The 56,576-nt window shown below is 65.9% G+C and carries 50 protein-coding genes (1 of these 50 running past the window's edge); 24 read left to right on the top strand and 26 right to left on the bottom strand.

Annotated elements, in window-relative coordinates; all coding sequences use genetic code 11:
* The 4 genes from AB2N08_RS20835 to AB2N08_RS20820 form a co-directional block, all read right to left on the bottom strand.
* On the bottom strand, nt 1-1,071 hold the 5' portion of the coding sequence (locus AB2N08_RS20835; RefSeq protein ID WP_367612818.1) for an ABC transporter permease. Its footprint begins 27 nt before the window's first position; 1,071 of the gene's 1,098 nt are visible here — the first part of the coding sequence; it begins with the start codon at nt 1,069-1,071; the stop codon falls past the left edge of the window.
* Nucleotides 1,068-2,597 carry an ABC transporter ATP-binding protein gene (locus tag AB2N08_RS20830; protein ID WP_367612817.1) on the bottom strand — a complete coding sequence of 510 codons (1,530 nt, stop codon included), beginning with the start codon at nt 2,595-2,597 and terminating at the stop codon, nt 1,068-1,070. The genes AB2N08_RS20835 and AB2N08_RS20830 overlap by 4 nt, the downstream gene beginning before the upstream one ends.
* Before the next feature lie 94 nt (nt 2,598-2,691).
* Complete coding sequence (locus AB2N08_RS20825) at nt 2,692-3,708, bottom strand: BMP family lipoprotein (RefSeq protein WP_367612816.1); 1,017 nt, start codon at nt 3,706-3,708, stop codon at nt 2,692-2,694.
* A 245-nt stretch (nt 3,709-3,953) separates the two neighbouring features.
* A complete protein-coding gene (locus AB2N08_RS20820; protein WP_367612815.1) occupies nt 3,954-4,904 on the bottom strand; it encodes an alpha/beta hydrolase in 951 nt (316 codons plus the stop codon).
* 201 nt (nt 4,905-5,105) lie between these two features.
* Between AB2N08_RS20820 and AB2N08_RS20815 the strand changes: the two genes are divergently transcribed.
* The 4 genes from AB2N08_RS20815 to pcp all read left to right on the top strand — a co-directional run bounded on the left by AB2N08_RS20815 (nt 5,106) and on the right by pcp (nt 7,811).
* Nucleotides 5,106-5,408, top strand: coding sequence for a YciI-like protein (locus AB2N08_RS20815; protein ID WP_367612814.1), 303 nt, complete (start codon nt 5,106-5,108; stop codon nt 5,406-5,408).
* A 66-nt stretch (nt 5,409-5,474) separates the two neighbouring features.
* The gene (locus AB2N08_RS20810; protein ID WP_367612813.1) at nt 5,475-6,191 is read left to right on the top strand and encodes a DUF969 domain-containing protein; all 717 of its coding nucleotides are present in this window, start codon (nt 5,475-5,477) and stop codon (nt 6,189-6,191) included.
* Entirely contained in the window at nt 6,188-7,144 is a 957-nt protein-coding gene (locus AB2N08_RS20805; RefSeq protein WP_367612812.1) for a DUF979 domain-containing protein, read from the top strand. The genes AB2N08_RS20810 and AB2N08_RS20805 overlap by 4 nt, the downstream gene beginning before the upstream one ends.
* A gap of 13 nt (nt 7,145-7,157) precedes the next feature.
* A complete protein-coding gene (pcp, locus tag AB2N08_RS20800; RefSeq protein ID WP_367612811.1) occupies nt 7,158-7,811 on the top strand; it encodes a pyroglutamyl-peptidase I in 654 nt (217 codons plus the stop codon).
* A gap of 160 nt (nt 7,812-7,971) precedes the next feature.
* Here pcp and AB2N08_RS20795 read toward each other — a convergent pair whose 3' ends face one another.
* Nucleotides 7,972-8,385: a DUF2141 domain-containing protein gene (locus AB2N08_RS20795; protein ID WP_367612810.1), complete on the bottom strand. Its 414-nt coding sequence runs from the start codon at nt 8,383-8,385 to the stop codon at nt 7,972-7,974.
* A 143-nt stretch (nt 8,386-8,528) separates the two neighbouring features.
* Here AB2N08_RS20795 and AB2N08_RS20790 point away from each other — a divergent pair, with 143 nt between their 5' ends.
* Complete coding sequence (locus AB2N08_RS20790; protein ID WP_367612809.1) at nt 8,529-9,053, top strand: sterol desaturase family protein; 525 nt, start codon at nt 8,529-8,531, stop codon at nt 9,051-9,053.
* Here the strand turns inward: AB2N08_RS20790 and crtB are convergent.
* The 8 genes from crtB to AB2N08_RS20750 form a co-directional block, all read right to left on the bottom strand.
* Nucleotides 8,959-9,954, bottom strand: coding sequence for a 15-cis-phytoene synthase CrtB (crtB, locus tag AB2N08_RS20785; RefSeq protein ID WP_367612808.1), 996 nt, complete (start codon nt 9,952-9,954; stop codon nt 8,959-8,961). The two genes, AB2N08_RS20790 and crtB, sit on opposite strands and share 95 nt — an antisense overlap.
* On the bottom strand, nt 9,951-11,477 hold the full coding sequence (locus tag AB2N08_RS20780; protein ID WP_367612807.1) for a phytoene desaturase: 1,527 nt from the start codon (nt 11,475-11,477) through the stop codon (nt 9,951-9,953). The genes crtB and AB2N08_RS20780 overlap by 4 nt, the downstream gene beginning before the upstream one ends.
* A complete protein-coding gene (gene crtY / locus AB2N08_RS20775; protein WP_367612806.1) occupies nt 11,474-12,658 on the bottom strand; it encodes a lycopene beta-cyclase CrtY in 1,185 nt (394 codons plus the stop codon). The genes AB2N08_RS20780 and crtY overlap by 4 nt, the downstream gene beginning before the upstream one ends.
* Entirely contained in the window at nt 12,651-13,952 is a 1,302-nt protein-coding gene (locus AB2N08_RS20770) for a glycosyltransferase (protein ID WP_367612805.1), read from the bottom strand. Before AB2N08_RS20770 ends, crtY begins: the two co-directional genes overlap by 8 nt.
* Nucleotides 13,953-13,991: 39 nt before the next feature.
* The gene (locus tag AB2N08_RS20765; RefSeq protein WP_367612804.1) at nt 13,992-15,005 is read right to left on the bottom strand and encodes a polyprenyl synthetase family protein; all 1,014 of its coding nucleotides are present in this window, start codon (nt 15,003-15,005) and stop codon (nt 13,992-13,994) included.
* A gap of 253 nt (nt 15,006-15,258) precedes the next feature.
* A complete protein-coding gene (locus AB2N08_RS20760) occupies nt 15,259-16,167 on the bottom strand; it encodes a LysR family transcriptional regulator (protein ID WP_367612803.1) in 909 nt (302 codons plus the stop codon).
* 16 nt (nt 16,168-16,183) lie between these two features.
* Nucleotides 16,184-17,101, bottom strand: a complete 918-nt coding sequence (locus AB2N08_RS20755) for a pseudouridine-5'-phosphate glycosidase (protein ID WP_367612802.1) — start codon at nt 17,099-17,101, stop codon at nt 16,184-16,186.
* Nucleotides 17,102-17,114: 13 nt separating this feature from the next.
* Nucleotides 17,115-18,209, bottom strand: coding sequence for a carbohydrate kinase (locus tag AB2N08_RS20750; protein ID WP_367612801.1), 1,095 nt, complete (start codon nt 18,207-18,209; stop codon nt 17,115-17,117).
* A 248-nt stretch (nt 18,210-18,457) separates the two neighbouring features.
* Between AB2N08_RS20750 and xapA the strand changes: the two genes are divergently transcribed.
* The 7 genes from xapA (at nt 18,458) to AB2N08_RS20715 (ending at nt 26,219) form a co-directional block, all read left to right on the top strand.
* Nucleotides 18,458-19,300, top strand: coding sequence for a xanthosine phosphorylase (gene xapA, locus AB2N08_RS20745; protein WP_367612800.1), 843 nt, complete (start codon nt 18,458-18,460; stop codon nt 19,298-19,300).
* A 27-nt stretch (nt 19,301-19,327) separates the two neighbouring features.
* Nucleotides 19,328-20,521, top strand: a complete 1,194-nt coding sequence (locus tag AB2N08_RS20740; protein WP_367612799.1) for a phosphopentomutase — start codon at nt 19,328-19,330, stop codon at nt 20,519-20,521.
* On the top strand, nt 20,518-21,474 hold the full coding sequence (gene deoC / locus AB2N08_RS20735) for a deoxyribose-phosphate aldolase (protein WP_367612798.1): 957 nt from the start codon (nt 20,518-20,520) through the stop codon (nt 21,472-21,474). Before AB2N08_RS20740 ends, deoC begins: the two co-directional genes overlap by 4 nt.
* 13 nt (nt 21,475-21,487) lie before the next feature.
* Nucleotides 21,488-23,866 (top strand): aldehyde dehydrogenase family protein, encoded by a 2,379-nt coding sequence (locus AB2N08_RS20730; RefSeq protein WP_370662442.1) that lies wholly within the window; start codon nt 21,488-21,490, stop codon nt 23,864-23,866.
* 153 nt (nt 23,867-24,019) lie between these two features.
* The gene (deoA, locus tag AB2N08_RS20725) at nt 24,020-25,342 is read left to right on the top strand and encodes a thymidine phosphorylase (RefSeq protein WP_367612797.1); all 1,323 of its coding nucleotides are present in this window, start codon (nt 24,020-24,022) and stop codon (nt 25,340-25,342) included.
* A gap of 11 nt (nt 25,343-25,353) precedes the next feature.
* Complete coding sequence (locus AB2N08_RS20720) at nt 25,354-25,758, top strand: cytidine deaminase (protein ID WP_367612796.1); 405 nt, start codon at nt 25,354-25,356, stop codon at nt 25,756-25,758.
* A 137-nt stretch (nt 25,759-25,895) separates the two neighbouring features.
* Nucleotides 25,896-26,219, top strand: coding sequence for a hypothetical protein (locus AB2N08_RS20715; RefSeq protein WP_367612795.1), 324 nt, complete (start codon nt 25,896-25,898; stop codon nt 26,217-26,219).
* A gap of 50 nt (nt 26,220-26,269) precedes the next feature.
* On the opposite strand, the gene AB2N08_RS20710 is transcribed toward AB2N08_RS20715, so the two are convergent.
* Together AB2N08_RS20710 and AB2N08_RS20705 are read right to left on the bottom strand one after the other, a co-directional pair.
* Nucleotides 26,270-26,806, bottom strand: coding sequence for a DUF2058 domain-containing protein (locus tag AB2N08_RS20710; RefSeq protein ID WP_367612794.1), 537 nt, complete (start codon nt 26,804-26,806; stop codon nt 26,270-26,272).
* Nucleotides 26,807-26,897: 91 nt separating this feature from the next.
* A complete protein-coding gene (locus AB2N08_RS20705) occupies nt 26,898-27,308 on the bottom strand; it encodes a VOC family protein (protein ID WP_367612793.1) in 411 nt (136 codons plus the stop codon).
* A gap of 116 nt (nt 27,309-27,424) precedes the next feature.
* Between AB2N08_RS20705 and AB2N08_RS20700 the strand changes: the two genes are divergently transcribed.
* Nucleotides 27,425-28,069 carry a DUF2076 domain-containing protein gene (locus tag AB2N08_RS20700; protein WP_367612792.1) on the top strand — a complete coding sequence of 215 codons (645 nt, stop codon included), beginning with the start codon at nt 27,425-27,427 and terminating at the stop codon, nt 28,067-28,069.
* Nucleotides 28,070-28,097: 28 nt separating this feature from the next.
* Here AB2N08_RS20700 and AB2N08_RS20695 read toward each other — a convergent pair whose 3' ends face one another.
* Nucleotides 28,098-29,324 carry an MFS transporter gene (locus tag AB2N08_RS20695; RefSeq protein ID WP_367612791.1) on the bottom strand — a complete coding sequence of 409 codons (1,227 nt, stop codon included), beginning with the start codon at nt 29,322-29,324 and terminating at the stop codon, nt 28,098-28,100.
* A gap of 121 nt (nt 29,325-29,445) precedes the next feature.
* Here AB2N08_RS20695 and AB2N08_RS20690 point away from each other — a divergent pair, with 121 nt between their 5' ends.
* Nucleotides 29,446-30,144, top strand: coding sequence for a TetR/AcrR family transcriptional regulator (locus tag AB2N08_RS20690; protein WP_367612790.1), 699 nt, complete (start codon nt 29,446-29,448; stop codon nt 30,142-30,144).
* Here AB2N08_RS20690 and AB2N08_RS20685 read toward each other — a convergent pair.
* The 5 genes from AB2N08_RS20685 to AB2N08_RS20665 form a co-directional block, all read right to left on the bottom strand.
* Nucleotides 30,074-30,847: a LytR/AlgR family response regulator transcription factor gene (locus tag AB2N08_RS20685; protein ID WP_367612789.1), complete on the bottom strand. Its 774-nt coding sequence runs from the start codon at nt 30,845-30,847 to the stop codon at nt 30,074-30,076. The two genes, AB2N08_RS20690 and AB2N08_RS20685, sit on opposite strands and share 71 nt — an antisense overlap.
* Nucleotides 30,848-30,854: 7 nt before the next feature.
* A complete protein-coding gene (locus tag AB2N08_RS20680; protein WP_367612788.1) occupies nt 30,855-31,751 on the bottom strand; it encodes a sensor histidine kinase in 897 nt (298 codons plus the stop codon).
* Between the two features lie 3 nt (nt 31,752-31,754).
* The gene (locus tag AB2N08_RS20675) at nt 31,755-32,036 is read right to left on the bottom strand and encodes a hypothetical protein (RefSeq protein WP_367612787.1); all 282 of its coding nucleotides are present in this window, start codon (nt 32,034-32,036) and stop codon (nt 31,755-31,757) included.
* Nucleotides 32,037-32,201: 165 nt separating this feature from the next.
* Entirely contained in the window at nt 32,202-32,816 is a 615-nt protein-coding gene (locus AB2N08_RS20670) for a TonB family protein (RefSeq protein WP_367612786.1), read from the bottom strand.
* 20 nt (nt 32,817-32,836) lie between these two features.
* The gene (locus AB2N08_RS20665) at nt 32,837-33,400 is read right to left on the bottom strand and encodes a GNAT family N-acetyltransferase (protein ID WP_367612785.1); all 564 of its coding nucleotides are present in this window, start codon (nt 33,398-33,400) and stop codon (nt 32,837-32,839) included.
* Between the two features lie 103 nt (nt 33,401-33,503).
* Here AB2N08_RS20665 and AB2N08_RS20660 point away from each other — a divergent pair, with 103 nt between their 5' ends.
* Entirely contained in the window at nt 33,504-34,820 is a 1,317-nt protein-coding gene (locus AB2N08_RS20660; protein WP_367612784.1) for an aspartate aminotransferase family protein, read from the top strand.
* Nucleotides 34,821-34,898: 78 nt separating this feature from the next.
* Here the strand turns inward: AB2N08_RS20660 and AB2N08_RS20655 are convergent, their stop codons facing one another.
* The 3 genes from AB2N08_RS20655 to AB2N08_RS20645 all read right to left on the bottom strand — a co-directional run bounded on the left by AB2N08_RS20655 (nt 34,899) and on the right by AB2N08_RS20645 (nt 38,500).
* Nucleotides 34,899-35,588, bottom strand: a complete 690-nt coding sequence (locus AB2N08_RS20655) for a hypothetical protein (RefSeq protein ID WP_367612783.1) — start codon at nt 35,586-35,588, stop codon at nt 34,899-34,901.
* A gap of 118 nt (nt 35,589-35,706) precedes the next feature.
* The gene (locus AB2N08_RS20650) at nt 35,707-37,464 is read right to left on the bottom strand and encodes an allantoate amidohydrolase (protein WP_367612782.1); all 1,758 of its coding nucleotides are present in this window, start codon (nt 37,462-37,464) and stop codon (nt 35,707-35,709) included.
* Between the two features lie 97 nt (nt 37,465-37,561).
* On the bottom strand, nt 37,562-38,500 hold the full coding sequence (locus tag AB2N08_RS20645; protein WP_367612781.1) for a LysR substrate-binding domain-containing protein: 939 nt from the start codon (nt 38,498-38,500) through the stop codon (nt 37,562-37,564).
* 150 nt (nt 38,501-38,650) lie between these two features.
* On the opposite strand from AB2N08_RS20645, the gene AB2N08_RS20640 reads away from it, so the two are divergent.
* A complete protein-coding gene (locus tag AB2N08_RS20640) occupies nt 38,651-39,895 on the top strand; it encodes a urate hydroxylase PuuD (RefSeq protein WP_367612780.1) in 1,245 nt (414 codons plus the stop codon).
* The gene (locus AB2N08_RS20635) at nt 39,892-41,133 is read left to right on the top strand and encodes a M20/M25/M40 family metallo-hydrolase (protein ID WP_367612779.1); all 1,242 of its coding nucleotides are present in this window, start codon (nt 39,892-39,894) and stop codon (nt 41,131-41,133) included. Before AB2N08_RS20640 ends, AB2N08_RS20635 begins: the two co-directional genes overlap by 4 nt.
* A gap of 171 nt (nt 41,134-41,304) precedes the next feature.
* Here AB2N08_RS20635 and AB2N08_RS20630 read toward each other — a convergent pair whose 3' ends face one another.
* Both AB2N08_RS20630 and AB2N08_RS20625 read right to left on the bottom strand, forming a co-directional pair.
* Nucleotides 41,305-42,990 (bottom strand): vWA domain-containing protein, encoded by a 1,686-nt coding sequence (locus AB2N08_RS20630; protein WP_367612778.1) that lies wholly within the window; start codon nt 42,988-42,990, stop codon nt 41,305-41,307.
* Between the two features lie 151 nt (nt 42,991-43,141).
* Nucleotides 43,142-45,541: a S9 family peptidase gene (locus tag AB2N08_RS20625; protein WP_367612777.1), complete on the bottom strand. Its 2,400-nt coding sequence runs from the start codon at nt 45,539-45,541 to the stop codon at nt 43,142-43,144.
* 634 nt (nt 45,542-46,175) lie between these two features.
* On the opposite strand from AB2N08_RS20625, the gene AB2N08_RS20620 reads away from it, so the two are divergent.
* From AB2N08_RS20620 to AB2N08_RS20590, 7 genes are all read left to right on the top strand, one after another.
* The gene (locus AB2N08_RS20620; RefSeq protein WP_367612776.1) at nt 46,176-46,820 is read left to right on the top strand and encodes an ANTAR domain-containing response regulator; all 645 of its coding nucleotides are present in this window, start codon (nt 46,176-46,178) and stop codon (nt 46,818-46,820) included.
* 33 nt (nt 46,821-46,853) lie between these two features.
* Nucleotides 46,854-48,005 (top strand): CmpA/NrtA family ABC transporter substrate-binding protein, encoded by a 1,152-nt coding sequence (locus AB2N08_RS20615; RefSeq protein WP_367612775.1) that lies wholly within the window; start codon nt 46,854-46,856, stop codon nt 48,003-48,005.
* A gap of 256 nt (nt 48,006-48,261) precedes the next feature.
* Entirely contained in the window at nt 48,262-49,557 is a 1,296-nt protein-coding gene (locus AB2N08_RS20610; RefSeq protein ID WP_367612774.1) for an MFS transporter, read from the top strand.
* Between the two features lie 10 nt (nt 49,558-49,567).
* A complete protein-coding gene (nirB, locus tag AB2N08_RS20605; protein WP_367612773.1) occupies nt 49,568-52,105 on the top strand; it encodes a nitrite reductase large subunit NirB in 2,538 nt (845 codons plus the stop codon).
* 11 nt (nt 52,106-52,116) lie between these two features.
* Nucleotides 52,117-52,464: a nitrite reductase small subunit NirD gene (gene nirD / locus AB2N08_RS20600; protein WP_367612772.1), complete on the top strand. Its 348-nt coding sequence runs from the start codon at nt 52,117-52,119 to the stop codon at nt 52,462-52,464.
* On the top strand, nt 52,461-53,690 hold the full coding sequence (locus tag AB2N08_RS20595; protein WP_367612771.1) for an NAD(P)/FAD-dependent oxidoreductase: 1,230 nt from the start codon (nt 52,461-52,463) through the stop codon (nt 53,688-53,690). Before nirD ends, AB2N08_RS20595 begins: the two co-directional genes overlap by 4 nt.
* 11 nt (nt 53,691-53,701) lie before the next feature.
* Nucleotides 53,702-56,389, top strand: coding sequence for a molybdopterin-dependent oxidoreductase (locus tag AB2N08_RS20590; RefSeq protein ID WP_367612770.1), 2,688 nt, complete (start codon nt 53,702-53,704; stop codon nt 56,387-56,389).
* Nucleotides 56,390-56,576 lie beyond the last annotated feature (187 nt).

Below are 56,576 nucleotides of genomic sequence, written 5' to 3'. Positions count from 1 at the left end.
ATTGATCAGCTTCAGAACCGCCGGCGCATACATGTTTTCCATGGCGCCGCAGAACAGGATGATCAGGCCCTGGATGAAAATGAAGGTCTCTTGCGGGATGTTCGGCTTTTCCAGCGACAGGTCGAACCCGCCCTGGATCAGCGCGCCGAACAGGATCGACGAGAGCAGGATGCCGATCGGGTGCTGGCGGCCCATCAGTGCAATGGCGATGCCGATGAAGCCCGCGCCGGCCGGGAAGTTCAGGCTCAGGTAGTGGGTCGAACCGAGGATCGAGTTCACCGCCGCCAGGCCGGCCAGGGCGCCCGAGATCAGCATCGCCACGATGATCGTGCGGCTGATGCGCACGCCCGCATAGTGCGCGGCGTGGGCGTTCAGGCCCGTGGCCTGCAGGCGGTAACCCCAGCTCGAACGCGATACCGCCACCCAGTAGACCACGAGCGCGATCAGCGCCAGGATGAAGGCCAGGTTCAACGGCGTGTTCTCGCCGAAGAACGGCAGCCAGGTCGAGAGCAGCGGGATCGCGGCGGCATCCGAGAACACGCGGCTGGCCGGGTTCTGGTCGCCCTCGGGGATCATGTACTTGACGATGATGAAGTTCATCAGGCCGGCGGCAATAAAGTTGAACATGATGGTCGTGACCACCACGTGACTGCCGCGTTTGGCCTGCAGGTAGCCGGGCAAGAAGGCCCAGGCCGCGCCAAAGACGGCGCTGGCCACGATCGCCAGCGGGATCAGCAGCCACGGCGAGAGCGTGGCGTCGAAGGCCAGCATCGCCAGGGTCAGACCCAGGCCGCCCAGGTACATCTGGCCTTCGGCGCCGATGTTGAAAAGGCCTGCCTTCATCGCGATCGACACCGCCAGGCCCGTAAAGACAAACGTCGATGCATAGAACAGCGTATAGCTCAGGCCTTCCGGATTGACGACGGCGCTGTTGACCAAAATTTGCAGCGACTCGGTCGGGCTCTCGCCCAGCAAATGGATCACGAGCGCCGCGACCAGCAGGGCAGATAGCAGATTCAGGACCGGCAGGACGAAGCCCGAGGCCCAGCGTGGGAGTTCAGTGGTTTTCATGATTTGTGCATCCCGCCCATCAACAGGCCAATGCGGGTGGTGTCGAATTCGTCGATCGGCAGTTCGCCGGTGATGCGCCCGCCCGACATCACGATGATGCGGTCAGCGAGCGCTCGCACTTCTTCCAGCTCGGTCGACACCAGCAGGATCGCCACGCCCTCGTCGCGCAAGCGCAGCAGCTGCGTGTGGATGCTCTCGATGGTGCCAATGTCCACGCCGCGCGTGGGCTGGCCGACCAGCAGCAATTTGGGCGACGCGGACACTTCGCGCGCGATCACGACCTTCTGCTGGTTGCCGCCCGAGAGCAGGCCGATGCGCACGTTCGGGTCTTTCGGACGCACATCAAAGGCTTCAAGCAAGTGGGCGCAGCGCTTGGCGATGGCGTCGAAGTCGAACAGGCCCAGGCCCTTGGTGACGCGGTCCTGGTAGCCGAACACGGTGTTCTGCATGACCGAGAAATCCTTGATCACGCCGTCACGCAGGCGGTCTTCCGGCACGTGGCCGATGCCCATGTCGCGCAGCACGGCCGGCAGGCCGTCGGCGTTCGAGCGGCCCGCGAAGGGCAGGGGCTGGCCGCCCAGCGCCACGGCGCCGGACGTCGGCAGGCGCATGCCCGACAGGATTTCCATCAACTCGCTCTGGCCGTTGCCCGACACGCCGGCAATGGCGACGATCTCGCCGGCGCGCACGTTCAGGGCGATGTCGCCCAGAAGCTGCACGCCGTTGGCATCCTTTAGTTGCAGGTTCTCGACCTGCAGCACCGGGGCGCCCGGCGCGTACGGCTTGCGCGGCAGGTTGCCTTCGATCGGGCGGCCCACCATCATATTGGCCAGCTGCTCCTTGCTGGTGTCGACGGTGGCGACGGCGCCGGCCAGGCGGCCCGCGCGCATCACGGTCACCTGGTCAGTGATATCCATGATCTCGCCCAGCTTGTGGGTGATCAGGATGATGGTCTTGCCCTGTTCCTTGAACAGCCGCAGGATGTCGAACAGCGACGCGATCTCTTGCGTGGTGAGCACGGCGGTCGGCTCGTCCAGGATCAGGATCTCGGCGCTGCGGTAGATCTGCTTGAGGATTTCGACGCGCTGCTGCGCGCCCACCGACAAGTCACTGATGACGGCCAGCGGATCGACGTCGAGATGGTAGCGCGCGCAAATTTCGCGCAGCTTTACTTCAATCTCGCGGCGTTTTTTCGACAGCTTGAAGGCGCCTTCGGCCCCGAGCATCACGTTGTCGAGCACCGTCATGTTCTCGACCAGCATGAAGTGCTGGTGCACCATGCCGATGCCGAGCGCGATGGCTTCCTGGCTCGAGCGGATCTGCTGCTCCTTGCCATTGATGACGAGCTGCCCGCTGTCGGCATGGTAGTAGCCGTACAGGATGCTCATCAGGGTGGATTTGCCGGCGCCATTCTCGCCGATCACACCATGGATCGAGCCCTTGGCGATCGAGAAGCTGACGTCGGCGTTCGCCTGCACCGGCCCGAAGGCCTTGCTTACGTTGCGAAATTCTACGGCTGGCTGCATTGCGATCCGTCGTAAAGATAGAGTGTTCTTATCATTCAAAAGCGCGCCGGGCCAGTATCAACTGGCGCGGCGCGCTTTCAATGGGAGTGAAAAATCAGACCGGGCAGGAGCTGCCGGCGCGGTAATCGATGACCTTGATCTTGCCGTTGATGATGTCCTGGCGCACGGCGTTCACGCGCTGTTCGATCGCTGGCGTGACCACCGCACGGTTGTCCTTGTCGAGCACCCAGTCGACGCCGCCTTCTTTCAGGCCCTTGTAGGTCACGCCTGATTTCCAGGTGCCCTTCTTGACGGCCATGAACGAGTCGTACACGGCCACGTCGACGCGCTTGACCATCGAGGTCAGCATCGTGCCCGGATGCAGGTAGTTCTGGTTCGAGTCGACGCCGACCGCAAGCTTGCCCTTGGTCTTGGCCATCTGCAGCGCGCCCATGCCGCTGCCGCCGGCCACGGCGAAGACCACGTCCACGCCGCGATCGAACTGCGCGCGCGCCAGTTCGCCGCCCTTGGCCGGATCGTTCCAGGCCGCGGCCGTGGTGCCGACCATGTTCTGGACGATCTCGACTTTCGGCGCCTGCGCCTTGGCGCCCTGGCCGTAGCCGCAGGCGAACGCGCGGATCAGCGGAATGTCCATGCCGCCGACGAAGCCGAGCTTCTTGGTCTTGGAGGCCATGGCCGCAGCGACGCCGACCAGGTACGAACCCTCTTGTTCCTTGAACATCACCGATTCGATGTTGGCGCCTTGCGCCACGCTGTCGATCAGGACGAAGCGCACGTTCGGGAACTCGCGGGCGACTTTTTGCACGGCCTGGGTTTGCGAGAAACCGATGGCGGCGATCAGGTCGACCTTCTTGCGCGCCAGGCCGCGCATGACCTGCTCGGCCTGGGTATCGCTATTGGCCTGGACTTCGAACACCTTCACGCCGGTCTCTTTCGAGAAGCGCTGCAGGCCTTCGAAGGCCGACTGGTTGAACGATTTGTCGAACTTGCCGCCCGCATCGTAGACCATGCCGAATTTCGGCGCGGCGATCGGTGCGGTCGACGGCGCTGCCAGCGCGCTGCCAGCGAGGCACATGGCCGCCACGGTGATGCTGAGTTGCTTGAATTTCATGGTTGAGCTCCTGGAATAGCGATATTGTACCCGCCGCATGCCTTGCGATGGGATCGGCCGTGCGATTGTCGCAGCCCGACGCTGTGCAAGTGGTTACGGTTTGTATCCGGGAGAGTCGTTCGGGCCAGGCTCACGCCCTTCGGGCACAAGCTGTCAAATATGCATCAAGCTGCAAGTTGATGACAAATACGATTTTACTTCCCAATTTATTCGCTGGAAATATAAGTGCTGACAACTTTCGGCAATTATTTTGCGGCGAGGGCCAATTCGGGCGCCGCCACGATCGCCGCCACGGTCGCTTCCACCGGTGGTTCTGCACTGGCCACCGCGCTGGCCACGGCGGCGGCGGCGGCCGGCGTGACGGGCGCGCTGAACTGGCGCGTGAGAAAACCCGCGATCATGGCCTGGGTCGATGCCAGGTAGGGGATGTTCATGTGGTCGGACTCGGGCACCACGTCGTCGGCCACCAGCGCGCCGAGCTTGGCCACGAGCAGGTCGGTGTGAAAGTGCGGCACCACGTCGTCGCTGGCGGCGCGCAGTACGTACGTCGGCGCCTTGAGCGCTGGCGCGTGCTTGATCGACTCGAAGCGGTCGCGCAGCATGTACTCGATCGGCATGACGCGGAAACGCCGCTTGGCGATGGCCAGGATCGAGTCGTACGGCGTGATCAGGACCACCGAGTGGGCGGGGCGTGCCTTGGCCACCTGCACCGCGACGCCCGAACCCAGGCTGCGGCCGACCACGGCGATGCGCTGCGGGTCGACCTGGCCGCGCGTGGCGAGCCAGTCGTACAGCAGGCAGCCGTCTTCGATCATGTGGATTTCGGCCGGGATGCCGTGCGAGTCGCCGTAGCCGCGGTAGTTCATCGCCAGCACGGTCATGTTGGGGAACAGCTTGCCGGCGTCGCGCACGACCCACGACACTTCTTCGGAGCGCCCGCCAAAGTACAGCACGGCCGGGCGCGGGCCGGGAATGTTCGGCGTCATCAGCCAGCCGGCCAGGCGCGTGCCATCCCTGGCGCGCAGGACGACTGGACGGGTGCGGTGGCCGCTCGAACGGGGGCTCTTGACTTCGCGCTCGAGCGTCGGATTGAACACCAGGCGGCGCTGGTTGGCCGCGACGGCAGCCGTCAGGCCCAGCCACACCATGCTGGCCAGGCCAGTGAGGCCTGCCGCCATTTTTTTCGAGGTATCCATGCCGACAAGTCTACGCCTGCTGCTTCATTTTGTTCTTAGAAGCATTCTTCTATGCCGACCGCAGGCCCTTGAATCGGCCAAGAAAGTTGTTTTAATCCAACATGGCGTACGCGCCATTCCGGACAGAATGCGCTCCCGGCTTCCGCGGCTTTCCGGTACGATCCGTGTATCCGGCCCACGCGCCACTCTCATGGAGTCTTCGTGCATTTCCTTCTGACGTATGAGCTTGCCCCCGATTATCTCGAACGCCGCGCCGAGTTTCGCGACGCACACCTGGCGCTGGCCTGGGAAGCGCAGGAACGCGGTGAGCTGATCCTTGCCGGCGCGATCGCCGAGCCGGCCGACACGGCCATCCTGGTATTCGATTGCGACACGGCCGAGCCGGCGCAGCTGTTCGCGGCGCGCGATCCGTATGTGCTCAATGGCCTCGTGCGCGCCTTCCACGTGCGCCAGTGGAATACGGTGGTCGGCGACCTGGCGACCAATCCCATCCGGCCGGGCTGACATTCGTGCCGGCGGGGCATGAACATCGGGTAAGATTGCCCGCGTTCATCAACGCCGGGGAATGCAATGCAAACTGCTGTCAATCTGTGGCCACTGCTCGGCGTGGCCGTCATCGTCGTGGGCTTTTTGCTGCGCGCCAATCCGGTGCTGGTCGCCGTCGCCGCCTGCGGCGTGACCGGCGTGGCCGCCGCCATGTCCGTCATGACGCTACTCGAGTCGCTGGGCGCCGCCTTTCTCAAGACCCGCAACCTGCCATTGATCCTGCTGCTGCCGCTGGCGGCCATCGGCCTGCTCGAGCGCTTCGGCCTGCGCGACCGCGCCCAGGCGGCCATCGGCAAGGTGCGCTCGGCCACTGCCGGGCGCCTCTTGATCGTCTACCTGTTCGCGCGCGAGAGCACGGCGGCGATGGGCCTGACCAGCCTGGGCGGCCATCCGACGATGGTGCGCCCGCTGGTGGCGCCGATGGCCGAAGCGGCCGCCGAAACCCAGCACGGCCCGCTGCCCGAGCGCGTGCGCCACCGCATCCGCGCGATGTCGGCCGCGACCGACAATATCGGCCTGTTCTTCGGTGAAGACATCTTTGTCGCGTTCGGCGCGATCGTCCTGATGCACACCATCCTGCAAGCCGAAGGCATCGAGGTCAATCCGCTGCACATTGCGCTGTGGGGCATCCCCACCGCGATCACGGCGTTCGTCATCCACGCGTGGAACCTGCGGCGTCTGGACGCCGAGATCGCGCGCGCCGTCGCGTTTGAACGTCAGCCCGATCGGGACGCCGCATGACGCTCAGCATCGATCACTTCTACATCCTCGTCGGCCTGCTGCTGGCGGGGGTGGCCATCATGAACCTGGTGGACCGCAGCAATCCGCGCCGCGTCACCACCGCCTTGTTCTGGGGGCTGTACGCGCTCTTGTACCTGGCCGGCGAAGCGATGCCGCCGGCGGCGGTGGGCGCGCTGATGATCGGCATGGCGCTGCTGGCCGGCTTCGGCGGCGTGAAGGCCGGCCAGCCCAACGCATTGGCGCCGGAAGCGCGCCAGGCCAGCGCCGCGCGCCTGGGTAATCGCCTGTTCATTCCGGCGCTGCTGCTGCCTCTGGTGACTGTCATCGGCGCGACGTTGCTGAAAGACGTAGAGCTGGGCGGCCTGCTGCTCCTCGACCCGGCGCACATCACCATCGTCAGCATGGGTTGCGGCGCGGTCGTGGCACTGATCGCCGCGTGCTGGCTTACGCGCGCTTCGCCGCTGCAGGGCGTGCGCGAGGCGCGCCGCCTGGTCGACGCCATGAGCTGGGCGGTCGTGCTGCCGCACATCCTGGCGGTGCTGGGATTGCTGTTCTCGGAGGCCGGCGTGGGCAAGGCGGTCGCGCACCTGACGACGACCTATATCGGGCTGGACTCGGCCTTTGTCGCGGTGGCCGTGTACTGCCTCGGCATGGCGCTGTTTACGATCGTGATGGGCAACGGCTTTGCGGCGTTTCCGGTCATGGCGGGCGGCGTGGGCATTCCCGTGCTGGTGGGCGTGTATGGCGCCAACCCGGCCGTGATGGCGGCCATCGGCATGTTCAGCGCGTATTGCGGTACATTGATGACACCGATGGCGGCCAACTTCAATATCGTGCCGGCGGCCTTGCTGGAACTGCCCGACAAGAACGCCGTGATCCGGGCCCAGATCCCGAGTGCGCTGCCGATCCTGGTGGCGAATATCTTCCTGCTCTACTTTTTGATGAATTTGTGATCGGGGTTGCACAATGATACAGACTGTCCTGCTCACCGGCTTCGAGCCGTTCAATGGCGCCACCATCAACCCGGCCTGGGAGGCCGTGCGGTCGCTGGAAGGCTGGCAGGGCGAACACTTCCAGGTCGAGGTGCGCCAGTTGCCGTGCATTTTCGGCGACGCCAATGAAGACCTGGCGGCGCTGATCGACGAGCTGCACCCCGATGTGGTGATTGCGGTCGGCCAGGCCGGCGGGCGGCCCGACATCTCGGTCGAGCGCGTCGCGATCAATGTCGACGATGCGTCGATCCTCGACAACGGCGGGCAGCAGCCGGTCGATGCGACCATCGCGCAAGACGGGCCGGCCGCGTATTTTTCGACGCTGCCGATCAAGGCGATCGTGCACGCGCTGCGCGATCGCCAGTTGCTTGCGTCTGTCTCGCAAACGGCCGGCACGTTCGTCTGCAACCATGTGTTCTATGGCTTGATGCACCACGCGGCAGCGCAGCCGCAGGCGATCAAGGCAGGCTTCATCCACGTGCCGTTCCTGCCCGAGCAGGCAGCCTTGCGGGAGGATGCACCACCGTCGATGGCGCTGGAGGACATCATTGCGGGGATCAAGCTGGCGGTGGAGGTGACGCTGGCCGTCGATGCCGACCTGCGCGAAGCAGGCGGCGCGACGCACTAATTCTTCACCACCACCCGTCAAACCGTCGTTCCAGCGAAGGCTGGAACCTAAGTCTCACGCGCTGCCACTGACGCATATGCTTGTGGTGACGCATGCAAACTTGGGTTCCCGCCTGCGCGGGAACGACGGTTCGGCGGGTGGTGGTGCTAACCGCGTTGCATTACCGCAGCTTGATCGTCGTCACCGCCTTCTCGTCACGCAGCTCGAACGCCGCATCCTCGAAGCTCGGCGGACCGAAACGCCCGCGCGCGTCGCGGCTGAACGCGTACGGCTCTTTCGGGATGCCCAGCACATTGCGGTCGAGCTTGCCGTTGTCGTTCTCGTCCTGATACGACAGCACGGCCCACGAACCGGCCGGCACGCCGTCGACGTTGACGACCGTCTCGCCGGCCCTGGCCGGGGCCGAACCCGAATACGCGCAGTCTTTCAGGAAGGTGTTCTTGTCGCACACGGCGACGAGCACCTTGCCCTTGGCCGTGACGCCCTGGACGCGCACTTCGATCGAGGCGGCCGAGGCGCTGGCGGTGGCGCAGAACGCTGCGGCGAGAACTACACTACGGTAAGTCGATTGCATTGAAACTCCAAAGGTTGAATTGATCGTGTAGCGTGTTTGACCGCCTGCCGGCCGCGCCGCGCTACCGTGCGCACCGGCCGTCATGATAGGCTGTCGGCATCTGCTCCCATGCCCGCCATTACCAACAAGGCGCTTACTTCATCATGCTGCTCAACGCGCTCATCGTCCTGGCCACCATCGCCTTCATGGAAGTGTTTTCCATCGTCGCGCACAAGTACATCATGCACGGCTTCGGCTGGGGCTGGCACCGCTCGCACCACGAGCCGCGCACCGGCTGGTTCGAAAAAAACGACCTGTACGCCGTGGTTTTCGCGGGCATCGCCATCGGCCTGATCTGGTTCGGCACGCGCGGCTACGGACGCCTCGAATGGATCGGCGCCGGCATGACCGGCTACGGCCTGTTGTACTTCATCGCCCACGACGGCCTGGTGCACCAGCGCTGGCCGTTCCGCTACGTGCCGCGCAGCGGCTACTTCAAGCGCCTGTACCAGGCCCACCGCATGCATCACGCGGTCGAGGGCAAGGAGGGCGCCGTGTCGTTCGGCTTCCTGTACGCGCCGCCCGTCACGAAACTCAAGCAGCAGTTGCAGGCGCAGCAGAACCAGCTGCGGGGTCCGCGCGGCCAGGGCGCTGCCACAGACCACGCCGCGCCGGCAGTGCGCGACTAGGCGCGAGGCGCGAGGCCAGCGCCTGCACGCCGCCCAGCGCGAGCAGGCGCAATTTGGTCGCCTTCGATGTTCCCACCCGCTCATCCCACGCGCGCGCACCGCGCCGTTTGACTTCCACACCGATCTGCCGATACACATTGCGCGCCGTGGCGATGGCCCACGCCGAGCGTAGCGGCAGCGCCGCCAGGCCGATCGACGCCGACGCGTAATACGGCTCTGCATGGTCCACCAGGCGCGCGGCCACCGTCGCCAGCGCCGCCCGGTGGCGCGGCAGCGCGACCAGGTCGGGCGGGATGCCGGCGTCGAGCAGCCAGTCGTCGGGCACGTAGCAGCGGCCAATGGCCGCATCGTCGATGATGTCGCGCGCGATATTCGTCAGCTGGAATGCCAGGCCCAGGTCGCAGGCGCGATCGAGCACCGCTTCGTCGCGAGCGCCCATGATCGACGCCATCATCAGGCCGACCACGCCGGCGACGTGGTAGCAGTAGCGCAGCGTGTCGTCGATCGTGCGATAGCGCGCCTCGTTGACGTCCATCGCGAAGCCGGCCAGGTGATCGTAGGCATAGCGCGGCGCGATCGAATGGCCCAGGGCCACTTCCTGGAATGCGGCAAAGGCCGGATCGCGCATCGGCTCGCCCTCGTAGGCGCGGCGGGTGCTGTCGTACAGGCGATCGAGCTCGAACGGCGCATCGTGCGACGCCTGGGCGATGGGGACGCTGGCAAAGCCCAGCTCCTGGCCGTCGACCACGTCGTCGCAATGGCGGCACCATGCGTACAGCATCAGCACGCTGCGCCGGGTGGCGGGCGGGAACAGTTTGGCCGCCGCCGCAAAGCTCTTGGACCCGACCTCGATGGTCTGGGTCGCGTGTTCCATCAGGTTCTGGTCGCCCTGCGCCGTCATCGCAGGCCTCCGGCATGGGCCCCGGCATTGACACCTTCGAGCATCAGGCCGGCCGTGGCCTTGGCTGAACCGATCACGCCCGGCACGCCCGCACCGGGATGGGTGCCGGCGCCGACCAGGTACAGGTTCGGCAGCTCGGCGTCGCGGTTGTGCGGGCGGAACCAGGCGCTTTGCGTCAGGATCGGCTCGAGCGAGAAGGCTGAACCGACGTGCGCATTGAGCTCGTCGCGGAAATCATGCGGCGTGAAGATGCGGCTCGTGACCAGCTGGCTGCGCAGCCCCGGCATATAGCGCTGCTCGAGGTAGTCGAAGATGCGGTCGCGGTAGCGCGGCCCTTCGACGTCCCAGTCGATCGGCGCATTGCCCAGGTGCGGCACGGGCGCCAGCACGTAATGGCTGCCGCAGCCCGGCGGCGCGAGCGACGGGTCGGTCACGCACGGCGCGTGCAGGTACAGCGAGAAATCGTCGGCCAGCTTGTCGCCCTTGAAGATCTCGTTGATCAGGCCCTTGTAGCGCGCGCCGAAGCAGACCGTGTGGTGCTGCAACTGCGCGTGGTGTTTATTCAGGCCGAAGTACAGCACGAACAGCGAATTGCTGAAGCGCTTCTTGCGCAGCGCCTCGCCCTGGCTGCTGCCACGACCGTGGTTGCTCAGCAGGTTGGCGTAGGTGTGCACGACGTCTGCGTTCGATGCCACCGCGTCGGCCGGGAACCAGCGGCCGTCTTCCAGCCGCACGCCGCTGGCCAGGTTGCCGACGGTTTCGATGCGCGCCACGGGGGCGTTCAGTTCGATCTGGCCGCCCATGTCCTGGAACAGGCGCACGAGGGCGTTCACCAGCGCGCCAGTGCCGCCGCGCGGGAACCACACGCCCCAGCGCCGTTCGAGCGCGTGGATCAGCGTGTAGATCGAGCTGGTGGCGAATGGATTGCCGCCTACCAGCAGCGAGTGGAACGAGAACGCCTGGCGCAGGTGCTCGTCCTTCACGAAGCGCGAGACCATGCTGTAGACGCTCTTCCAGGCCTCCAGGCGCGCCAGTTGCGGGCCGGCGTTGATCATGTCGCGAAACGACAGGAACGGCACGGCGCCCAGCTTCAGGTAACCCTCGTCGAACACCGCTTTCGAGTAGGCCAGAAAACGCTGGTAGCCGGCCACGTCGGCCGGATTGCGGGCGTGGATCTGGCGGTCGAGCGATTCCTGGTCGTTCGCGTAGTCGAAGAAGCTGCCGTCTTCCCAGCACAGGCGATAAAACGGCGCCACCGGCAGCATCTCGACGTAGTCGGCGATCTTCTTGCCGCACAGCGTGAACAGCTCTTCGATCGCGGTCGGATCGGTGATGACGGTGGGGCCGGCGTCGAACGTGAAGCCCTGGTCTTCATAGACATAGGCACGGCCGCCCGGCTTGTCGCGCTTTTCGAGCAGCGTGGTCTGCGTGCCGCCGGCCTGCAGCCGGATGGCCAGGGCCAGGCCACCGAAGCCGGCGCCGATCACGACGGCGCGCTTGGGTTCGATTTTCATCTGGTTCATTCGGAATTCCTGATCTGGTGAGGTTGTGTCTTGCGGACGGCGACGAATGCTTCCAGCACCGGCACCGGCGGCTTGCCGGTCAACAGGCGCGCCTTGTCGGCAAGCGTCAGGCGACCGGCGTAGAAGCGCGCAATCAGCGGCGCGGACAAGCGGTAGAAGCGCTGCATCACGCGCCAGCGATGGTCGGCGCTGCCGGCCAAAAACAGCATCCGGTTGAGCATGCGGAAAAAGCCCTGGCGCTGCCATTCGCCGCGCGCTTCGTCGCGGATCGCCGCGAATAGGGAAGGTGCAGCAAGATCGGGCAGGGCGGCGATGCGTTCGGCCAGGCGCACCGCGTGCGGCAGCGAATAGCCGGTGGTCGGGTGGAACAGGCCGGCGCGCAGGCCGACGCTCGGCTGGCCTTCAAGCTCATCCCAGAAGCGGTCGAAGTCGCCGGCCAGCACGATCGGCAGCGAACCTTGCTCTTCGCGCAGCACGTCGCGGATCTGCCAGCCGCGCCCTGCGGCGTAGGCGGCGATATTCGCGCGCAGGCGCTCTGGTTCCCACGCGGCGCTGTCGACGTAATGGGTGTCTTCGATCAGTACGCGGTCGGGCCCGAACGGCAGCAGGTAGACGAAGCGGTAGCCGCCTTGCTGGGCCACGCTGGCGTCCATGATCACGGGCTGGGTCAAGCCGTGCGGCGCGTGCAGGCGCACTTCCTGGCCGAGAAAAGTCTGGTAGCCGAGCGCCAGGTGGCGGCTGCCGCGGATGCCGCGCCCGTCGATGACGGCGTGTGCATGCAGGGTCTCGCCATCGTGCAGCAGCACGCTGGTGGGCGTGATTTCGGCGATGTGCACGCCGGTGCGCAGCAGCGGGCCGAGGGCCGCTTCGATCGTGCGTGCAAGATCGGGCGAGGCGATGCTGGCGTACCCGCCTGTGAGCGCGCGCGCGTGCTCGGGAAACACGACGTCATAGCCCGGCCAGCGATGCGACACCAGCGGCGCGATCCAGCGCCGCAGGGCCTCGGTCAGGTCGGTGTCGTGGAACGACCAGGTATGGTTGCCGCCCAGGTGCCGGCCCTGTTCGAGCAGCAGGATGCGCAATTCCGGGCGCTCGGTGTGCAGGCGCCACGCGATCAAGCTGTTGGCCAGGCCGCCGCCGACCAGGATCAGGTCGTGGCGCGTGCTGGTGCGATCATCCATGGCTGGCCAGCGCCGTCGGCAGGTTCAGTACGGTCTCGATGATGTCGGCCGCGCGCGGCGCGCCGCCAGCGGCGCGGATTTCATCGGCCAGCGGCGCCATGCGGGCGGCAAACGCCGGTTCATCGAGCAGGCGGCGCAGCTTGCGCGTCAGGTCGGCCACGCTGCTGATGCGCGGCGAGGCGCGCAAGCCCACGCCTGCATACTCGACGCGGGCCGCGCCGCCCGGATGGTCGAACGCAATCGGCAGCGCCAGGATCGGCGTGCGCGCGGCCACCGCTTCCATGATGGTGTTGGCGCCCGCATGCGAGACGATGGCGTCGGCGCGCGCGAGCACGGCCAGTTGCGGCACGTAGGCGTGCACGCGCGTGGTGCCGATGGCTTCCAACGCCCGCACCTGCGCGTCATTCAGGCCGCCGCAGTGGGCGATCAGCAGATCTGCGTCGAGCTTGCGGGAGGCCTTGGCGATCCGCTTGAACAGGCTGAAACGGTCGCTCACCAGCGTGCCGAGCGAGGCGTAGATGAACGGGCGCGTGCTGGCGGCCGCCGGCAGGAACGCCGCCAGCTCGTCGGGCGCCAGGACAGGTGCTGCATTCGCCGCGTGCAGCGGGCCGACATGGTGGAAGTGCGGCGGCAGCTCGCGGCGCGGAAAATCGAAGCCCGGCACGATCTGCGCGATCTGCGCCAGCGGCGACAGGCATTCGTGCAGCATGCCGCGCGGGGGCAAGCCAAGGCGTTCGGCCTGCGCCGCGATCGCGCGGTGGTGCGGGCCCATCATCCAGTCATACACGCGCGTGCTGCCTTCGACGATCTTGAAGGCGCGTTCGCTGTCTTCGTACACGAAGGGCATCACCGGCAGCGGGATGCCGGCCTCGCGGTTCACCGGCAAGGCACATGCGATCGAAATGAATGGCATGCCGAGGTGTTCGGCCACCAGGCCGCCGGCCGCTTCCATCTGGTCGGCCAGCAGGCAGTCGACACGCAGTTCTTTCAGTGCCGCTGGCAGTTCGCGGCACAGCATCCCGGTGCTGGCGGCCATGTCGAGGATCACGCGGCGCAAGCCGAGCGGGCTGCCGGGATTGGCCACGCGCGCGAGCATCGCGGGCAGCGAACCGGCCGGGTGGGTGGCTGCGCCGATGGCGTGAAAGCCGATGCGCGCGTCTTTTACATAGGCGGCGGCATCCGGGCGGTGGATGAATGTGACGCGGTGGCCGCGCGCGACGAGTTCGCGCGCCAGCACCATCAGCGTATTGAAGTGGCTATACAGGGCCGGAGCCACGACCGCGAAATGCGCCATGCGAGAGGGTGAAGGGTTCAGAGAGTCAGTAATTGCGGGTCAGTTCAGGCGCAGCTCGGCCAGCTGTGGGCTTGGGCGCAGTTCGCGCGGCTTGGCAGGTTCGGCCATCAGTTCGGGGATGAAGCGCGCGCCCTTGGCCTCTTTGGCGAACAGCGCGCCCATGAAGTGCCGCGTGCGGCCCTTGCCACCGACAGCGGCGCCCAGGCAGCGGTCGGCTTCGGCCAGGCAGGCCGACAGGCGGCGCTGTGCTTCGTCGACGCCGAGCGTGTTGATCAGGGTGGCCTTGCCGATGTCCTTGCCGGTGTCCTTGCCCGTGATGGCGCTGTCGTTGCCGGCGCCGTCGAGGAAGTCGTCCTTGATCTGGAAGGCCTGGCCCGCCGCCAGCGCAAAGGCGCGCAATTGCTGCGCCACGCCGTCGTCGGCGTGGCAGATGATCGCCGCCATGTCGACGGCCACGCCCAGCAGCAGGCCGGTCTTGAGTTCATTGGTGGTGGCGATGGCTTCGGGCGAACGCGCGCCGCCGTGCAGGTCTTCGAACTGGCCGCGCACCAGGCCCTGGTCGCCGACCGTCTGCGCCAGCGTCGCCACCAGGCGCGCGCGGGTGACGGGCGGGATGTCCTGGGCTTGCGACAGCACGCCAAAGGCGCGGCTGAGCAGGGCGACCGAGGCCAGGATGGCGACGTCTTCGCCGAACTGGATGTGAATGGCCGGCTTGCCGCGACGCAGGCTGGCGTCGTCCATGCATGGCAGGTCGTCGAGAATCAGCGACGCCGCATGCACCAGTTCAACTGAACAGGCCACGTCGATCAGGGCGGGGGAGGCGCAACCGAGGTCGCGCGCGACGAGCATCACCAGCAACGGGCGCATGCGCTTGCCGGCCGAGAGGGCCGAGGTGCGCATGGCCTTGGCCAGGCTGTCGGACTGGCTATTGCCGCTCAACAGATGTTCGATGCGGTCGTCGATGGCAGAGCGCAGCGTGTCGATGTCATCGAAGACGGCGTCGTCGAATTTTTTCAGGCGGAGCCCGTCGTAGCGCGGTGTTGCGGTAGTCATACGAGCTCCTGTGCTTATTGATAGTCTTGATAACTATCATACCGGAGGCAAAGTTAAAAAATAGTTAATTGAACTCAATCGTGCGTGGTTTTCTGCCTAGAAACTGTGCATAAGCATGCGCTAGGGCAATGCATTGTGGGACAAAAACGGTTCGGGAGTGTGCAGCGAGCGGCGTCGTCTGAATCCGTTAGCCCAAAGACCGTCGTTCCCGCCACTGGCGGGAACGACGGCCTGGAGGGTGGTGGTGTTCCGATCAGCCTGGCTGCTGATCAGGAAACAAGATCTTCAAGAACGCCCGCACCACCGGCGCATCGTCCTGCGCCGGATAACTGATATACAGGTTCGCCGACGGCGCATGCTCGTGAATCGGCAAGAACCGCACCCCCGGCCAGCCAATCCGGCTCGTGGTTTCCGGCATCAAGGCCACGCCCAGGCCCGCCCCCACCATGGCCAGCAGTGTCTGCGGCTCGGCCGCTTCCTGGAAGATGGTCGGCTCGAAGCCCGCGTTGACGCAGCATTGCATCAGGTAGCGCGGCTCGGCCGACTGGTCCAGGTGCAGCGTCAGCATCGGTTCGCCGGCGATCTCAAGTAGCGAGATCGAATCGCGCCCGGCCAGCGGATGGCGCGCATTGACCGCCACGCAGAATTGCTCCTTGAAGCACAGCTCCTGGCGCAGGTTGGCCGCTTTCAGCACGTCCGGCTCGATGCGCGGCTCGCGCCAGAAACCCACGTCGATCTGCTTGCTTCGCAGCGCTTCCCACTGGTCGTTCGGGCCCAGTTCGTGGATGGTCCACGTCACGCGCGGAAAATCGGTCTGGAAGCGTTCGAGCAGGCCGGGAATCGGGCCCCACATCGCCGAGCCCACGATGCCCACGCGCAGCCGGCCCACTTCACCGCGGTCGATCTGGCGGATGGTGTCGATCGTCATGCGCATCCGGCCCAGCAGGTCGGCCGCTTCGACCATCAGCGCGCGCCCGGCCACGGTCAGCTCGAAGCTGCGCGTGGTGCGCGTGAACAGGCGCACGCCAAGTTCGCTTTCGAGCTTCATGATCTGCTGCGACAGCGGCGGCTGCGAAATGTGCAGGCGCTCGGCGGCGCGCGAGAAGCTCTTCTCTTCAGCCACCGCCAGGAAGTACTTCAGTTGTTTCAGGTCGATCGACATGGCGCTGGCGTACAGCTCAGACTGCGCGGTGGTTCAGCGCCACGGCCAGGCGCGCGCCGATCAGGGCATTGTGCTTGACCAGCGCGATATTGGTGGCCAGGCTGCGGCCACCCGTCAGCTCCTTGATGCGGCCCAGCAGGAACGGCGTGACCTTCTTGCCGGTGATGTTCTGCTGCTGCGCCTCGTTCAACGCCTGGGTGATGATGGCGTCGATCTCGGTCGGCGCCATCGCCGCGTCGCCCGGCACCGGATTGCTGACCACGACACCGCCGGCCAGGCCGAGCTGCCACTTGGTGCGGATGAACGCCGCCTGCTCTTCGGGCGAGTCGATCTGGAAGTCGGCCTGGTAGCCGCTCTCGCGCGTAAAAAAGGCCGGGAAGCCCGGCTGGCCGACGCTCAGCACCGGCACGCCATGCGTTTCGAGGTATTCGAGCGTCAGGCCGATGTCGAGGATCGATTTGACGCCGGCGCACACCACGGCCACGCTGGTCTGCGCCAGTTCCTGCAGGTCGGCCGAGATGTCGAAGCTCGTTTCGGCGCCGCGGTGCACGCCGCCGATGCCGCCGGTGACAAACACCTCGATGCCGGCCAGCTGGGCGCAGATCATGGTGGCGGCGACGGTGGTCGCGCCCAGGCGCGCCTGCGCCAGCACGTAGGCCAGGTCGCGGCGGCTCACTTTCATGGCGTCGGGCGAGGCGCCGAGCAGCTCGAGCTGTTCTTCCGACAGGCCGATGCAGATCTTGCCGCCGATGACGGCGATGGTGGCCGGCACGGCGCCGGCGTCGCGGATGATCTGCTCGACTTCGCGCGCGGTGTGCACGTTTTGCGGGTACGGCATGCCGTGCGAGATGATGGTCGATTCGAGGGCGACGATCGGTTTGCCGGCGGTGCGCGCGGCGGCCACTTCGGGCGAGAACAGGAGGAAGTTGTGCATGGGTGCTCTCTATCTAGTCAAGGAGGGATGCCGGGCTGTCGAACAGGCCGGGTGCGAGTTGCGGGCAGACGGTCTGCGCGCAGCCGATCGTCATGGTGGACAGTTCCAGGCCACGGCGGCAGGCCACTTCAAGGGATGCTTCGCCGCTGTACAGGCTCCAGCAGACGGCGGCGGCAAAGGCGTCGCCGGCGCCGGTGACGTCGACGACGTCGGCCTTCGGGGCGGGCAGGCTGCGCAAGCCGTCCGGCGTCGTCAACATGACGCCCAGCGCGCCGCGCGTGACGATCACGTCCTGCGCGCCGTCCTGCTGCAGGGCGCCGCAGGCGTCGGCAATGGCGGCGTCGGTGTCCATGGCGTGGCCGGCGCGGGCCGCCAGTTCGCCCAGGTTCAGGATCAACAGGCGCAGGCCGCGCAGGTCGCGCGGCAGGCGCTCGATCTTCGGCTCGGACACGGCGACGGCGACCATCGGCACGCCGCCCGCCAGCGCGTCGCCGAGTAGCGCTGCCACCGCATCGTGTGGCAGGTTCAGGTCGGCCACGATCAGCGCGGCGCCCGCGCGTTGCGGGGCGCGGCTGGCGAAGAACGCGGGCGTGAGCGCTTCGTTGATCGCCATGTCGGCCAGCGCCACGCGCATTTCGCCGTCCTGGTCGAGCACCGCCGTGTAGGTGCCGCTGGCCGCGCCCTCGACGAGCAGCACGCCGCGCGTGTCGATACCGGCTTCGTCGGCGTGCGCGAGCAGCGCGCGGCCCGAGGCGTCCGGGCCGACGGCCGTGATGAGACCCGTCGGGGCGCCCAGGCGCGCCAGGTTCTCGGCGATATTGCGCGCCACGCCGCCGAACGATTCGCTCTGGCGCGCCGGGTTCGAGGTGCCAAGGACCAGCGCCCCAATCGAGCGCAGTTTGCGGTCGAGATTGGCCGCGCCAATGCAAACGACCGGGCGGTGGTCTGGCAGCACGTAGGCGCGGCCGAGAATGCGTCGCTCGCGCACGAGCGTGGCGATGTAGTTGGCCACGGCCGAACGCGACAGGCCCAGGTGCGCGCCCAGGTCTTGTTGGGAAATGAAGGGGTTGGAGCGGATCAGCGCATACAACTGGTCTTTTTTGGGCATCGCGCGGCAGGATGATATAAACTTATGTTTAGACATACTAAACATTTGTCGCTGCGCGGTCAACGTCAGCGGCACCCCCGAATTTATCGCGAAATCATATAAATCGGGAAGAAAAAGTGTATTTGCCATACATATCGGCATTCATGCATAGTTATAATATCGGGCTGGCCGGATGCTGCCGCACCTGCGCACGCTGCTCCAGCCCTCACTCCCATCCCCCAGTATCGCCAGACCTCACAAGGAATATCATGTCCAGCAATCTCCCATTCGAAGCCGCCGACATCATCCGTGCCCGCAAGCCGGGCTTCGCGCCGCGCGTCGCGCTGATCCTCGGCTCCGGACTGGGTGTGCTGGCCGAACAACTGACCGACGCGGTGTCGATCAGCTACGCCGAACTGCCGGGCTTCCCGATCAGCACCGTGCACGGCCACGCCGGTGAACTGGTGCTGGGCGAACTGGCGGGCGTGCCGGTCGCCTGCATGAAGGGCCGCGGCCACTTCTACGAGGGCTACGGCCCGGGCGTGATGACCAATGCCGTGCGCACCCTGAAGCAGATCGGCTGCGAACTGCTGTTCGTGACCAATGCCGCCGGCTCGCTCAATATCGAAGCCGACGCCGGCTCGCTGGTGGCGATCACCGATCACATCAACTTCCTGCCGGGAAGCCCGATGTCGGGCCCGAACGACGAGCGCTTCGGCCCGCGCTTCTTCAGCATGTCCAACGCCTACGACGCCGAGACGCGCGAGCAGGTAAAAGCCGTGGCAAAAGAGAAGGGCATCGTCCTGAACGAAGGCGTGTACCTGGCCGCCGCCGGCCCGCACTTCGAGACCGTCGCCGAAATCCGCGCCTTCAAGACGCTGGGCGCGGACGTCGTCGGCATGTCGCTGATCCCGGAAGTCATCGCGGCGCGCCACTGCGGCCTGAAAGTGACGGCCGTCTCGGCGATCACCAACCTGGCCGAAGGCCTGTCGCCGTTCGCGCTGTCGCACGAGCAGACCCTGAAGTACGCGGCGATCGCGGCCAAGGACATGGTCACGCTGATCCATGCGTATATCGAGCGCCTCGGCTCGACCCCACGCGCAGAAGCCTAATCAAACTTTCTGAAAGCGAGCGATCCAATGTCCCGTGCATTCATCCTCCTGCTTGACTCCTTCGGCCTGGGCGCGTTGCCCGACGCCGACAAATACGGCGACACCAACGCCAACACCTTCGGCCACATCGCCGAATGGGCTGCGAAAGAAGGCAAGCCGATGGCGCTGCCGAACCTCGAACGCCTGGGCCTGGGCGCGGCCGGCCACAAGGCCAGCGGCGAATGGGCGCCGGGCTTCAACCTGCGCGACGGTTTCACCGGCGCCTGGGGCGTCGCGCGCGAGCAGTCGACCGGCAAGGATACGCAAAGCGGCCACTGGGAAATCGCTGGCGTGCCGGTGCTGTTCGACTGGGGTTATTTTCCGAAGACCGTGCCGTCATTCCCCAAAGAGCTGACCGACAAGCTGCAAGAGCTGACCGGCGTGCCGGGCTGGCTGGCCAACTGCCACGCCTCGGGCACCACCGTCATCAACGACTTCGGCGACGAACACGTCGCCAGCGGCAAGCCGATCCTGTACACGTCGGCCGACTCGGTGCTGCAGATCGCCGCGCACGAAGACCACTTCGGCCTCGAGCGCCTGTACGCCGTATGCGAGGCGGCCTATGAACTGGTCAAGCCCTACAACATTGGCCGCGTGATCGCGCGCCCGTTCACTGGGGCCAATGGCGACTACAAGCGCACGGCGAACCGCCACGACTACGCCGTGCCGCCGGTCGCGCCGACGCTGCTCGACCATGTGAAGGATGCGGGCGGCGACGTCTACGCGCTTGGCAAGATCAGCGATATCTATGCGGGGCAGGGCGTCACGCACCTGATCAAGGGCCCGGACAATATGGCGCTGTTCGACCGCCTGCTCGAAGTGGCCGACGAAGCGGGCGACAAGTCGCTCACGTTTGTTAACTTCGTCGACTTCGACATGCACTTCGGCCACCGCCGCGACGTCGCTGGCTACGCCAACGCGCTGCACGAACTCGATGCGCGCCTGCCGGCCTTCATGGCCAAGCTGAAGGAGGGCGACCTGGTCGTGATCACGGCCGACCACGGGTGCGACCCGACCGCGCCGGGTTCGGACCACACCCGCGAACACATCCCGATGATCTTCTTCGGCCCGAACGTCGCGCCGCAAGAACTGCCAGTCGCCGACACTTTTTCAAGCATCGGCGCCACGCTGGCCAAGCACCTCGGCGTCAAACCACTTTCGAACGGAATCGCACAGCTATGAGCCAGCCGCTGGACTTCAAACGCAACATCGCCATGGATCTGGACCTGGGCCTGATCAACAGCCTCAAGGTGAACCGCAACGCGGCCGACCGCCGCGCCGCCAGCCTGGCGAACCGCCGCACGGTGAAAAAGGAATACCAGGCCGCGTGGCTGGTGCGCGCAATCGAGTGCATGGACTTGACGACGCTCGGCGGTGACGACACGCCTGGCCGCGTCGAGCGCCTGTGCATGAAGGCGATGCGCCCGCTGCGCGCTGATTTGATGCAGGCGCTGGGCCTCGAGACGCTCACCACCGGCGCGGTCTGCGTGTACCACGAGATGATTCAACCTGCAGTGAAAGTGCTGCAGGGCCGCTTGCCGATCGCCGCAGTGTCCACCGCGTTCCCGGCCGGCCTGTCGAGCCTTGAAACCAAGTTGCGCGAGATCGAACTGTCGGTCGCCGCCGGCGCCACCGAGATCGACATCGTCATCACGCGCCAGCACGTCTTGCTCGGCAATTGGCAGGCGCTGTACGACGAAATGGTGGCCTACCGCCAGGCCTGCGGCGACGCGCACGTGAAAGCCATCCTGGCCACGGGCGACCTGGTCACGCTGGAGAATGTCGCAAAAGCGTCGTGGGTCTGCATGATGGCCGGCGCCGATTTCATCAAGACCTCGACCGGCAAGGAAGGCGTGAATGCCACCATCCCGGTGTCGCTGGTGATGGTGCGCGCGATTCGCGATTACCACGAGCTGACCGGTTTCCAGGTCGGCTACAAGCCGGCCGGCGGTGTGTCGACCGCGAAGTCGGCGCTGCAATACCTGACCGTGATGAAGGAAGAACTGGGCAACGACTGGCTGCAGCCGCACCTATTCCGCATCGGCGCTTCAAGCCTCTTGACCGACATCGAGCGCCAGCTTGAGCACTACGTGACCGGGAACTACTCGGCCGCCCATCGCCACGCGCAACCTTAAATCCGGATACGTCATGCCAACAATTAAAGAGATTCTTCAGACCATGGACTACGGCCCCGCTCTCGAGACCACCAAGGAAGCGCACGCGTGGCTGGACGGTCACGAGCGCCGTTTCGGCCTGTTCATCGACAACGCCTGGAGCGATGCAAGCGACACGTTCGCCACCACCAATCCGGCCGATGGCGTCGAACTGGCGCAGGTGACGCAGGCGACCGACGCGGACGTCGAGCGCGCCGTGGCTGCTGCGCGCCGCGCGCAGCCGGGGTGGGTTGCAATCGGCGGCCATGGCCGCGCCAAGATCATGTACGCGCTTTCGCGCCTGCTGCAAAAGCACGCGCGCCTGTTCGCGGTGCTCGAGACGCTCGATAACGGCAAGACCATCCGCGAGACGCGCGATGCCGACCTGCCGCTCGTCGCCCGTCACTTCTATCATCACGCCGGCTGGGCGCAGTTGCAGGCCGAGGAATTCGCTGACTTCCGCGCCGTGGGCGTCATTGGCCAGATCGTGCCGTGGAACTTCCCGCTGTTGATGTTGGCGTGGAAGATCGCGCCGGCGCTGGCCGCCGGTAACACGGTGGTGTTCAAGCCGGCCGAGTACACGCCGCTGACCGCCTTGCTGTTCGCCGAACTTTGCCAGCGCGCCGGCGTGCCGGCCGGTGTCGTCAACATCGTCACGGGCGATGGCCGCGTGGGCGAGGCGATCGTGAATCACCCTGGCATCGACAAGATCGCGTTCACCGGGTCGACCGAAGTCGGTCGCCTGATCCGCAAGGCGACCGCCGGCAGCGGCAAGAAGCTGTCGCTCGAACTGGGCGGCAAGTCGCCGTTCATCGTGTTCGACGACGCCGACCTGGATGCCGCCGTCGAAGGTCTGGTCGACTCGATCTGGTTCAACCAGGGCCAGGTCTGCTGCGCCGGTTCGCGCCTCCTGGTGCAAGAGTCGGTGTACGAGCGCTTCATCAAGAAGGTCAAGGCGCGCATGGAAACGCTGCGTGTCGGCTCGCCGCTCGACAAGTCGAACGACATCGGCGCGCTGGTCGATCCGGTGCAGCAGCAGCGCATCCACGGCCTGGTGGAATCGGCGCGCGCGGAAGGTTGCGAAGTCTGGCAACCGGCCGGCGAGCTGTCGAGCAGTGGTTCGTGGTACCTGCCGACCCTGATCACGGGCGCGTCGACATCGGCCGCCGTGGCGCAGGCTGAAATCTTTGGCCCCGTCCTGGTGGCGATGAGTTTCCGCACCCCCGCCGAAGCGGTGCAACTGGCGAACAACACGGTGTACGGCCTGGCCGCGTGCGTGTGGAGCGAGTCGATCAGCCTGGCGCTGGACGTCGTCCCCCAGATCAAGGCCGGCGTGGTGTGGATCAACACCGCGAACCAGTTCGATGCAGCCTGCGGTTTCGGCGGCTACAAGGAATCGGGCTATGGCCGCGAAGGCGGCAAGGAAGGCATGTACGAGTACCTGACGCCGCTGTCGGAAGATGCACGGCCTGCCGCGCCGGTGTTTGCCGCCAAGGGTGCCGTGAAGGCAGCGCAGGAAGACAGCCCGTTCGCGGTCGACCGCACCGCCAAGCTGTACATCGGCGGCAAGCAGGCGCGCCCTGACGGCGCCTACAGCCGCGCGATCAATGACGCGAATGGCGCCTTCCTGGCCGACATCGGCGAGGGCAGCCGCAAGGACATCCGCAACGCGGTCGAAGCGGCGCACAAGGCGTCTGGCTGGGCCAAGGCCACTGCGCACAACCGCGCGCAGGTGCTGTACTACATCGCAGAGAACCTGGCGATCCGCGCCGACGAATTCGCCGCGCGCATTGCGCAGCAAACTGGCTCGAACGACGCGGCGCGCGAAGTGGCGGCATCGATCGAACGCCTGTTCTACTGGGCGGCGTGGGCCGACAAGTACGACGGCGCAGCGCACCAGCCGCCAATGCACGGCATCACGGTGGCGCTGAACGAACCGGTCGGCGTGATCGGCATCGTGTGCCCGAACGAGAACCCGCTGCTGGGCTTCATCTCGCTGGTGGCCCCGGCGCTCGCGCTGGGCAACCGCGTGGTGGCGGTGCCGTCGGAACAGCATCCGCTGTCGGCGATCGATCTGTACCAGGTGCTCGACACGTCGGACCTGCCGGGTGGGGCGCTCAATATCGTCACCGGATCGAGCGACGAACTGGCGCGCACGCTGGCGTCGCACGGCGAGATCGACGCGGTGTGGCGGCATGACGGCTCGGCGGAGGGGTGTGCGGAAGTGGAGCGCCTGTCGAGCGAATCGCTCAAGCGCACCTGGACAGGCGGCGCGAAAGGGCGCGACTGGTTCGATCCGAAGCAGGCCGGTGGCCGCGTGGTGCTGCAGCATGCGAGCCAGGTGAAGAATGTCTGGATTCCGTACGGCGTTTAACGACACCCGGATCGGCGTCACACCACCACATTAAATCAACGTCATTCCCGCGCAGGCGGGAATCCAAGGTGTTCGCGTCATCGCGGCGTACTTGGATTCCCGCCTGCGCGGGAATGACGGTTTTCAGGTTAACAATTAGAAGAGATTTCTCCCATGTTCCTCCCCCAAGAAATCATCCGCAAAAAACGCGACGGCGGCATCCTCTCTGCCGAAGAGATCCAGTTTTTTGTCCGCGGCATCCCTGACGGCAGCGTCACCGAAGGCCAGATCGCCGCGCTGGCGATGGCGGTCTACTTCAATGACATGACGATGGATGAACGCGTCGCCTTCACGCTGGCGATGCGCGATTCGGGCCAAGTCATGGAGTGGAAGTCCCTCGACCTGCCAGGCCCCGTCGTCGACAAGCATTCCACCGGCGGCGTCGGCGACGTGGTCTCCCTGATGCTCGGGCCCATGATCGCGGCCTGCGGCGGCTTCGTGCCAATGATCTCGGGCCGGGGCCTGGGCCACACCGGCGGCACGCTCGACAAGTTCGATGCGATCCCCGGCTACAGCACCGTGCCCGACCCCGACAAATTCCGCCAGGTGGTCAAGGACATCGGCGTGGCCATCATCGGCCAGACCGCCCAGCTGGCGCCGGCCGACAAGCGCTTCTACAGCATCCGCGACACCACGGCCACTGTCGAATCGGTCGCCATGATCACCGGCTCGATCCTGTCCAAAAAGCTGTCGGCGGGCCTGGACGCGCTGGTGATGGACGTGAAGGTCGGCAGCGGCGCCTTCATGCCCACGCCGGAAAAATCCTTCGAACTGGCCGAGTCGATCGTCAGCGTCGGCAATGGCGCCGGCACCCGCACGTCGGCCATCCTGACCGGCATGGACGAGTCGCTGTGTCCTGCGGCCGGCAATGCGGTCGAAGTGCGCGTGGCGATCGATTACCTGAGCGGCAAGGCGCGTCCCGCGCGCCTGCATGAAGTGACGATGGCGCTGTGCGCCGAGATGCTCGTCATATCGGGCCTGGCGAGCACGGACACCGAAGCGCGCGCCAAACTGCAGGCAGCGCTCGATTCGGGCGAAGCGGCCGAGCGTTTCGCGCGCATGGTCGCCAGCCTGGGCGGCCCGGCCGACCTGATGGACAAGCCGGACGCGTATCTGGAAACGGCGCCCGTCATCGTGCCTGCGCCAGCCCTGCAAGCCGGATATGCCGGTGCGGTCGACACCCGTGGCCTCGGCCTGGCCGTCGTCGCGCTGGGCGGCGGTCGCGTGCGGCCGCAAGACACCATCGACTTCGCCGTGGGCCTGACTGGCCTGGTCGAACTGGGTGACTCGGTCGCCGTCGGCCAGCCGCTGGCCATGGTGCATACACGCTCGGTCGATGCCGCCGAACGGGCCGTGCGCCAGGTACAGGCGGCCTACCAGATTGGCGAGACCAGGCCGACCGCCGCACCGATGATCCACCGCCTCGTGCGTCCTTGAAAGATAAGCAGATGACCTATGCAAAACTGATCGACGAAGCGCGCGCCGCGCGTGAACTGGCCTACGCGCCGTATTCGAAATTCCAGGTGGGCGCGGCGCTCGAGTGCAAGGATGGCCGCATCTTCCGTGGCTGCAATGTCGAAAACGCGGCGTACGGCCTGTGCAACTGCGCAGAGCGTACGGCCCTGTTCAGCGCCATCGCGGCTGGCTACAAGCCGGGCGACTTCGCGGCGCTGGCCGTGATCGGCCAGACCGAGGGCCCGATCGCGCCATGCGGCGCCTGCCGGCAAGTGATCCTGGAATTGGGTGGCAATGAATTGCCGGTGATCCTGACGAACCTGACGGGTGCGGTATTCGAGACAACGGCGGCAGCGCAATTGCCGAATGCCTTCGGCGGACAGGATTTACAGCCCTGAAGGAAAGTGCTCATGGCGTCCAGTAATGGCGTCCAGAAACACTCTGGCGCCTTTATGGCAGCTTCGATGAATAAAGCCTTGTAATCGCCGCTTTGATCACAAGGTAATGATATATACACATCGAATTGGAGCCTGCCATGAAAAAATTGATCGTACTACTCAGCGGTATCGTCATCGCAGCAAGTGCTGCCGCGCAGACGACGCCAACGACAGCCCAGCCGGCAAAAGCGGGCACTGCCGACCGCCAGGCGCCGGTGACGGGCGATGCTGACAAACGCGTCAACCCGGCTGCAGAGCCTGAGGACAGCGCGAATTCGGTGTCGACGGATTTCCAGGGCAGCAGCAAGCAGGAAAGTACGGCGGCAGGCATGGGCCAACCGAAGAAACAGACCGAGCGCACCTCGAGCGCCACCCGTACCGGGACGACGACCCAGGACGTGGAAGACAAGACGAAGAAGTAATGCAGGCGGGGGCGGCGTAATCATGGTGCCCCCGTTTTTTTACTGCAGCGTTACCACATCAGATCGTCCGGAATCTTGAAGTCCGCGTATGGATCGTCCTCTTCCACTTCCTGCACTTTCTTCTTGATCTGCACGACGATCGACGCGTCGCGTTGAGCGATCTTTTCGCCGATCACGCGCGGCACCAGCTCGAAGCTGCCGTTCATGTGCACGATCACCAGGCGGCCTGCGACCAGGTGTTCGACGATTGCCGCCGTCACGTGGATGCGCTCGATCTTGGTGCCGAACGTGAAGTTGTAGGGCACGTCGCCCTTGCCCTTGGATTGCTTGTTCTTCTGCACCATCTGCGCGATCTGCGCCAGGATCGCCTTTTGCGCTGCGGCTGCATCGCGCTGGGTATTCAGCTCGCGCGCACGCTCGGCGTTCTTGCGCTGCAGTTCGAGCGCGGCTTCGCGCGCTTCGTTGACCGATTCCACGCCGGTGCGCAGCTCGTGCTTGTGTTGCTTGCTTTTTGCCTGGGTGACCTGCTTGACCTTTTTCTTGTCGACCAGGCCGGCCTTGAGTAACTGCTCTTGCAGCGAAACCATAATGTGCTTTCCCTAAATATGACGGGCCGCTTGGTCAACCAGACGGCGCAAGGGCGCTAGCATAGCAAACAAGCGCAGCGTCGAGCCAGCATCAGGCTGCGTCCCACGGATCGTAGGTGCCGACCTGCCACACATGGCCTTCCGGATCGCGGCAGGCGAACGCGCGCCCGCCCTGCGGCGCGTCGTCGATGGGCTGGACGATCGTGGCGCCGCTGGCGACCACGCGCGCATACACCTCGTCGGCGCTGTCGACATGGAGCCAGATCGTTTGCGTCAGCAAGCCGCCAGCCTGTTCTGGCGTGGTGAGCAACTGGCCGTAGGTATCGTCACTGTGGGTGCCGACCATCAGCATGCCATCGCCCAAGGTCAGCTCGGCATGGGCGACCTGGCCATTTCTGCCCGGGATTTGCAGCCGTGTCGTAAAGCCGAGATTCGTGCACAGCCAGTCGAGCATGGCAGGGGTGTCGCGGTAGCGCAGGCAGGGAACGACAGTGGAAGGCATGGCAATCTCCCGGCAGGGTTGGCTACATGGATGTGGCAACGGATCAAACTAATGCTTGAAATTTCGACAACTGGTCCACAACATAAGGATATCGCACCTTCCAACCGGAGACCATCATGAACCCGTCAGACGAAAAAACCTTGCAGGATTTCCTGGGCCAACTGGTACAGGCACGCGGCGTGACGAAAGACCCGCAAGCCGATGCGCTGATCCAGCGCGCGGTGGCCGAGCAGCCCGATGCCGCCTACCTGCTCGTGCAGCGCGCGCTGCTGGTGGAGCAGGCGCTGGGTAATGCCAAGGCGCGCATCGCCGAGCTGGAACGTCAGACCACGAAGGGCGGTAGCGGGTTCCTTGACCCGAACACGTGGGGCAACTCCGCGCAAGGCACATCGCCCGCGCCCGCACCCGCACCCGCGCCGGCGGCGGCATCGGCCAAGCGCGGCGGCTTCCTGGGCGGGGCCGGCGGCGGCATGCTGGGCACGATCGCGGCCACCGCGGCGGGCGTGGCGGCCGGCAGCTTCCTGTTCCATGGCATCGGCAATCTGCTCGATAACGATGGCGCCGAAGGCGGCGCGAATCATTTGCTGGCCGAGAATGCCGCTGGTGAATCTGCGGGCGGAGACGCCCTGGCCGATCAGGCCGGCATCGGCGCGATCGATGAACCGGGGGCCGCTGACGACCCGATCGCCGACAGCAACCATGGCGACGAACCGGCTGGGTTCTTTGATGGCGATGGCTCCGACGAAGGCGTGTTCGGCTGATACCTTGCTTGCTGTCGTGGCTGGCCGGTCAATGGCCGGCGACAGCCGCGCCGCAGGTGCGCGGGCCATTCCTGAACCCATGCACCCGGGCCGACCAGACGATGCCCAGCGCAATGCCGAGCAGGCCGAGCAAGGCCCATGGGAAGGCGCCTGCGCCCCAGGTCTGCAGCAGGACGCCGCCGAGAACGCCTGCGCCGGCAATCGCACTGTTCCAGGCCACGACGTTCATCGATAGCGCCACGTCGGCGCCAGCGCCGGCACTGTCGGCCAACGCAGTCTGCAGCAGGGTTGCGGCGCCACCAAAGGTGATCCCCCAGACCGCGGTGCCGGCATAGATTGCCAATGGCCGCTCGGACCAGGCGATGAATACCAGCGACACGAGCGCGAAGGCCACCAGGCTGGCCAGTACCGCCGTGCGCAGATGGCGGTCGACCGTGCGGCCCGCAATCCAGATGCCGACCAGCGCCGCCAGGCCGAACACCAGCAGGATCAGGTCGACCCGGCCCTGCAAGCCGGCCCGCTCGACGAACGGTGCGATGAAGGTGTAGAGAATGTTATGCGCCAGCATCCACGCGATGACGGTTGCCAGCACGGGCCGCACGCCCGGCGTGACCAGCACGCTGCGCATGCCCACCCGTTCGCTGGCCTGTTGTCCCGCATAGTCGGGCACCTTGGCCAGCACCCAGCCGATCAGCAGCACCGACAGCGCCGACATGATGCCGAACGCGCTGCGCCAACCGAGGGCATTGCCCAACCACGTGCCCAGCGGAACACCGAGCGCCAGCGCGATGGGCGTGCCGACCATGGCAATGGCCATCGCGCGCCCCTGCTGGTGCACCGCGACCATCTTGCGCGCGTAGCCGGCGAGCAGGCTCCAGGCCAGTCCCGCCGCGGCGCCGGCGAAGAAGCGCGCCGTCATCGTCAGCCAGAAGTGGGAAGACAGGGCCGTCACGGTATTGAAGACGAGAAAGCCGATGATGGTCAGCAGCAGCACATTCCGCCGCCGCCAGGTACTGGTGGCGATGGTGAGCGGAATCGCCGCCAGCACCGAACCGAGTGCATAGGCGGTGACGGTTTGCCCTGCCATGGCGGTTGTCACGCCGAGTTGGTCCGAGATGTTGGGAAGCAGACCTGCAGGAAGCGTTTCGGTTGCGATGCAGATGAAACCGGTCATGGCCAGCGCGAGCAGCGCGGCAACCGGCAGGCGCTCCGCCGTGGCACGGGCGCCTGATTGGGGTGGGTTGTTTGTTTGCATGCATCGCTCCGGTCGAAAGTGAAAAGCGCGCCCGAAGGTGTGCTGTCGATACTTATGTACCGATCGGTACTAATGTAGGCGAGTCACGTGATACTTGTCAATGACTTTTGTACCGACTAGGATGGATGTATTCGACGAGGAGAGCGTGATGGCACAGATGGGCCGCCCCAGGCAATTTGACCGCGATGCCGCACTGACCAGTGCGATGCATCTCTTTTGGGAGCACGGGTATGAAGCGACGTCGCTCAGCAGGCTGAAGGCGGCATTGGGTATTTCCGCCCCGAGTTTCTATGCGGCATTCGGCTCCAAGGAAGCCCTGTTTCAGGAAGCCGTGCAACGCTACCTGGATACGCATGGCACGGTCAACGACTGCCTGTGGGATACCGCTCTGGCGCCGCGCCTGGCCATTGAAACCGCGCTGCGTCGCTCGGCACGCATGCAGTGCGAGAGCGGCCATCCGAGCGGCTGCATGGTGGTCCTGGGTGTCGTCGGCACCGGTGTCGATGCCGAGACGACGCTGACCGCCTTGCTCGATGCCTCGCGTGCCCGCACCGGCGCGGGCTTGCTGGCATGTGTCGAGCGCGGCATCGCGGGCGGCGAACTGCGGCCGGATACCGATCCGCGTGCGCTCGCAACGGTGTTCGAGAGTTTTCTGCTTGGACTCACGACGCTGGCGCGCGACGGCGCCGCGTTCGCCACGCTGGATGCGGCGATCACGCAGGTCTTGCAGCTGTGGGACGCGATGGCGCTTACATCTGCTGGAACAGCGCCCCGTGATTGCGGCTCACTTCCAGCGCTTCGGGATAGCCGCGCAGGCTAAGCATTTGCCGGCCGCGCACGTCGCGCCGCACCTCGGCAATCGCGTCGACCCGCACCAGCGTCGAGCGGTGGATGCGCCAGAATTCGTCCGGGTCCAGCTCTTCTTCGAGTTCCTTGAGCGTCTTGCGGATCAGGTGTTGGGCGCTGGCAGTCTGCACCCGCGTGTACTTGTCGTCCGACTGGAAAAACAGTACCTCGCTCGTGGCGACCATGCGCAGGCTGGTGCCCGACTGGGCCTGGATCCAGCGCAGATATGCCGGCTTGCCAGATGGCGCGCCGCGACCCAGCAGCTGGTCGCCCAGTTGCGCGAGCCGGGCCAGTTGCGCGCCGATGTCCTGCGGCTTGTGGTCCAGCTGGCGGCGCAGGCGCGCCACCGTCGTTTCCAGCCGCGCCAGGGTGACGGGCTTGAGCAGGTAATCAATGGCGCCATGCTCGAACGCCTCGACTGCATATTGATCGTAGGCGGTGGCGAACACGATGTGGCAGTCGGCGTACAGCTGCCTGGCCGCTTCGATCCCGCCCATGCCCGGCATGCGGATGTCGAGGAACGCGATGTCCGGCTTGTGCTGCGCCGCCAGCGCCACCGCTTCGACGCCATTGGCTGCTTCGGCGACGATGCGCAGCTCGGGCCACGCCTCGAGCAGGCGCGCGCGCAGCTGGTCGCGCATCGGGGCTTCGTCGTCGGCAATCAGGGCAGTGGGCATGGTGTGTTCAGCCGTCCTCGGTCATCCGGTACGGCAGGCGGATCGATACGCAGGCCCCGCCGTTCACCGGTGCTTCGATCACCAGTTCAGCCGATTTGCCGTACAACAGCGCCAGGCGTTCGCGGATATTCGCCAGCCCCACGCCGCTGCCGGCATGCAGGTTGAAGCCGACGCCGTCGTCGCACACATCGACATGCAGCGTGGCGCCTTCGACCCGCGAGCGCACGACGATCGTGCCGCCGGCCACCTTTGGCTCGAGCCCGTGCTTGATGGCGTTCTCGATCAGCGTCTGCAGCATCATCGGCGGGAACGGCGCACTACCGAGAAAATCGGGCACCTCGAATCGCACGGCAAGCCGTTCTTTCATGCGCGCCTGCATGATGGCGAGGTAGGCGCGCGAGAGTTCGACCTGCTTGCCGAGCGTGCCGCCTGTGCCCATGGCCCCGCGCATCTGCGGCAGCGAGGCGCGCAGGTATTCGATCAGGTGACCGTGCACGCGCGCGGCTTCTTTCGGGTCGGTTTCAATGAGCTGACCGATCAGCGCCAGCGTATTGAACAAGAAGTGCGGCTCGACCTGGGCCTGGAGCGTGGCCATTTGCGCTTCGGTCAGGCGCCGCTCGAGATTGGCCACATCGGCCTTGCTCGATGCGTCGCGCGCCAGCAGTTCGGCGCGGCGCTTGCCGCCGGCGAGCACCTTTACGCCGAACGACACCAGGATGAACCAGATCGCCGGCTCGACCAGGCTGACGAACAGGCCCGCGACGAACGTCAGGAACCAGACCAGGTACAGCTGGCGCCACTCGATCAGCGCGAGCCAGTCGAAGAAGCGCCACCACAAGGCAGCTGCCTCGCGCCCGGCGTCGCGCACGAAGTCGAGCGCGCGATTGATCTGGACGGCGGCCATTGCTTATTGCTCGACGTTGTTGTGACGCAGGCGGCGCGGTGGGCGGCCAAATACGGCCACGGCGACGAACTTGAGCACCAGCAGGCCGACGAACAGCGCCAGCACGATCGGCACGATGGTGACCAGGGCGGCCAGGGCAATGGCGAGCACCAGCAGCACCGGCCACGGCATGCGGGTCAGGTAGCGCGCGCCGGATTTGGCCAGGCGCCAGGTAGTGCGGCCCGCCACTTCGGCGTTGCGCAGCAAGGACTGGAAGCGGGTCTTGGGGGTATGAATGGTTTTCACGTGCGGGTCCTTTCAAGGAATGATGACCCTACTGTAGGGACGCATCCGGCGCAGGCCAAGGGCGATCCGACGAACGGTGCAATATTTGGGGCGAGCGGTCGTGAACGGGGATGAACGGGGGGTGATTTCAGGTGTCAATACGGCTCGTCAATACTATCTGCCGCACTACGGCGCGATGAGCTTGAGCGCCTCCTGGCGCATCACGTCGAGCATGCCCGCCTGCGGCGTGCGCGCGCAGCCGGCCACACTCGCATCGAGGATTGCATCGACCGGCGGAAAGGCACGGTTTTCGCCCTCGCGGTGAAGAGTGTAGATCAGCTTGCCGATGCTTTCGTCGAACACGGGCAGTTCGCGCAGGCTGCGCTCGGGGAAGGTCGCGCTCTGGTAGGCCGCATCGACATTGAAGTCGGCGCAGGTCTTGGTGGCGACGGTCGAGGTGTGATCCTTGCGGAAGCGGTACGTGACCAGGCCACTGGCCGCGCCGTTTGCGCTGACGATGTCGAGCCGCCTTGCCATGCCCAGCGCCAGCGCATCGAGGTCGGCCGAACGCGACGAATCGCGCACCGTCGCCACGGCCTTGCGGCCCCGCGCGCCGGGCGTGAGTTCGATCGTGACCACGCCCTGGACGCCGCGCCGCGCGAGCGCCTGCGGGTAGCTGGCGTCGCTGGCATACACGACGATTTCGCGCCAGGCCGGCACCGTGGCCTGGGCCGCGACGGACTGCGGGGCCAGGGCAAGCATGCCAAGCGCCAGGGTCGAACACGCTGCGAGTGTCTTCATGGATGGGCTCCGGATGGTCATCAAGCGGCCTTGCGTTCGTCCCAGTACGCACGCAGCAGGCCGTAGAACGCCGTGTCGGCATATTCGCCATGCACGCGCCAGCGCTGTGGCATGAAGCCTTCACGGCGAAAGCCGAGTTTTTCCAGCACGCGCCCGGACGCTTCGTTGCGCGGGTCGATATCGGCCTCGACCCGGTTCAGGCCAACCGCGTTGAAGCCGTGCTCGAGCACGGCTTCGATCGCTTCGCTGGCGTAGCCGTGGCCCCAGTGGCGGCTGGCGATCGCGTAACCCAGCTCGCAGCGGTTGTTCTGGTTGAAGAAGTGGTGCAGGTTGACGGTGCCGATCACTTCGCGGCTGGCCGCCAGTTCGATCGCGAAGCGCAGCTCGGTTTCGTCGCGGTAGGCTTCGAGCGCGCGGGCAATCGCAGTCTCGGCGGACGAGATGTCGGTCCAGGGCTCGGCGCTCCAGTAGCGCACGACGGCAGGGTCGGAAAAGACGGTGTACAGGGCCCGTGCATCGGTTGCGGCCAGGGGGCGCAGCATCAGGCGTTGGGTGGTCAGGACAGGGGTGCTGTAAGTCGACATGGGTTTGCATTGTCATTGTTTTAAGCGTTAGCATACCATCGACACGGGGCGTACAGACGCGCGCCATACTGTTAAACGTCGCCAATCGAGGCAGGAGAATTCCATGCATCAATCCAGGCCCAGCGCCATGGCATCGTTCTGGATGCCGTTCACGAACAACCGCGACTTCAAGCGCGACCCGCGCCTGTTGGTCTCGGCCGAAGGCATGTATTACCGCGACGTTGACGGCAACCGGGTGCTCGACGGCGCGGCCGGCCTGTGGTGCGTGCCGTGCGGCCACGGCCAGCCGAAAATCGCCGAGGCGATTGCGCAGATGGCCGGCCAGCTCGACTTCGCGCCCACGTTCCAGATGGCGCATCCGGCCGCGTTCGAACTGGCCGAGCGGCTGGTCGACTTCAGCGGCGGCAAGTTTGCGCACGTGTTCTATACCGGCTCCGGTTCGGAAGCAGTGGACACCGCGCTCAAGATCGCGCTGGCCTATCACCGCATGCGCGGCGAAGGCGGGCGCACCCGTTTGATCGGGCGCGAGCGTGGCTACCATGGCGTCGGTTTTGGCGGCCTGTCGGTCGGCGGCATCGGCGCCAACCGCAAGGCGTTCGGGCCGCTGCTGCCAGGCGTCGATCACCTGCGCCATACGCACGACCTCGAGCGCAATGCCTTCACGCGCAACGAACCGGAACACGGCGCCGAGCTGGCCGACGACCTTGAACGCATGCTGCTGCTGCACGATCCGTCGACGATCGCGGCCGTGATCGTCGAACCCGTGGCCGGTTCCACTGGCGTGCTGATTCCGCCAAAAGGCTACCTGGCGCGGCTGCGCGCGATCTGCGACCGGCACGGCATCCTGCTCATTTTCGATGAAGTGATCACCGGCTTCGGCCGCCTGACCACGCCGTTCGCGAGCGACTGGTTCGGCGTCGAGCCGGACATGATGACGACCGCCAAAGGCATCACCAACGGCGCCGTGCCGATGGGCGCCGTGTTCTCCAAGGCCTTCATCCACGATGCGTTCATGGATGCGCCGCCCGGCATCGAGCTATTCCACGGCTATACGTATTCGGGCCACCCGCTGGCGTGCGCCGCGGCGCTGGCCACGCTCGACGTATTCGCCGAGCAGGGCGTGATCGAGAACGCGGCGGCGATCCAGCCGTACTTCGAAGAAGCGCTGCAATCGCTGCGCGGCCTGCCGCACGTGATCGACCTGCGCTCGATCGGCATCATCGCCGGGATCGAACTGGCGCCGATCCCGGGCCAGCCAGGGGCACGGGGCTACGCGGCGCTCAAGGCGGCGTTCGCGGATGGATTGTTGATCCGCACCACCGGCGACATCATTGCGCTGTCGCCGCCGCTGGTGATGGGGCGGGGGCATGTGGATGAATTGTTCGGGAAGCTGGCGAAGGTATTGAAGGCGCTTGCGTGACTACCGTGTTCGCATTCGCAGGCCTTCAGGCAGCAGGCTTGCGTGCCTGTTGAACACGCCCGCATGCCGGTCACGCGCTCACGGCGCGGGCGCGGCCTTCAGGTCGATCGGTATGGTGACCACGACTGTCTGCCTTGACGCAGTGCCGGGTTTCCACGGCGGATTGATCACGTTGATATCGCGTACACCCAGGCGGGCAAAGTCGTCGAGCGAATAGGTCCAGCCTTGCGCTTCCGGATGTTGGTCGTAATACGGTTTGTACTGGTCGCCCTGGCCAAGCGTGCTGAGATCGGTACGCACGCCGATTTTTTTAAAATATTCGGCCTCATGGCGCCCGTTCCGGGCGCGGAGTTTCTCGATGTCATCCATGAACGCCTGTCGCTCGGCAGCGCTCAGTGCGTCGTCCAGTTCGATCTTCAACGGACCGCCGGGGCCACCGTGATAGCCAACCATGGCGAAGTTGCTGACGGTCTTTTTCACTGCGGCCGGGAACACGTAATTGGCGCAGGAAGAAAAGCAGAATTCCATCACCTTCACATTGAGCTTGTGCGCATGCACCCAGGCGCCCAGTTCCATGCCGGGATTGACGTCGCCGCCGAGGCTGCGTATCGACAGGGTCGTCGGCTTTGTCGCCAGCGTTTCATACAGCGCGAAAAGTCGCTGGTTAGCGCCGCTGTCGACCGAGCCGATATATTCGAGTTGCCCGTTACTGTAGAAAACCTGCGTCGTTTCCCCATCGGCAGCAAGCGCCGAAAACGATAAGCCCATAAAAAAGCAATACAGAGCCGGTCTGCGCATTGTGATTCCTGGCGATTAAGACGATTCAAAAATAGTAACAAGCGAGCAACGTCTTGTCGATAGGGAATTCTAGAAAGAGAAAACCACGTCAGCCTGGTATTGCGTTGAAGTGTTCCAGGAAATCCAGCAGCACCCGCCCCGCGATATCCGCGTCGTCCGCCGTCATCGTCTCCAGCGGATTGTGGCTGATCCCGCCATTGCCGCAGCGGACGAACAGCATCGCCACCTCGGTCACCTGCGCCATCCGCATCGCGTCGTGGCCGGCGCCGGACGGCAGGTCGACGCGCGGCAGGCCGGCCCGTTCCACGGCTGCCCCCAGTTGCGCCATCAGGCGCGGTGCGCACGGCACGGCGTCGATCTCGAGCAGCTTGACCAGCTTCTCGCCGATGCCGCGCGCGGCGCAGATGGCGCTGATGCCCGCCAGGATATCGTCCACCGCAGCCAGGCGCACCGCGTCGTCGGCAGCGCGGATGTCGAGCGACAGCCGGCAAGCGCCGGGGATCACGTTGACCGAGCCGCCCGGCACGTCCAGCTGGCCGACCGTGCCGACGAGCGCCTCGCCCTGGCGGCAGCGCGCTTCCACGAGCAGCACGATTTCAGCGGCGGCGACGGCCGCATCGCGCCGCATGGTCATCGGCGTGGTGCCTGCGTGGCTGGCCACGCCACTCAGTTCCACGATATAGCGCGAGCTGCCGGCAATCGCGCTCACGACGCCCAGCGGCAGGCCGCCCTCGAGCAGCACCGGGCCTTGTTCGATGTGGACTTCGACAAAGCCGAGTAGTGACGCCGGGTCGCGCCCGATGGCGCCGATGTCCTTGGCATCATGACCGGCCTGCGCCAGCGCATCACCGAGCGTGACGCCATCGCTGTCGACGGTGTTCAACAAACCCATATCGAAGCTGCCCGCGATTGCGCTGCTGCCAAGGAACGTGCTACGGAAACGCACGCCTTCTTCTTCGGCAAACGCGATCACCTCAAGGTCGTACGGCAGGCGCCGGCCGCGCGCATGCAGGTCGGCCACCAGCGCGATGGGCAGCAGGATGCCCAGGCGGCCGTCGTACTTGCCGCCATCGCGCACGGTGTCGTAGTGCGAGCCGGTGATCAGCGTCTTTGCACCAAGTTGCGCGGCGGCGTAGCGGCCGACGACATTGCCCACCGCGTCGATGTGGACGGTCATGCCGGCCTGGCGCATCCAGTCGGCGATGAGCGCGGCCGTGCGCTGGTGGGCCGGCGTCATGTAGGCGCAGGTGAGATTGGTGTCCACGTCACTGATCGCGCCCAGTGCTTCGCACCAGTCCATCACCAGCGCGCCGATCGACGGCGCCACGCCCAGCAGTGCGTTCAGGCGGATCTCGGCGATGCGGTGCACCTGGCGCAGCGCTTCGCGCAGCTCGTCGCCGCGCGCATTGCCGATACGCCGCTCGAAGGTGGCGATGATGGCCTGACGCGACAGACCCCGGCCAGTCGGCCCTTTGACTGCGAGGATGAACGGAAAGCCGAAGCGGCCGTTGTACTCGGCGTTCAGTGCATGCAGCTGCGCGTATTCGTGCGCCGTGCAGCGGTCCAGGCCCGAACTGGCTTGTTCATCCGTCGATTCGGCCGTCAGGGCGCCGGCGATCGCCGCCTTGCCGGCCAGCTCCGGGTGCGCGCGCAGCAGCGCCAGTTGTTCGTCGATGCTCGCCGCATCCACGGTCGACTGCAGCGCGTGCTTGAGCGCGGCCAGGTTGGCGAACGGGCGGGCCGGCGCCGTGCGCGCCGCGATCCATGGCGAGTGTTCGTAGATGCCGCGCAGGGCGTCGACAAAATCGGCGGCGTCGCACGCGTTCAGCTGTTCTATCGTGGTCATGCCAACTCCGTGATGGTCAAGCGGTCGATCATAAGGGCTGGCGGCGGCTGCGCCTATATCGCCCGGTGGATGGCTGCCAGCAGCGTGGGCGTATAGCCTACGACTGCACCAGCGCCCGCGCCGCGCTGCTGACCTGGTCGCGCAGCCATTTGTGCTCGGTCGACTGGTGCACGCGCTGGTGCCACAACTGGTAGAAGCGCATCGGCGGAAACTTCACCGGCACCGTGAAGCTTTTCAGCGGCAGCGTCTTTTCGTACGCGCGGATGAACTGGCGGCCGGTGGTCAATACCAGGTCGCTCTGCGTGAGCATGTACGGGATCACGCCGAAGTAGGGCGACTCCACGGCCACGCGCCGCTGCAGGCCAAGGCGCTCGAGATGGGCGTCGATCACGCCGTGGTAACCGGGCAGCATCTGGGTCGGCGCCACATGCGGCAGGTCGAGATAATCCTCGAGCGTCATCGCATCGGGCGCCGTGCGCCGCGCGTACGGGCTGTCGGCGCGCATCGTGCAGATGATCGGGTCCTCGAACAGCTTCGAGATGTGCAGGTGCGCCGGCGGCTCGTCCCAGTTGGCGATGACCAGGTCCATGTCGCCGTCGGACAGCATGCGCAGATAATCCTGGCCCGGGCCCAGCGCATGGATCACGACCTTGCTGCCGGGCGAGCCCCGGCGCAGCAGCGCTACGACATTCGGCAGGAAGCGCGCATCGAGGTAATCCGGCGCGGCGATCTGGAAGGTGCGCGTGGCGTCTTCGGGCAGGAACGGCGCCTTGCGCACGAACAGGCTCTCGGCCTCGTCGAGGATGCGCTTGGCCGGCTTCATGAGGCTCTCGCCATGCTGGGTCGGTACCATGCCGCGCGCGCCGCGCACCAGGATCGCATCGCCCGTCAGCTCGCGCAGCTTGCGCAGCGAGGCCGAGATCGAGGGCTGCGGCTGATTGAGTTTGAGCGCCACGCGCGAGACGTTTTTCTCTACCAGCAGCAGGTAGAGGATGCGGATCAGGTGGAGGTCGAGGTTGCGGGGCAGGCTGGACATGGCGGTGCGGTGAGTGTTTGTATATCGAGTCGGATATGTCGAATATACGCCGATTTTCATGTTGCAGAAATGGAAATCAGCGTATCGTCAAGCTGTCGGCTGCTGCGTTTGCCCTGCGCGCCCCATGCATTGTCACCCTGAAGGAAGCCCATGTTCGACCCCGGATACCTGGCCCCGTACGTTCTCGAATGGCTCAACCTGCTGGTGCGCTGGCTGCACATCATCACCGGCATCGCCTGGATCGGCGCGTCGTTCTACTTCGTCTGGCTCGACAACACGATCAAGCCGCCGGCGCCCGGGTCCGACCTCGAACAGAAGGGCGTGGCCGGCGAACTCTGGGCGGTACACGGCGGCGGCTTCTACAACCCGCAAAAATACCTGGTGGCGCCCGCCGAACTCCCCAGCGAGCTGCACTGGTTCAAGTGGGAAGCCTATTCCACCTGGCTCTCGGGTTTCGCGCTGCTCATCATCGTGTATTACATGAACGCCAGGGCGATGATGATCGACCGCAGCGTGGCCGAGCTGTCGAGCGCTCAAGCGATCGGCATCGGCATCGGTAGCCTGGTGGTGGGCTGGGTCGTCTACGATCTGCTGTGCCGTTCCCCGCTCGTGCAGCGCCAGCTCGCCTTCGGCGCGACGATCTTCCTGTTTTTGGTCGGCAGCAGCTGGGTGCTCACGCACCTGCTCAGCGGCCGCGCGGCCTACCTGCATGTGGGCGCGATGATCGGCACCATGATGGTGGCGAACGTGGCGATGCTGATTATTCCCGGCCAGCGCAAGATGGTCAACGCGATGCTGGCCGGGCAGAAGCCCGACCCGGTCCACGGCATCAAGGCCAAGCAGCGCAGTGTCCACAACAACTACTTCACGCTGCCGGTCCTGTTCATCATGATCAGCAACCACTACGCGATGACTTATAACCACCCGTACGCGTGGGCGGTGCTGGGTGTGATCATGCTGGCCGGCGTGTTGATCCGCCACTTCTTCAACCTGCGCCACAAGGGCCGCATCGAGTGGAAGTATCCGGTGGCCGGCGTGCTGCTGCTGCTCGGCCTTGGCGTGCTGCTGGCGCCAAGCCCGCCGACGCGCGTCGATCCGGCGGCAGCCGCAGGCCCTGATACCGCCGCGCAGTTTGCCGAGGTACGCACGATCATGGCTGCGCGCTGCGTCTCGTGCCACGCGGCGCAGCCGACGCAGCCCGGCTTCGCCGCCGCGCCGCTGGGCGTCATGCTCGGCACCCCGGAACAGATTGGCCAGCACGCCGCGCGCATCTATCAACAGACGGTGCAGACCCAGGCCATGCCGCTGGCGAACCTGACGCACATGACCGACGCTGAACGCGCCGTGCTCAAGGTCTGGTTTGAATCTGGCGCCAAGACAGGAGGCCAGCCATGAACGCCACATTGCAGACACGATTGACCGGCTGGATCGACGCCCACTTCGATGACGAAGTCTGTTTCCTGCAGGCCGTCGTGCGGATGCCCACCGATACCCCGCCGGGGAACAACGCACCGCACGCCGAGGCAGTGGCCGCCATGCTGGAAGGCGCCGGCTGGCCGGTCGAGCGGCATGCGGTGCCGGCGCAGCAAGTGACCGACTACGGCCTGGAAAGCATCACCAACCTGATCGTGCGCCGGCCCTATGGCGCAGGCGGGCCGACGCTGGCGCTCAATGCCCACGGCGACGTGGTGCCGCCGGGCGAAGGCTGGACCCGGCCGCCGTACGGCGCGGTGATCGACGACGGCTACCTGTACGGCCGCGCGGCGGCGGTCTCGAAAAGCGACTTCGCCACCTATGTGTTCGCGACCCGCGCGCTTGAAGCGCTTGGCGCGCCGCTGCGTGGCGGGGTCGAGCTGCACTTCACCTATGACGAAGAATTCGGCGGGCTGCTGGGCCCGGGCTGGTTGCTGGAGCAGGGCCTGACGCAGCCCGACTATGTGATCGCCGCCGGTTTCGGCTACAGCATCATCACGGCGCACAACGCCTGCCTGCAGCTGGAGGTGACGGTGCACGGCAAGGCCGGCCACGGGGCAATGCCCGAGATGGCGGTCGATGCGCTGCAGGCGGCGACGCGCGTGCTCAATGCGATCTACGGCGACCTGCCACGGCTCAAGACGATCAAGTCGGGCGTGCCCGGGATCGACTCGCCGACCATGCTCGTCGGCCGCATCGACGGCGGCACGAACACGAATGTGGTGCCGGGCAAGGTGGTGCTGAAGCTTGACCGGCGCATGATTCCCGAAGAAGATCCGGTCGCTGTCGAGGCCCAGGTGCGCACATTGATCGCGGATGCGGTGGCGGATATGCCTGGCATCCGCCTCGAGATCAAGCGGCTGCTGCTGTCGCAGGCGTTGCGCCCGCTGCCGGGCGCGCAGCCGCTGGTGGAGAGCCTGCAGCGCAATGCGCGGGCCGTGCTCGGTGAAGACATCCCCGCCATCGGCACGCCGCTGTATGCCGATGCGCGCCTGTACGGCGAGCGCGGTATCCCGGCGGTGTTGTATGGCGCCGGGCCGCGCACGGTGATGGAGGCGAATGCGAAGAAAGCCGACGAGCGGCTGGCGCTTGAGGATTTACGTAGCGCGACCAAGGTGGTGGCGCTGACGCTGCTGGATATGCTGGGAGCGCCACGCTAAGCAATTTGCCTGGAAACGTCGTTCCCGCGGAGGCGGGAACCCAAGTTTGCTCGCATTGTGGCTACATTGGATTAACGAGGTAACGCTGATAACTTGGGTTCCCGCGGCGCGGGAACGACGGTTTTGCGGGTAGCTTGATTGAATGACGCCGCGGTCAGTCGTCTCGCCAAATCAGGGCCGCCCGGTCGCCCCGGCCTGATCCAGCGACTCCGCCATGCGCACCAGCTTGACGAACTCGGCGCGATAACCCTCCGGGTCGGCGCCCCGCGCGTCATTGGCCAGCGTGGCGATGTCCGCGTAGCTGTACTCAAGCACCTGCGGCTCGCCGCGCAGGCGCTGGCCGAAGGCGGCTACCGCCACCGCGAAGCGCTGCTCGGCTGGCGCGGCCGCCAGCGAGGCCCGCGCCGCCGCCTGCCGCACCGGCTGCTCGGCCAGGCGGCTCTTCGCCTCGCCCGGCAGTTTGTAGCGCACGCGCACGAACGCCAGTTCGTCGCCCTTGGCGGTTGCGGTCGTTTTTTTCGCGGCGCCATAACGCAGCGGGTCAACCAGCTTGCCCGCGCCGGCCGCCGGCGTGATCTCGTAGATCGCCGTCACCGTATGCCCGGCGCCCATGTCGCCCGCATCGACCTTGTCATCCTTGAAGTCCTGGCGCGCCAGCATGCGCGTCTCGTAGCCGATCAGGCGGTAGGCGGCGACGCGGGCCGGGTTGAACTCGACCTGCATCTTGACATCGTTCGCGATCGGGAACATGGTCGAACCCAGCTCACCCTGCAGCGCCTTGCGCGCCTCGAGCAGCGTATCGATGTAGGCCGCGTTGCCATTGCCCGACTGCGTCAGGCGCTGGATCAGCGCGTCGTTCAGGTTGCCATTGCCGACGCCGAAGATCGACAGGTAGACGCCGCTCTTGCGTTTGCCGGCGATGAAGGTCTCGAGCTGGCGCGGATCGGTCATGCCCAGGTTGAAGTCGCCGTCGGTGGCCAGGATGATGCGGTTGACGGCCTTGGCATCGAAGTGGCGTTCGGCCAGCGCATACGCGCGCTGCAGGCCTTCGCCGCCGGCCGTGCCGCCGCCGGCGCCCAACGCGTCAATGGCGTCGAGGATTTTCTGCTTGTCGCGGCCCGTGGTGGGCTCGAGCGCCACGGCGGTGCCGTTGGCATAGGTGACGATCGCGACCCGGTCCTGTTCGCGCAGCCCCTGCGCGAACAGGCGAAAGCCCTGCTTGAGCAGCGGCAGGCGGTCTTGTGGGCCCATCGACCCCGAGACGTCCACCAGCAGCACGACGTTCATCGGGGGGCGCTCGGCGCGCTGCAGGTCGTAGCCGCGTACGGCCACGTGCAGCAGCTGGTTGTCCGCGTTCCATGGGCTGGGCATGACTTCGGTGGTGAGCGCGAACGCCTGGCTGGCCTTGCCGGGCGCCGCGTACGCGTAGGGGAAGTAATTCACCATTTCTTCCACCCGCACGGCAGCCGGCGGCGGCATCCGGCCGGAGCTCAACTGGCGTCGCACGAACGCATACGACGCGGTGTCGACGTCACTGCTGAAGGTGGACACGGGCTGCTCTTCGACCAGCACCGGCCCGTTGGCGCCGGCGTCGGGGAAGCGATCGGCGCTGCCCGGGAGCGGCACGGGGACCATGACGAACGACGGCGCCGCTGACCGCGAATAGGTATGCTGCGGCGCGCCGAATTGTATGCCGCTGCCGCTGATGTCGACCCGCATCTGGGGCGCCGGCGCCGGGGGAGGTGGCGCCGCCGCATCCGGTCGGGTCTTCTCGGGCGCACTGCAAGCGGCGAGTAGCAGCGTGGCCGCAAGGAAGGGCAGGGCAGCAGGCAGGGTGGTGGCGCGGGGGCGTGTCATGACAGGGACCTTGAAGGTTATTCTTGTCATAAGGTGCCTCAGGCGCGCACTGCCTGCAATCGCGCTTACATCCTGAAATGAATAGCCGAAATGCATACCGGCGCGACGAGCCTGGGCCCGCCGCGCCGGTATCCGAACAGACCAGCGTGGATTACTTCTGCTTGAGCGAGCGCTCGAACAGCTGATAGATCCGGCGGTACTGGTCGTACCAGGCTTCGGGCTGCACGTAGCCGTGGCGCTCGAGCGGGTAGCTCGCCAGTTCCCAATGGTCTTTCTTCATCTCGATCAGGCGCTGCGCCATGCGCACCGAATCCTGGTAGAACACGTTATCGTCGATCATGCCGTGCGAGATGAGCAGGTGGCCTTTCAGGTTCTGCGCGTACTCGATCGGCGACGATTTCTTGTACGCTTCCGGGTCGATGTCCGGGGTGTTGAGGATGTTGGCCGTGTACTCGTGGTTGTAGGTCGTCCAGTCGGTCACCGGGCGCAGCGCGGCGCCGGCCTTGAACGTGTCGGGTGCGCGCATCAGCGCCATGAAGGTCATGAAGCCGCCGTAGCTGCCGCCGTAGATGCCGATATTGGCCGCGTCGCCCTGCTGCTGGCCGACCAGGTATTTCACGCCGTCGAGATAGTCGTCCAGTTCCGGGTGGCCCATCTGGCGATAGATTGCGGTGCGCCATTTGGCGCCGTAGCCTTTCGAGGCGCGGTAGTCCATGTCCAGGACGATGTACCCCTGCTGGACCAGCAGGTTGTGGAACATCTGCTCGCGGAAGTAGACCGGATAACGCTTGCTGACGTTTTGCAGGTAGCCGGCGCCGTGCACGAACATAACGACCGGGTATTTCTTGCCCGCTTCCAGCTTGGCCGGGCGATACAGCTTGGCGTGCACCGGATCGCCCCCGGCACTCGATGGCACCGCGACGTATTCCGGCTCGATCCATTCGCGCGCCTTGAAGTCGGCCGAACGGGTGTCGGTCAGCTTCGTGGCCGCGCCGCCCGAGACGGGCACGGTCGCGATCTGCACCGGCGTGTAGCTCGACGACCAGTGCACCAGCAGCTTGTTCTGGTCCGGCGACAGGTTGAAGCGTTCGACGCCATCGAGCTTCGTCACTTCGCGCACGTTGCCGCCCTTGGCGCCCACGGCGCAGACTTCATAGTCGCCCGGTGCTTCGTGGTTGCACAGCATGTAGGCGGTGCTGCCGTCCGAGGTCCAGCGCACGTCGCTCGCTTCCCATTTGCCCGCGGTCAGCGCGCGGGCCGCCGTGGCCCCGAATGCGCCGGTGCTGTCGAGCGTGTACAGATGCGAGTAGCCGGTTTCTTCCGACAGGAACCACAGCGTGCGGTTGTCCGGCAGCCAGCCGAATTCGGCGTTGTCATAATTGACCCAGGCGTTGTCGGTCACGCGATTGAGCGGCTTGAGCCTGGCGTCGCGCAGGTCGACGCTGGCGATCCAGCGGTCCTTGTTGTCGACCGAGCGCAGCATCACGGCGACGTTGGCGCCGTTGCTGCTCCAGTCGATCGCGTTGCGGCCACCCGAGACGACGACCGGGCGGTTGCCTTTCAATGGATCTTTTTTTGCTGCGGCGCGCAGCGCGGCCAGCGGGTCGGTGGCAATACCGGGCAGGGTGTCGAAGCCGATGTCCTTGACGGTATTGGTACGCAGGTCGACCAGTTTCAGCGAGTGCGCGGTTGGCATATTGCGGCCCACGCGCGTGCGCACGTCTTCTGTTTCCTCGTAGCCCGATTCATTCACGTAGCGCGGCATCTTGCCCGCGCGGCCCTTGTCGGCGCCCTTGGCGGCGGTGACGACCAGCAGCCAGCGGCCGTCTGGCGACAGCGAACTGGCTTCCAGCGTGACCTTGTCGCCGAGGTAGACCGGCGTTGGCGCCATCGACGCGTCGACCCGGCGCAATTCGTCATTGCGTGCACGCAGGGCGTCGCGGTCATCCTTCTGGCGCTTGAGGTGTTCGATCAGGCGCAGTTCGGTGGCGCGGTAATTGTCGTCTTCAGGTGCGTTCGGATCCTTCGCGGCGCGCGGCAGCGCGGCCGGGCCGGTGACCTTCGTGGCGCGGTCCCACACATACCAGTCGGTGCCGATGCGGTACTGGACCGAGCGTTCGTCGGTCGAGTACTGGGCATTACCGATGCGGGTCGCGCCACGCGTGACCTGCACCAGCTGGCCCGATTTCAGGTCGCGCTCGAACAGGTCATTGTTGCGGATGACCAGCATGCGGGTGTTGTTGCGGTTGTAGACCACGTCGCCGCTGTCGATCTTCGGCAGCTCGGCGTCGCTGACCAGCTGCGCCTTGCCGCTGGTGGAACTGGCCTGGAACGTGTCGCGCACGGGCGAATCGGTGCGCTTCTGCTTGTAGTACACCTGCTTGCTGTCCCAGCTGAACCAGGCGTCCTCCACCGGCGTGCCGATCCAGTCGGGATGGCTCATGGCCTGGTCGAGGGTGATGGGTGTCGGTGCTGCTGCTGCCGGCAGCGCGAACGAGGCCGACAAGGCCGCGAAGGAGGCCGCGAATAGGGTAAGTGCAGGTGTGCGCATGGGTATGTGGTAAGTGAAAGGATGGCTTTCTGGCCAGAAATGCGAATGCATTCTAGCGCAGCCACTTGCCACGGCGCGCAGATCGGGGAAGGTTTTTTTTCTATAAATACAAACGCCGACAGTACGTAAATACGGCCGGCGTGGGGTACAACAGGCGGATTATCCCGCCTTGATTCTTACATTGCCTTGAACGGGCCTTTTGGCGGACGCGGCAGGTGCATCGAGACACGGGCGGCAACAGCCAGCACAGCCAGCGCGATGGTCAGGTATTCGAGTGGATGCATGATTAACCCCGCACCGATGGCGCGTAGCCGCCGTGGGCGACGTACAGGTCTTGCGAAAAACTACGGATGGCGGCGAGTGCTGCCGCGAAGAAACCGGTTTGCTGGATAGCTGCAGTCATGATGAAGCTCCTCGATAAATGCTGTAATGTTGCGTTGCAGTATAAGAGGCAGCGAGACATAAGCAAACTTTTCATTCGTGATTCCAGCGATTCACGAAACGCATGATTGTTAAGTTGCTTACGGGAAAGTTATGGGTCCAACGCATAACAGCACAACGACCACACGTATAAGAAGGGCAGGCACTGCTTGCTCAGGCGCAACGAGGTACGATTCTTGCATATCGAAACGGCATGAAACAGCGAGACACATCCACACCACACCTGCGCATTGTCGTCGTGTTGTCTGCAACAGCACCCGGCCTTGACCCTGATGCGGCCCAGGCGGCGCAGTCGCGGCGCAGTACCGCGCTGCGCATCGGTTTGCTCGAATCGGGCTATGATCTCGTCGCCTCGCTTCCGGCGGACGTGTTCCTGCCCGAGCGCATCGCGCAGCTGCAGCCCGACCTGATCATCCTCGACAGCGAATCCGACGCGCGCGACGTGCTCGAGCACATCGTGATCGCTACCCGCGATGCGCGCCGCCCGATCGTGTTGTTTACCGAAGACGACGCCCCGGCCAGCATGGATGCGGCGCTCGAGGCGGGCGTGTCGGCCTACATCGTCGCCGGCCTGCAGGCCGAACGCGTCAAGCCGGTGCTCGACGTGGCGCTGGCGCGCTTCCGGCGCGAGCAGCGCCTGCTCGACGAATTGAGCGATACCCGGCAAAAGCTGGCAGAACGCAAGGTGCTCGACCGCGCCAAGGGCATGTTGATGACGCGCTACCAACTGACCGAAGACCAGGCCTATCAGCGCCTGCGCACGCTGGCCATGAACAAGAACATGAAGCTGGTCGAAGTCGCGCAGCGCCTGATCGATGTGGAAGACCTGCTGGGCTGATCGCCCGCAGCCAAAGAGAACACCAGGATATTTATGACATTGGCAGGCAAGGGCGCATGGATCGCCGGCACCGACCGTCCCGAGATCGAGACCATCCGCATCGGCTTCATGCCGCTGGCCGACTGCGCGCCGCTGGTGATGGCGTCGGTGCTGGGCTTCGACGAACTGTATGGCGTGCGCTTTGAACTGAGCCGTGAACAATCCTGGACCGGCATGCGCGAGCGCCTGCTCGGCGGGCAGCTCGATGCAGCGCAGGCGCTGTACGGCATGGTGTACGGGATCCAGAACGGCATCGGCACCGGCCAGTGCGACATGGCCGTGCTGATGAACCTGAACCAGAACGGCCAGAACATCACGCTCTCGCGCACCTGGGCGGCCGCCGCCGAGGCGCCGGGCGGCCTGGCGCGGCTGGTGCAGGAAGGGCAGCGCCTGACGCTGGCGCACACCTTCCCGACCGGGAACCATGCGATGTTCCTGTATTACTGGCTGGCGGCGCAGGGCGTCGATCCGATGACCGACTGCCAGGTGGTGACGGTGCCGCCGGGGCAGATGGCGGCCAGCCTGGCGGCCGGGCATATGGACGGTTTCTGCGCCGGCGAGCCATGGGGCCAGCGCGCACTGCGCGACGGCGCCGGCGTGCAGGCCGCGTCGAGCGAGCAGGTGTGGCCGAACCATCCCGGCAAGGCGCTGGGCACGCGCGCCGCCTTCGCCGCCACCCATCCGAATACCTGCCGCGCCATGATCGCCGCACTGCTGGAAGCCGCGCGCTGGCTCGATGTCTCGCGCGCCAACCGCGAGGCCGCGGCCGAGGTGCTGGCCAGTCCTGCTTACGTGAATGCCAGCCGCGAGACGTTGCAGTACTGCATGGCCGGGCGTGTGGACGGCGCGGTCTGGCGCGGCCACAACGGCCTGCGCTTCTACGCCGACGGTGAGGCCAACTTCCCGTGGCTGTCCGACGGCATGTGGTTCATGACGCAGCACCGCCGCTGGGGCCTGTTGCGCGACGATCCCGATTACCTGGCGCTGGCGCAGCAGGTCAACCGCATCGACCTGTATCGCGAAGCGGCCGAGCGCACGGCCACGCCGCTGCCCGACGCCACGCTGCGCAGTTCAACCCTCATGGATGGGCGCGTGTGGGACGGCAGCGATCCGCATGCCTACGCACAAGGCTTTGCACCGGCTTGATTCCGGACGCGGTGCACGCGCATGCATCATATTGGGGAGTGGCGCACCGCAATGCAGCATTCTTCTCTCTTTCACTGGCGGTGTTCCCCTGAGCGTCGCGTGGCACGCGTTTTGCTGATACAGGCACAGGATCAATGACGATCTCCTTCATTTAGCGCTGTCCCAACGACGGGACGGCACCAGGACAACGGCGTCCGCAGCTTCTGCCCCCAGGCAGCAGCGCGGACGCCTTTTTGTTTTCCAAGGACGACACATCATGACCGCCAAAGCCGACAGCATTCATCTCTTCTCGTTCCAGGGCGCGCCGATGCGGGCCTTCCACCTGACCTGGGTGGCGTTCTTCATCTGCTTCTTCGCGTGGTTCGCCTGCGCGCCGCTGATGCCCGTCATCAAGGGCGAGTTCGGCCTGTCGATGGAGCAGATCGCCAACATCAATATCGCGGCCGTCGCGATTACCATCTTTGTCCGCCTGCTGGTCGGGCCGCTGTGCGACCGCTACGGGCCGCGCAAGACCTACACGGGCTTGTTGCTGCTGGGCGCCATCCCCGTGCTGGGCGTGGCGATGGCGCAGAGTTATGAAACCTTCCTGCTGGCCCGCCTGGGCATTGGCGCGGTGGGCGCGAGCTTCGTCATCACGCAGTACCACACGTCGGTGATGTTCTCGTCCAGGGTGGTCGGCACCGCCAACGCGGCCGCCGCCGGTTGGGGCAATGCCGGCGGCGGCGCGGCGCAGGCGCTGATGCCGCTGCTGCTCACCGCTGTCGTGATGCTGGGCGTGAGCCAGTCGATGAGCTGGCGCGTGGCCCTGGTGGTCCCGGGCATCATGATGATCGTCATGGCCTTTGTGTACTGGCGCTACACCCAGGATTGCCCGGCCGGCAATTACGACGACCTGCGCAAGACCGGCACCATGCCGGAAGGTGGCAGCAAGGGCGGCTGGGCCAGTTTCACCGAAGGCTGCCGCAACTACCGCGCCTGGCTGCTGTTCGTCACCTACGGCGCCTGCTTCGGCATCGAGATCTTCATCCACAACATCGCCGCCGTGTATTACGTCGACCATTTCGACCTGACCCTGGGCCAGGCCGGCATGGCCGCCGGCAGCTTCGGCTTGCTGGCACTGTTCGCCCGCGCGCTGGGCGGCTGGCTGTCCGACCGCGCCGCGAGCGGCGGTGACGTCAACCGCCGCGTGACGATCCTGTTCGTCCTGATGATCGGCGAGGCGCTGGGCTTGCTGTGGTTCGCGCAGGCAGACGGCGTCGTGTTCGCCGTCGTCGCCATGCTGGTGTTCGGCCTGTTCACCCACATGGCATGCGGGGCGACGTATGCGCTGGTGCCGTTCGTCGCACCCAGGGCGCTGGGCGGCGTGGCCGGCATCGTCGGGGCGGGCGGCAATGTCGGCGCGGTCGCCGCAGGCTTTCTGATGAAGGGCACCGGCGACATCCAGAGCACGCTCACGATGTTGAGTGGCCTGGTGCTGGTGGCCAGCCTGTGCGCGCTCGCCGCCCGCTTCGGCGACAAAGCCAGCATCTCCTCTTCCACCGTTCCAGCATAAGGACATCATCATGCATATCGTCGTCATCGGCCACGGAATGGTGGGCCACAAATTCCTTGAAACGCTCGCCGCCAGCGGCGTCCACGATCTGCACGTCACGGTGCTGGGCGAAGAGCCGCGCCCGGCCTACGACCGCGTGCATCTGTCGGAATTTTTCGCCGGTAAAAGCGCGGACGACCTGTCGCTGGTGGCGCCGGGCTTCTTTGAACGCGAAGATCTGGCTGAGCGCATGGTGCTGCGCCTGAATGCAAAGGTGGTCGCGATCGACCGCGCGGCGCAGTCGGTGCTGCTTGGTGACGGTTCATCCGTTGCTTACGACCGATTAGTGCTGGCCACCGGCTCATACCCGTTCGTGCCGCCGGTGCCGGGCGCCGACCGCAAGGACTGCTTCGTGTACCGCACGATCGAGGATCTCGAGGCCATGACCGAATGCGGGAGCCGTTCACGTACTGGCGTCGTCATCGGCGGCGGCCTGCTGGGCCTCGAATGCGCCAAGGCGCTGCGCGACCTGGGCCTGCAGGCGCACGTGGTCGAATTCGCGCCGCGCCTGATGGCGGTGCAGGTCGACGATCCCGGCGCGCGCGTGCTGCGCACCCGCATCGAAGAACTGGGCGTGGGCGTCCACACCGGCAAGAACACGCTGGCCATCGTCGATGGCGAAACGACCACGCACCGGATGCAGTTCGCCGACGGCACGCACCTCGACACCGACATGATCGTGTTCTCGGCCGGCATCCGCCCGCGCGACGAACTGGCGCGCCACGCGGGCCTCGAACTGGGCGCCCGTGGCGGCATCGTCATCGATGGCCAATGCCTGACGTCCGACCCGCACATCTACGCCATCGGCGAGTGCGCGCTGTGGAACGGCCAGCTGTTCGGCCTGGTGGCGCCGGGCTACGACATGGCGCGCACCGCCGCGCGCCACCTGCTGGGGACTGAATGCGGCTTCGCCGGCGCCGACATGAGCACCAAGCTCAAACTGATGGGCGTGGACGTGGCCAGCATCGGCGACGCCCATGGCGCCACGCCGGGCAGCCGCAGCTACCAGTTCCTCGACGAGCGGCGCCAGACCTACCGCAAGATCGTCGTCTCGAGCTGCGGCAAGTACCTGCTCGGCGGCGTGCTGGTGGGCGACGCGGCGGCGTACGGTACGCTGCTGCAGACGATGCTCAACAAGATCGAGCTGCCCGAAGCGCCGGAATACCTGATCCTGCCCGAGAGCGGCAGCACGATCCGGCCGGCGCTGGGCGTGGACAAGCTGCCGGCCACGGCGCAGGTGTGCTCGTGCAACGACATCTCGAAAGGCGCACTGTGCGACGCGGTGGCAGCCGGCGCGACGACCATCGGCGCACTGAAAAGCTGCACCACGGCCGGCACGGCCTGCGGCGGCTGCGTGCCGCTGGTGACGCAGGTGCTCAACGCCGAACTGAAAAAGCTCGGCGTAGCCGTCAACAACCACCTGTGCGAACACTTCCCGTATTCGCGCCAGGAGCTGTACCACCTGGTGCGCGTCGAAGGCATCAAGGAATTCGGCGAGCTGCTGGCGCGCCACGGCCGTGGCCTCGGTTGCGACGTGTGCAAGCCGACCGCGGCGAATATCCTGGCCTCGGTGTGGAACGATTTCGTCTTGAAACCAAAGCACGCCAGCCTGCAGGATTCGAACGACTACTTCCTCGGCAATATCCAGAAGGACGGCACGTATTCGGTCGTGCCGCGCATGCCGGGCGGCGAAGTGACGGCCGATGGCCTGATCGCAGTGGGCATGGTGGCCAAGAAGTACGGCCTGTACACCAAGATCACGGGCGGCCAGCGGGTCGACCTGTTCGGCGCACGCGTGGACCAGTTGCCGGCGATCTGGGAAGCGCTGATCGAGGCCGGTTTCGAGTCGGGCCACGCCTACGGCAAGTCGCTGCGCACCGTGAAATCGTGCGTCGGCTCGACCTGGTGCCGCTATGGCGTGGGCGACAGCGTGGGCTTCGCCATCGAACTGGAGAACCGTTACAAAGGTTTGCGCGCGCCGCACAAGATCAAGTTCGGCGTGTCGGGCTGCACCCGCGAATGCGCCGAGGCACAGGGCAAGGACGTCGGCCTGATCGCCACCGACAAGGGCTGGAACCTGTACGTGTGCGGCAACGGCGGCATGAAGCCGCGCCACGCGGAGCTGATCGCATCGAACCTGACCGAGGCCGAGGTAGTGAAACTGACCGACCGCTTCCTGATGTTCTATGTGCGCACGGCCGAGCGCCTGCAGCGCACGTCGACCTGGCGCGAGAACCTCGAAGGTGGCCTCGAGTACCTGAAACAGGTCGTGGTCGAGGACAGCCTGGGCATCGGCGACGAGCTCGAAGCGCAGATGCAGCACGTGGTCGACACCTATGCCTGCGAATGGAAGGAAGCCATCACCAATCCGGCCGTACGCAGCCGCTTCCGTCACTTCGTCAACAGCCCGGAAGCCGACAGCAATATTGTGTTTGTCCCGGAACGCGGCCAGGTACGGCCTGCCACCTTCGACGAACGTCGTCGCACCATCCCGATCGCCATCGCCTGAGGAGCATGACCATGCACCGTGATACCGAACTTGCCCACTGGACGGCCATCTGCAAACTCGACGAGATCGTGCCCGACACCGGCGTGTGCGCCTTGCTGAACGGCCGCCAGGTCGCCGTGTTCCGCGTCGGCGACGTCAACCCGCGCGTGTTCGCCATCGATAACTACGATCCGAATTCGCAGGCGGCCGTGCTCTCGCGCGGGCTGGTGGGCAGCATCGGCGAGCGCATCGTCGTGGCCTCGCCCATCTACAAGCAGCACTTCGACCTGGCCAGCGGCGAATGCCTGGAAGCGCCGGCGCAGTCGGTGGCGAGCTACCCAGCCCGGATCGAAGGCGGCACTGTGTGGGTCGCTGCATGAGTATGGCAACCAAGCCATCCCTGGTGGTGATCGGCAATGGCATGGCCGGCATGCGCACGGTCGAGGAACTGCTCGCGCTGGCGCCGGACCTGTACGACATCACCGTGTTCGGCGCCGAGCCGCATGTGAACTACAACCGCATCATGCTCTCGCCGGTGCTGGCCGGCGACAAGACGCAGGACGAGATCGTGCTGCATCCGCGCGCGTGGTATGCCCACCACGGCATCACGCTGCACACGGGCGACCCGATCGTCGCCATCGACCGCCGCCGCCGCATCGTGCGCGCGCAGTCGGGCGTGGAAGTAACCTACGACCGCCTGCTGCTGGCCACCGGTTCGCAGCCGTTCATCGTGCCGGTACCGGGCGCGGACTTGCCGGGTGTGGTGGGCTTTCGCGACCTGCATGACGTCGACACGATGCTGCAGGCGGCGCGTGATGGCAAGCATGCGGTGGTCATCGGCGGCGGCCTGCTCGGGCTGGAAGCGGCCAATGGCCTGCTGCGGCGCGGGATGGCCGTGACGGTCGTGCACCTGACCGGCAGCCTCTTGAACCAGCAGCTCGATGGCGATGCATCGCTGCTGCTCAAGGGCGCGCTCGAGCGGCGGGGCTTGCGTATCCTGCTCGGCGTGCAGACCGAGGCCATCGTCGGTGTCGGCAAGGTGGAATCTGTGCGCCTGTCCGATGGCGTGATGGTACCGGCCGACCTGGTGGTGATGGCGGCTGGCGTGCGCCCGAACGTGGCGCTGGCGCGCGCTAGCGGCCTGCACGTCGAGCGCGCGATCGTGGTCGATGACACCTTGCAAAGCTACGATCCACGCGTGTATGCGGTGGGCGAGTGCGTGCAGCACCGCCGCGCTACGTTTGGCCTGGTGGCGCCGATCTGGGAGCAGGCGCGCGTGTGCGCGGCGCACCTGGCCTGCCTCGGCCACCGCCGCTACGTGCAGCAGGCGGTGGCGACCAAACTGAAGGTCACCGGCATCGACCTGTACTCGGCCGGCGACATCGTCGGCGGGCCTTGCACGCAAGACCTGGTGCTGCGCGACCGCCGGTCGGGCGTGTACAAGCGCCTGGTCCTGGAGGGCAACCGGCTCGTCGGCGCCGTGCTGTATGGCGACGTGGCCGATGGCCCGTGGTATTTCGATCTGATCGGGCGCGGGGTCGATGTGTCGGCGCTGCGCGATCGCCTGCTGTTCGGGCCTGCGCTGTGCGACGCGCAGGCCGCGTAGAGAGAAACGTCATGACCATCCCGATCCAATCAGTGCGCACCACCTGTCCCTACTGCGGCGTCGGTTGCGGCGTGAAGGCGACCGCGCTGCCGGGCGGCGGCGCGACGATCGAGGGCGACCCGGAACACACCGCCAGCCGCGGCCGCCTGTGCGTGAAGGGCTCGGCGCTGGGGGAGACGCTCGATCTCGACGGGCGCCTGCTGTATCCGGCCGTGCGGCAGGGCGGGCTGCTGGCGCGCGCCAGCTGGGACGCCGCGCTGGACACGGTGGCGGACGGTTTTGCCCGCATCATCGCCGAGCACGGGCCGGATGCGGTGGCGCTGTACGTGTCGGGCCAGATCCTGACCGAGGATTACTACGTCGCCAACAAGTTCATGAAGGGCTACGTCGGCAGCGCCAATATCGATACCAACTCGCGCCTGTGCATGTCGTCCGCCGTGGCCGGCCACAAGCGGGCGTTTGGCGAAGACGTGGTGCCGGGCTGTTACGACGACTTCGAACTGGCCGACGTCATCGTGCTGGTCGGCTCGAACGCCGCCTGGTGCCATCCGACGCTGTTCCAGCGCATCGCCCGCGCCAAGGAAGCGCGGCCAGACCTGCAAATTGTCGTGCTCGACCCGCGCCGCACGGCCACGTGCGAGCTGGCCGACCTGCACCTGGCCATCAAGCCAGGCAGCGACGTGGCGCTGTTCAACGGCCTGCTGGCGCACCTGGCGCGCAGCGATGCGTTCGACGCCGGCTACGTCGCGGCGCACACGACCGGCTTCGATGCGGCGCTCGCCGTGGCCAATGCCGGCGGCGGGGTGGATAGCGTGGCGCGCAGTTGCGGCCTCGACCCCGTCCAGCTGCACGCGTTCTATGACCTGTTCGCCCGCACCGAAAAAGTGGTCACCGCGTTCTCGATGGGCGTGAACCAGTCCAGCAGCGGCACCGACAAGGTCAACGCGATCATCAACTGTCACCTGGCCACGGGCCGCATCGGCCGCCCCGGCATGGGCCCGTTTTCCCTCACCGGTCAACCGAACGCGATGGGTGGGCGCGAAGTGGGCGGCCTGGCCAATATGCTGGCCGCGCACCTGGACCTGGAAAATCCACGGCACCGCGACGCGGTACGCACCTTCTGGGATGCGCCGCGCATCGCGGAGAAACCCGGCCTGAAGGCCGTCGACCTGTTCCGCGCGATCGAAGCGGGCTCCGTGAAAGCGGTGTGGATCATGGCGACCAATCCGGTGGTCAGCATGCCGGACGCCGACCAGGTACGGCGCGCCTTGGGGGCCTGCGAACTGGTGGTGGTGTCCGAGGTAATGGCTGGCACCGATCTGGCGCCGTACGCGCATGTGGCGCTGCCGGCGCTGGCCTGGGGCGAAAAGGATGGCACGGTCACCAATTCCGAGCGCTGCATCTCGCGCCAGCGCGCCTTTCTGCCGGCGCCGGGCGAGGCGCGGGCCGACTGGCGTGCGCTGTGCGATGTGGCGCAGCGCATGGGTTATGCCGGTTTTGGCTTCGACAGCGCGGACGCCATCTTCGACGAGCATGCGCGCCTGTCGACCTGGAAGAATGACGAGGACGGCCACCGGCGCGCGTTCCGGCTCGATCCACTGGTTGGCATGGATCGCGTTGCATATGACGCGTTGCAGCCGGTGCAGTGGCCGCTCACATCAGCGGGCGAGGGCACGGCGCGCCTGTTCGGTGACGGTCGATTTTCGCACCCGGACGGCAAGGCGCGCTTCATCGCGACCAGCCCCCGTACACCGGTCAATGCGCCGGGTGGCGAATTCCCGCTGGTGCTGAATACGGGCCGCCTGCGCGACCAGTGGCACACGATGACGCGCACCGGCAAGTCGCCGCGCCTGGCCGGTCATACGGCCGAACCGTTCGTCGACCTGCACCCGCACGACGCGCTGCTGGCCGGCGTGCGTGAGGGCGAGCTGGCCCGCGTCAGCTCACGCTGGGGGGCGATGGTGGCGCGCGTGGCGCATGGCGGCGGCATCGCGCGCGGCGCGGCGTTCGTGCCGATTCACTGGAACGGCCAGACGGCGTCCGATGCGCGGGTGGGGGCGCTGGTCAATCCGGAAGTCGATCCGGTGTCGGGCGAGCCGGAATTCAAGCACACGCCGGTGCGGATCGAACCGTTCGGTGTGGCCTGGTATGGCTTTATCCTGAGCCGGAAAGAGCTCGATCTCACGCAAGTGGCGCACTGGACGCGGGTACGCGGCAGCGGCTTCGTGCGCTATGAGCTGGCCGGACGCGCACCGGTCACGCCGGAGATGGCGCGCGCGCTGCTGGACGCCGATGCCGACGCCGACTGGATCGAGTACCAGGATCAATCGGAAGGCATGCTGCGCGCGGCGCTGCTGGTCGACGGCCGCCTGGAAGCGTGCCTGTTCGTGGCGCGCGCGCCCAGCCTGCCGGCGCGCGCCTGGCTGGGCGGGCTGTTCGCCGCGCCCGAACTGGGCCCGCGCGAACGGGCCACCCTGCTGGCCGGGCGCGCGGTGCAACTGGGACCGGATCCCGGGCCGACGGTGTGCTCGTGCTTTGGCGTGGGCCGCAACACGATCTGCGCCGCGATCCGGGCGCAGGATTTGCAAACCCCGGCCCAAGTGACGGCGTGCCTGAAAGCCGGCGGCAACTGCGGCTCGTGCGTACCTGAGATCAAGTCGCTGCTGCACGAGGTGCGCTGCGCGGTGGCTGACGGGTGAGCAGCGTTACAGTAGCATGCACCCCGCCCGATGATCCGTCGTTCCCGCGGAGGCGGGAACCCAAGTTTAGAAGCATATCGGTGATTTCAAACGCTACAGGTACACCACGGACTTGGGTTCCCGCCTGCGCGCACTGCTGTCCGGAATAATTTGCTTGACTTAGGAAGTAGGGGTTGCAGGCATTGGT

This window comes from Massilia aurea, from assembly GCF_040790145.1.
In the GTDB taxonomy this organism is placed as follows: Bacteria; Pseudomonadota; Gammaproteobacteria; order Burkholderiales; family Burkholderiaceae_D; genus Telluria; species Telluria aurea_C.
Note: the sequence above shows the minus strand (reverse complement) of the source record. Positions and strands in the feature narration are given on the sequence as shown.

What these genes read in the sequence shown, in the direction of transcription:
- AB2N08_RS20830 (WP_367612817.1), bottom strand. Translation starts at nt 2,597, where the DNA reads ATGCAGCCAGCCGTAGAATTTCGCAACGTAAGCAAGGCCTTCGGGCCG.
- AB2N08_RS20825 (WP_367612816.1), bottom strand. Translation starts at nt 3,708, where the DNA reads ATGAAATTCAAGCAACTCAGCATCACCGTGGCGGCCATGTGCCTCGCT.
- AB2N08_RS20820 (WP_367612815.1), bottom strand. Translation starts at nt 4,904, where the DNA reads ATGGATACCTCGAAAAAAATGGCGGCAGGCCTCACTGGCCTGGCCAGC.
- AB2N08_RS20810 (WP_367612813.1), top strand. Translation starts at nt 5,475, where the DNA reads ATGCAAACTGCTGTCAATCTGTGGCCACTGCTCGGCGTGGCCGTCATC.
- AB2N08_RS20805 (WP_367612812.1), top strand. Translation starts at nt 6,188, where the DNA reads ATGACGCTCAGCATCGATCACTTCTACATCCTCGTCGGCCTGCTGCTG.
- pcp (WP_367612811.1), top strand. Translation starts at nt 7,158, where the DNA reads ATGATACAGACTGTCCTGCTCACCGGCTTCGAGCCGTTCAATGGCGCC.
- AB2N08_RS20795 (WP_367612810.1), bottom strand. Translation starts at nt 8,385, where the DNA reads ATGCAATCGACTTACCGTAGTGTAGTTCTCGCCGCAGCGTTCTGCGCC.
- AB2N08_RS20790 (WP_367612809.1), top strand. Translation starts at nt 8,529, where the DNA reads ATGCTGCTCAACGCGCTCATCGTCCTGGCCACCATCGCCTTCATGGAA.
- crtB (WP_367612808.1), bottom strand. Translation starts at nt 9,954, where the DNA reads ATGACGGCGCAGGGCGACCAGAACCTGATGGAACACGCGACCCAGACC.
- AB2N08_RS20780 (WP_367612807.1), bottom strand. Translation starts at nt 11,477, where the DNA reads ATGAACCAGATGAAAATCGAACCCAAGCGCGCCGTCGTGATCGGCGCC.
- crtY (WP_367612806.1), bottom strand. Translation starts at nt 12,658, where the DNA reads ATGGATGATCGCACCAGCACGCGCCACGACCTGATCCTGGTCGGCGGC.
- AB2N08_RS20770 (WP_367612805.1), bottom strand. Translation starts at nt 13,952, where the DNA reads ATGGCGCATTTCGCGGTCGTGGCTCCGGCCCTGTATAGCCACTTCAAT.
- AB2N08_RS20765 (WP_367612804.1), bottom strand. Translation starts at nt 15,005, where the DNA reads ATGACTACCGCAACACCGCGCTACGACGGGCTCCGCCTGAAAAAATTC.
- AB2N08_RS20760 (WP_367612803.1), bottom strand. Translation starts at nt 16,167, where the DNA reads ATGTCGATCGACCTGAAACAACTGAAGTACTTCCTGGCGGTGGCTGAA.
- AB2N08_RS20755 (WP_367612802.1), bottom strand. Translation starts at nt 17,101, where the DNA reads ATGCACAACTTCCTCCTGTTCTCGCCCGAAGTGGCCGCCGCGCGCACC.
- AB2N08_RS20750 (WP_367612801.1), bottom strand. Translation starts at nt 18,209, where the DNA reads ATGCCCAAAAAAGACCAGTTGTATGCGCTGATCCGCTCCAACCCCTTC.
- xapA (WP_367612800.1), top strand. Translation starts at nt 18,458, where the DNA reads ATGTCCAGCAATCTCCCATTCGAAGCCGCCGACATCATCCGTGCCCGC.
- AB2N08_RS20740 (WP_367612799.1), top strand. Translation starts at nt 19,328, where the DNA reads ATGTCCCGTGCATTCATCCTCCTGCTTGACTCCTTCGGCCTGGGCGCG.
- deoC (WP_367612798.1), top strand. Translation starts at nt 20,518, where the DNA reads ATGAGCCAGCCGCTGGACTTCAAACGCAACATCGCCATGGATCTGGAC.
- AB2N08_RS20730 (WP_370662442.1), top strand. Translation starts at nt 21,488, where the DNA reads ATGCCAACAATTAAAGAGATTCTTCAGACCATGGACTACGGCCCCGCT.
- deoA (WP_367612797.1), top strand. Translation starts at nt 24,020, where the DNA reads ATGTTCCTCCCCCAAGAAATCATCCGCAAAAAACGCGACGGCGGCATC.
- AB2N08_RS20720 (WP_367612796.1), top strand. Translation starts at nt 25,354, where the DNA reads ATGACCTATGCAAAACTGATCGACGAAGCGCGCGCCGCGCGTGAACTG.
- AB2N08_RS20715 (WP_367612795.1), top strand. Translation starts at nt 25,896, where the DNA reads ATGAAAAAATTGATCGTACTACTCAGCGGTATCGTCATCGCAGCAAGT.
- AB2N08_RS20710 (WP_367612794.1), bottom strand. Translation starts at nt 26,806, where the DNA reads ATGGTTTCGCTGCAAGAGCAGTTACTCAAGGCCGGCCTGGTCGACAAG.
- AB2N08_RS20705 (WP_367612793.1), bottom strand. Translation starts at nt 27,308, where the DNA reads ATGCCTTCCACTGTCGTTCCCTGCCTGCGCTACCGCGACACCCCTGCC.
- AB2N08_RS20700 (WP_367612792.1), top strand. Translation starts at nt 27,425, where the DNA reads ATGAACCCGTCAGACGAAAAAACCTTGCAGGATTTCCTGGGCCAACTG.
- AB2N08_RS20695 (WP_367612791.1), bottom strand. Translation starts at nt 29,324, where the DNA reads ATGCAAACAAACAACCCACCCCAATCAGGCGCCCGTGCCACGGCGGAG.
- AB2N08_RS20690 (WP_367612790.1), top strand. Translation starts at nt 29,446, where the DNA reads ATGGATGTATTCGACGAGGAGAGCGTGATGGCACAGATGGGCCGCCCC.
- AB2N08_RS20685 (WP_367612789.1), bottom strand. Translation starts at nt 30,847, where the DNA reads ATGCCCACTGCCCTGATTGCCGACGACGAAGCCCCGATGCGCGACCAG.
- AB2N08_RS20680 (WP_367612788.1), bottom strand. Translation starts at nt 31,751, where the DNA reads ATGGCCGCCGTCCAGATCAATCGCGCGCTCGACTTCGTGCGCGACGCC.
- AB2N08_RS20670 (WP_367612786.1), bottom strand. Translation starts at nt 32,816, where the DNA reads ATGAAGACACTCGCAGCGTGTTCGACCCTGGCGCTTGGCATGCTTGCC.
- AB2N08_RS20665 (WP_367612785.1), bottom strand. Translation starts at nt 33,400, where the DNA reads ATGTCGACTTACAGCACCCCTGTCCTGACCACCCAACGCCTGATGCTG.
- AB2N08_RS20660 (WP_367612784.1), top strand. Translation starts at nt 33,504, where the DNA reads ATGCATCAATCCAGGCCCAGCGCCATGGCATCGTTCTGGATGCCGTTC.
- AB2N08_RS20655 (WP_367612783.1), bottom strand. Translation starts at nt 35,588, where the DNA reads ATGGGCTTATCGTTTTCGGCGCTTGCTGCCGATGGGGAAACGACGCAG.
- AB2N08_RS20650 (WP_367612782.1), bottom strand. Translation starts at nt 37,464, where the DNA reads ATGACCACGATAGAACAGCTGAACGCGTGCGACGCCGCCGATTTTGTC.
- AB2N08_RS20645 (WP_367612781.1), bottom strand. Translation starts at nt 38,500, where the DNA reads ATGTCCAGCCTGCCCCGCAACCTCGACCTCCACCTGATCCGCATCCTC.
- AB2N08_RS20640 (WP_367612780.1), top strand. Translation starts at nt 38,651, where the DNA reads ATGTTCGACCCCGGATACCTGGCCCCGTACGTTCTCGAATGGCTCAAC.
- AB2N08_RS20635 (WP_367612779.1), top strand. Translation starts at nt 39,892, where the DNA reads ATGAACGCCACATTGCAGACACGATTGACCGGCTGGATCGACGCCCAC.
- AB2N08_RS20630 (WP_367612778.1), bottom strand. Translation starts at nt 42,990, where the DNA reads ATGACACGCCCCCGCGCCACCACCCTGCCTGCTGCCCTGCCCTTCCTT.
- AB2N08_RS20625 (WP_367612777.1), bottom strand. Translation starts at nt 45,541, where the DNA reads ATGCGCACACCTGCACTTACCCTATTCGCGGCCTCCTTCGCGGCCTTG.
- AB2N08_RS20620 (WP_367612776.1), top strand. Translation starts at nt 46,176, where the DNA reads ATGAAACAGCGAGACACATCCACACCACACCTGCGCATTGTCGTCGTG.
- AB2N08_RS20615 (WP_367612775.1), top strand. Translation starts at nt 46,854, where the DNA reads ATGACATTGGCAGGCAAGGGCGCATGGATCGCCGGCACCGACCGTCCC.
- AB2N08_RS20610 (WP_367612774.1), top strand. Translation starts at nt 48,262, where the DNA reads ATGACCGCCAAAGCCGACAGCATTCATCTCTTCTCGTTCCAGGGCGCG.
- nirB (WP_367612773.1), top strand. Translation starts at nt 49,568, where the DNA reads ATGCATATCGTCGTCATCGGCCACGGAATGGTGGGCCACAAATTCCTT.
- nirD (WP_367612772.1), top strand. Translation starts at nt 52,117, where the DNA reads ATGCACCGTGATACCGAACTTGCCCACTGGACGGCCATCTGCAAACTC.
- AB2N08_RS20595 (WP_367612771.1), top strand. Translation starts at nt 52,461, where the DNA reads ATGAGTATGGCAACCAAGCCATCCCTGGTGGTGATCGGCAATGGCATG.
- AB2N08_RS20590 (WP_367612770.1), top strand. Translation starts at nt 53,702, where the DNA reads ATGACCATCCCGATCCAATCAGTGCGCACCACCTGTCCCTACTGCGGC.